The organism is Mucilaginibacter sp. P4_C11 (assembly GCF_056402115.1).
The window spans coordinates 115343-173013 of record NZ_JBFUIA010000012.1; the positions used below are offsets into that span (position 1 = coordinate 115343).

Genomic DNA, 57671 nt, shown 5'->3' on the forward strand with positions numbered 1-57671 from the left:
GAACCGGTTAAAAAACCCTCCCATACCGGCGTTAAGGCAAACTGGGTGCGCAGAAAAGGCAGCGCGCCCGAAATCACCGCAAAATCGAACCCGAACAGGTACCCGCCCAGGGCCGAAATAAAGGAAATACCAATAATATAACTACTGTTGAAGTTTTTTGAACTACTCATTTTTTAGGTTGGATATGGTTAACTGGTGGTGGCATAATATTACAGTTTATTTTTATCATTAATTTACCGCTACTATTTTTACCAGCAGGGCATCGCCTGTGTTGGCAGCCATGCTAAATGTTTGGGCGTCAGCTTTAAGTTCACCAATTGCCATATCGGTCATAAAATCGCGGAACTCGTATTTTTTATGCGTATCAAGGCCCAAGGCCTGCCTGGTAAACGATTGTTTAAAATCATTTTTAAGGTCGAAATTGAATAGGGCCAGCATGGTGGTATCGCCCGGCAGGTAAAACGACAGTTGCTGATCAAAGCTTTCGCCATCGGCTGTTTTAAGAGGGATAAATGCTTTAGGATCGCTAAAAAATTTGGCTATGTTTTTATTATTCAAAAATTCCTGTGCCCGGTAAGCGGCTATCGGGTTCCTGAAATCAGATCCATCGCCCAAAATACTGCCCATCACCATCATGGCATACAGTCGTACTTTTATTTCCTGCTCGTTCAGATCCGGGTTTTTCTGGAAGTTTTTCATGATGCTTACATCCAGGTTGGTATAAGGGAACAAAGTACCCTGCACCCAGCCCATATGTGATCCTGTGGCTAACGACGACTCCGTACTACCCCAGTTAGGAAAACCTTTCTGATCATCGCGCAGGTGCGAGTATACATCGGTAGATACAAACCGCGTATGGGTATATTGGTGCGGAAACAACGGCGAGATGGCCTGGGTGATAAAAACATCCTTACCCATAATTGAATCAACCAGGTGCCGCAACGTTTTCATCCCATAATTGTAAGCCTGTATCCCGGTACGGATCTTTGGATCGTAACGTTTGGTGCTCTCCAAAGCACCGGCCGTTAAAAAGTCTATCTTGATAAATTTGGCGTTGATGGCTTTTGCCTTTCTCAGCTGCGATATGATAGCAAGCCTGACTGCCGGATGGGTAGGATCCATGGCATAAGCGCCCCAATCGCCATCTTTGTACATGATGGCCTTACCGTTTTTATCCTGCAACAGCACATCCTCAAACATTACGTTGGTACCCGGCAGCTTGCGCCCTTTGGTATCATTCTTCCAGCTCCACATGGCAAAAGGCGTAAAATAAAACCCCATCTGCTGGCCATTTTTCGCGCCATACTCCCCTATTGATTTTAAAACGTCTGTTGAATAGATGCCCTGGTCGTACGAGTCGATACTCAAAACAGGTTTGGAGTAAGCGCCAAAGTTGGGCATAGAGTGGATAAAATCCGAGATCTGGTTTACAGCAGGCGGCATCATTACCTTTTCGTAACCCAGCACACCTTCTACCCCAAAACTGTTCCAGTAAACGGGGGCCGGTCCCTCCCAGGTTTGCTTGCCATTGATGATGGAATTTACCCGCCCATAATCCTTAAAAGCCTCGTGCAAATCATCCGATCCGCAGATATAAACAGTGGCCGAGCTTACGGTTTGGCCAAGCATGGTTCCATGATCGGCATGGTCATGCGTACCATCCAGGCCGCCATAACCCGATTTAAGGGACGGATTATCGGCCGTAGCCACACCGCCAAAAACATTTAATGAGTCTACATAACCCAATTGGGTTCCGGTTTGATAGGATAAACCTGTTTTCCAGAAATCATGACTTACGCTACCTATTACCAGGCCCGAATTTTTAAGCTGATCATACACCGCTAAAAACTCGTAGCTGATGCCTTTGCTTTTGGGCTCGTCGCCTTTCGGCCAGCTCCGCTCTAAAGTTGGGGTCCAATCGTCGTTATCAAAAGGTACATCCAAAATGCGCGGCTCGGTACCGGGAATAAACAACTTGCCTTTATTGGCCGGTAGGATAGCTATCGGGCTGATATCCCGGGTTTCGATAGGTTTACCCGTGGATGTAGCACTTACATTAACAAGCGCATATTGCCTGCCCTGGTAAAGGGTGAAGGACTGTGTGATGCTGATGTTGTGCTTTGCATCACCGTGCTTAACAACAAGGCTTAGGCCTTCGCCTATGTTATCGTTAACCTGCCGCGTTGTGCAGGCATGGTTAGCAAGATCAGTAGTTGATAAATATCCCGAAGTTAAATCGCGCACGTAAGCTACCGTGTTATCCATGTGCATACCATTGGCAAACACATAGTTAATTGCACCGGTAGTTTTATCAACCGTAATTTTTACCTGCGGGCTGCTAATAGCGGTATTATCTGCACTTTGTTGGAGTTCCTGTGCGCTCAACACAGTCACGGATAAAATCAAAAAAGCTATCAGGCCGGAAGTTTTGATGAAGCTGATTTTATAATTACCTGTTGTTTTTTTTAAGTGCTGCATTTAATGTTGTTATAGTTTTTGTTATCGCGATAACCTTGTTAAATCTTTTGAATCGTGTTTGCCGGTACATCTATTCCTGTTATTATCAGGAATAAACACTGAACGCTTAACACACTAATATTGCCGGCTTATCTCTTTTATAGAAACAATTAAAAGGCATTTGCTATTGTTGGTATCGCTAATTGGTTACAATGTAAATGTCATGGATTGAGCGGAATAAAAAAATAGTCAATGTTACGGAAATGATGGACTTTATTACGCCACCTCAATTTCAATTATTTCTATTTTTTAACCAATGTTTTGATATTTTTTGTGAATGTTTGTAAACGAAGATCAACCAGTTAATACGGAGCACTGATTATCACGGTATCCATTCAAAAAAATGACTAAAAGTACAGCTATCAGGCGGCGGGACGGTTTTGAAGGGCAAAAGCTTATTGTGCTGCCCAAAAAGATCATTACCAACTTTTTAAGTAAGGATTTAGTTACCAAACAAATTTACATTACCGATATTGGCTATTACCCCAAGGCCCGGCACCATTACGCCGAGCGTCCCAACGGCATTAACCAGCATATAATAATTTATTGTACCGAAGGCTATGGCTGGCTGGAGATCAACAAGAAAAAGGTGGAGGTTTCGCCATCGCAATTTATTGCTATACCAGCCAACACCCCGCATAAGTACGCCGCCAACATGGATAAACCATGGACGATATACTGGATTCACTTCAAAGGCGAGATAGCATCTTTTATAGTAGAACTGATCCTGAAAAACTCAGAGAATTACAAGCCATACCTGTCTTTTAATGAAGATAGGATAAAGCTGTTTGAAGATATTTGCTTTAACCTGGAGAAAGGCTACAGCAGCGATGCGCTGCGCTATGTAAACATGATATTCTCGCATTTCCTATCCTCGCTTATTTACGAGGATAAGTTTAACCATGTTGATGACAAGCCTGCCGATAACGATATTGTCGAAAAAACCATCCAATACATGCAAGATCATGTTAATACCATGATAAGGCTTGATGACCTGAGCAGCTTTGCCAAGTTATCCACCTCGCACTATTCGGCTATTTTCCGGGCAAAAACGGGCTACTCTCCTATTGAGTATTTTAACCAGCTAAAAGTTCAAAAAGCCTGTCAGTATATCTCATTTACTGCCATGTCTATCAAAAACATTGCCCTGACTTTGGGTATTGAAGATCAGTATTATTTCTCAAGGATGTTTACTAAACTGATGGGTACTTCGCCCAACGAGTATAGAAAAAAAGTAAAAGCGAGTAGCTGAAGGGAAAAACTCTAAACTCTAAACTCCAAATCCTAAACTAAACTAAACTAAACTCTAAGGGAAAAATTCTAAATCGTAAATTCTAAATCTAAAAGGAAAGGCTTACCTGTAGATGTTAAGTTGCGACGGGATTAGAATTTAGAGTTTTTTTATTTAGAATTTTTTCCTTCCCCCAATAGGGGTGTTTTGCTTTTGAGTTGTATCAGGTGTATAAAAACAAAATACACCGCCCATGATTATCACTTTAATTATCTGGTTGTTTAAAAAATATGCCATACCGGCCATGGTTAGTTATAAGGGCAGGGCGGCTTTAAAATTTGGCAAGTTGCTAAAAGTACCGGTGGCCGTAGTTTTACTGTCGATAACCTGTACGCGGTTATACGCTACTGAAACAATAACCAAATACAATGTTTTGCACAGCGGTAAAGTGGTTGGGCATCTTAACTTTTACCAAAAAAACACAGGCGATGAGCTTTACCTCAAAATGGTGTCAGAAGTTAAGATGAGGTTCATATTCAGTATTAACGTTAATTGCGACGAGGAATCGACCTTTAAGAATGGCAAGCTCATCAGCTCCCATGTTTTGCGGCATGTTAATGGTAAAGAGAAGGCTAACCGGGAAACAAAGGCAGCAGGGAACGCCTACCTTACCCTGGCCGAAGGTAAAAGCGGCCGGGTTGAGCAAGCCGGTATAAGCAATAACTTGATGCTGCTGTATTGCCATGAGCCGGCAGATGGCAACCTTGTTTACTCCGATAACTTTCAGCAATTTTTAACTGTAAAAAAGGCGGCGGCACATGTTTACCGGATTGACCTGCCCGATGGCAATTACAACTATTATACTTACGCCAATGGTATTTGCAGTAAGGTAGATATCCACCATTCCTTATACACCATCCAGGTACAGCTGGCCTAAGCCATAGTAAACAACATGAGGTATATGACCGGGAAAGCCCCTATATTTAACGCATATTTTCACCCTTTATCAGTGGAATACAGCGATAGCACGGTCATTTCCTTATTAAAGCAGGGCAACCAAAAGGTATTTGAGATGGTGTTTAAAAGCCACTTTAAAAACCTGCATGCCTATGCCTATACTTTTTTAAAGGATGACGGGCAAGCCGAAGAAGTAGTGCAAAATGTATTTTGCCGGATTTGGGAAAAGCGCGACTTGTTAAAAACCGATGGATCGATAAAATCATACCTATACAGGGCCGTTCATAACGAAAGCCTTAACTACCTGAAACATCAAAAAGTAAAAGCATCTTTCCAGGTTTATTATGCCGGTGAAATGGACCAGGTGCAAGATCATTCGTCGAAAGCAATGCTGGCCGATGAACTGGAAAAGCACATTAGCCAGGCCATGAGCGAGTTGCCGCAGCAATGCCGCACCATTTTTCAGCTCAGCCGCTTTGAGCAACTGAAATACCAGCAAATTGCCGACCAGATGGGGCTTTCTATAAAAACCATAGAAAACCAGATGGGCAAAGCATTAAAACTGATGCGAACCAAACTGGCCGAATTTTTAATGATCATTTTGTATTTAATTATCAGCCGTTAGCACATGAGCAACAGTACCCCATATATGACCGATGATTTGCTGGTAAAACACCTGCTTGGCGAAGCCACCATTGAAGAGCAGGAACAAGTGCAGGCATGGTGTAATGCCGCGGAGGAAAACCGCCGGTATTATGACCAGTTTAAAAAACTGTGGGACCAAAGCTTAAAGATTGCCGGCACCCGCCTTGTTGACGAGGACGCCGCGTTTATACGCCTGCAAAACCGGATAAATAATAACCAGGCCACATCCAAAACTCAAACACGCCATTTAAATCGGGCAAACTGGCTGGCTATAGCAGCATCCGTGGTATTGGTTTGCATGCTCAGCTATTTCGGGCTAAATTATTTTAGCAGGGTTACTACCATTAACCTGCAAAGCAATAATAAGGTACTGGTAGATACGCTTTCCGACGGTTCTGTAGTTACCATGAACGCGTTATCGCAATTATCCTATCCAAACAGGTTTAACGGCGATATCCGTGCGGTTGAGCTCTCGGGCGAGGCTTTTTTCAAAATCACTCCTGATAAAACAAAACCTTTTATTATTAATGTAAATGGTGTAACGGTTAGGGTGGTTGGCACGTCATTTAATGTAAAAAGCAGGAATGGAAAAACCGAAGTGATTGTTGAAACCGGAATTGTGAATGTAAGCAGCGATAAAAACAGCATCAGCCTAAAGCCCGGCGAAAAGACTGTGGTATTAAAAACCGGTAACAGCCTTACCAAACAAAGCACGCGGGGTAAATTGTACAGCTACTATATCAACAAAGAGTTGGTATGCGACAGTACCCCTTTAAGCGAACTGGTAGCCGCCCTGAATGAGATTTACAGCGCACATATTGTAATAGCAAAACCATCATTAAATAAACTGCCCATTACAACCGTGTTTAAAGATCAATCGCTTGAGCAAATTTTATTGGTAGTCACAGGCACATTCCCCATTACAGCGGTACACAAAGGCAACCAAATCATCCTGAAATAATTGAATATTTCTACCTCGTGCTATGTATTATTTAAACCGGATGCTTTTAGTCTTTTTTGCGGTCGCGTTTTTCGCCAGCCTGCATAACCATGCAGCGGCGCAGGTTAATCTAGCCCGTAATATCACCATTCACGTAAAAAAACAGCGCCTGGGCATGGTTTTCAAAACCATGGAGGACAAGGGCAGCTTTTACTTTTCATATAACAGCAACCTGATAAAAGCCGATAGCCTGGTAAGCCTTGATGCCGATAACTGGACCGTTAAAGAGGTGCTTGACCAGATGTTGATGAAGCGTTTTGAATACAAGGATGCCAAAGGCTTTATCATCCTGCGTTACGCCCCCCTGCAACTTGGCTTAACTACCGAAAAATCAAATACCGAAAACAGGGAATACATTATAACCGGTTTTGTTGCCGACGAGCAAACCGGAAAAAAACTACCTAACGCAAGTGTATACGAAAAAAGCCTGCTGCAATCGGCCATGACCGACCAAAACGGTTACTTTGAGTTGCACCTGAAAAATGAAGGCCGGCCGGTTCGGTTAACCATCAGTAAAGAACTTTATAAAGATACAACCATCACATTTTTAAACGATGTACAAATTACAAGTCGGCCGGATAGTGGCCTGTTTAGCTATATAGCAAATGATAGCAACGATGATATAACCAAAACCGGGCTGGGCCGTTTGCTGCTGTCAACAAAACAACAAATACAGGCGGCCAATTTGCGCGGCCTGGTGGCTAATGCACCGTTCCAGGCGTCGGCTATACCCAATGTAAGCACACATGGCGCCTTAAACGGCCAAATTATCAATATTGTATCTATAAACGCTATAGGCGGCTACAGCGCCGGGGTACGCGGCGCTGAAATGGGCATAATATTTAACCTTGATAAAGGCGATGTACAAAGCGTACAGGTGGCAGGCGCTTTTAATGTGGTTGGCGGTAACGTTAGCGGCGTGCAGTTAAGCGGCTTGTACAACAATGTTTTGGGCAGTGTAGAAGGCTTTCAGTTTACATTTTTACACAACAGCATTAAGCGCGACCTATCAGGCGTACAATTAAGCACTTACAACCATGTGCGTGGTAAGGTTTCTGGTTTACAGGTAGCGCTGTTGGGCAATATCGCCGGCAAAAATGTAAGCGGCCTGCAGATAGGCGCGGGCAATATAGCACAGCAAAAATTTGAGGGGGTGCAATTTGGCTTTTTCAATTTTGCCAAAAAACTAAGGGGTGTTCAGTTAGGGTTGATTAATGTAGCCGATACCTCATCGGGTTTCAGTTTTGGGCTTATCAACTATATCCGCAATGGGTATAACAAATTAACTTTGTCATCCAACGAAACGTTAAATGCCAACATAGTCATAAAAACCGGCAGCAATAATTTTTATACGGTTTACACCGGAGGCATAAGGATTAACCAAAACAGTAAGATATACGGCATGGGAATGGGACTGGGTACGGTACTTGACATGGGCAAACACCTTACTTTTAACCCCGAAATTAGCAGTCGTTACCTGTATGAAGGAAACTGGCGCTATACCAACCTGCTGCAACGGCTTGATGCTAACCTGAACCTTAAACTGGGCAAAAAAGCATCATTATTTGGTGGCCCCTCCCTGAATTTTTACTACTCGGACCAGGAAAATGCGGTTAAAGACTACGGCTTGGCGCAAAACCTGCAGCACAATTTCAGCGCAAACCAGCATCATTCCTGGTGGCTGGGCTGGAATGCCGGGTTTAATTTCTTTTAAGCCATATACGCCTGGTTATCCAGCTCGCCTGCCCTGAGTACATTATGTTTTGTCAAAAAACCAATCAAAACATCTGTCGAAAAATCTCCGGCCAAATCTAAACTGGTATGCATATGCCCAATGTTTACGTCACAGTAATCGCTGTGAAACTCAAATGTGATACCGCGAAAAATACCGGAGATAAATGCCACTGTTTCTTCATCAAGCAACCTGAAGCCGCTACTGCTGATCCGGCAATAACGACAAAGTTGTTTAATAGGGCGATATGCGTGCAGGGCTATGATCATTGATTTTTAAGGATGACTTTTAAACGGCTTTGAATAATAGCTTGTTTTAAAAATCCAGGTAAAATACTATCTAAAATAAACATCATTTTATTAATTACGCCGGGGATAATCTCTTTTTTTCCTTTTAACAGGCCATCAATAGCAATACGCGCCACATCCTCGGCTTCCAGGATGGTGGCCCTTGATACACCTTTTAATTTATTATTAAGCACCAACAATTCTGGTTTGGTATTAATGCCACCGGGGCTAAGTAAGCTGATGCTTACATTTGAGCCGGATAACTCCAGCTGCAAACATTTTGTAAAATAACGGATAAATGATTTAGTGGCGCCATAAACCTGCTTTTTTGGTACTACAAACAAGCCGCCAAGGCTACCCACATTTAAAATGTAAGATGTTACTTTACCATCGGCCTGCTTTAAAAACAAACGGGTAAGCAATACCGGCGTTACTACATTAAGCTCTATCTGCATTTTATAAAAAGCTATCTCCTTCTCTTCAAACCACGACCAATTGCCCAGCCCCGCATTGTTGATGAGCAGGTTGGCGGTAATACCTCTTTCCTGCAGGTAGCTAAATATCTTGGGGTAATTTTCTACGTTGGTCAAATCCATTTCCAGGTGATGGGCATGCACATCAAAGTTTTTACGGATGTAGGCAGCCAAATTGCCAAGGCCCGAGCCGGGCAGCGCTACCAGCAATAAATTAATATTACGCCGGGCCAGCTCAATGGCAAATGATTTGCCCAGGCCTTCGCTGGCGCCGGTAATTATGGCGGTTAATTGCGTCATGGCTTAGTTTACCTTTAAATAGTTAACGGTGCGCTGCATCCCTTCATAAAAAGGGGTTATTTGATAACCCAGCTGATCAACAGCTTTTTGGCTACTATATTTTTGATCGAATTTTAACCGGTCGGCAAACTCGGGCAGAAACACCGGAGGTAAACCGGTAAGCCTGGTTTTCAGCCACTCAACCCTGCTATAAGCTTTAATAGCCCGCTGCGGAATATTGAGCATGCGCCGGTATTTGCCAGACACAGCCGTGAGCGTACTAAAAAATTGATTGAAGCTAATATCCTCGCCACCTAAAATATAACGGTTACCGGCAATACCGTTTTCCATCGCAGCCATGTGGCCAGCCACTACATCATCTAAAAAAGCATAATTAGCCACCAGCTGTCCATTGCCGGGGATAATGCGCCAATTACCTTTTAAATAGCCGGAAACCATTTTACCAACGGTATTGCTATCGGTTACCGGCCCTTCGCCAAACACGCGGGATGGGTTTACGGTAACCACATCCAAACCTTGCTTTACAAATTGCTGTACTTCCAGCTCGGCCAGGTATTTGGTACGCTCGTAGGCTATCGGAAAACCAACTATCCGGGGCTCGTTCTCGCTTAGCGGGTATTTTAGCGTTGGGCCCCATACACCGCAGGTTGAGGTATAAACTATTTTTTGAATGCCTGCGTTAGCGGCCGCTTCCAACACATTATGTGTGCCGGTAACATTGGTTACATGAAAATCATCGGGATTGCGGCTCCACATTTTGGCCAGGGCTGCAGTATGATAAACCTGGCTACAACCCTGCATGGCATTAAGCAAACCGGCAGCATCGAGTATATCCCCTTTAACGGGCTCAATGTTTTTATGTTTGAGCAGGAAGGGATGCGCCGTATTTCGGCATAAGGCTTTCACATCAAAACCTTTTTGGGCAAGCGCTAACGTAAGCTGGCGGCCAATAAAGCCGGTAGCGCCGGTAACTAATATTTTCATAACCGTTATACAACGGTATTAAGGTTTACCCCTATGTTGATTATGAAAAATTGGGTATGTTTCGAAAAACAAGCGGCATACAAACAGGAAAGCTCCTCTAATTGGGTTAACATAACTTAACACATTTCAGATAAAAAATTTATAAATACTTGACAATCAATATTTTATATTTAATCATGGTTAACACGAAACTGATCGCAAAATTTAGGTGTATCCTAATACTTGTGCCTGTTGTTGGCCAATAAAAGTCCCTTCGGTAACCGGATCATTTAACCAGGATCCACCAATAAAAACAAGGTGTCGTTTGATACTTATATCTTCCCGACGCCATAACCTCATTCCATTAACTATGTTGATGCGTTTGCCTTGCCTGGCTATTTTGTACTCAAGGTATTGAACTTGTAGGTTAACGTCAATAAAAAATAGCGCTTCAGCGTATTGTTCTGTACATCGTAAATGGTGTTATTACCGGTAAAGCGATATACGCTGGTGTTTTGGTTAAACAAATCATAACCGGTCACTTTTATCTCGCCCCTGTCTTTTTTCAGGAACTGAAGGGCTACCGAGCTACTTATCACGTTAACACTTTTTTGAAAGCCATTGCTCACCTGCGAGTTATAGTTAAATTCCTGTTTAGTTTCCCACACTATCTTTTTTGGCCAGCGCACCACCAGGTTGTTTTGCATGCTGTAGTTATCGGTAAACACTTTTTTATGGTCGCCATAATTATAGGAAGTATATACCGGGCGATAGCCGCCGCCAGCATTAAGCTCTATCTTATCGTTCCAGTTTATATTGAAATTTTGGTTAAAACCGAGCGAAAAATACTTTTGCCATCCATCTACCCCGTTAATAATGTTAATATTTCGCCGGTAAAATCCATAAACCGAGGTATTTGTGTTCAGCGTCCATTTACCCATCTTTTTAAACTGTTTGTACATCCCCATTGATCCATTTACGCTAAACTGCCCATCGCGATTTACAAAATTGGTGGCCTGCGCGCCATTGGCTACGCTTATTTGTGTTTGCACAATGGCATCCTGCTCTGTACTGAAACTGGCATAACTATAAATATTAACCTGCGATGCCTGGAAGTACTTATTAAAATTGATATTGACATTATCGTTAATAGTCGGCTTTAAATTGGGATTGCCTGTAAAGCTGTATAACGGGCTATAAACGATAGTTTGCGGTTGTAAGGCAGATAAATATGGCAAACTGGCCGAGCGGTTGTAACCAACAGAAAAAGACCCGAGCTCCATTCTTATAGTCGGCAGGAAAAAGAGGTAGTTGTGATAATTTGTCGCGACAGCAAATTTATTTTCGGCCTGCTGCCAGTTAAATGATAAGCCCGCGATAAGCGATATCTCCTTGGTAAACTGGTAGGTAATACCGGGCTTAACATCCTCGGTAAATAAATTACGTTTAAGGTTGGTACTTTGGCTAAGCAGGTAAATATCATAAACCTGGGTAGTTTTATTAAAATCAAAAACAGCATTCTCTTCGCGCGACCGGCTATAATTGCCCGATGTGGTAACATCAACAATCAATTTTTTGGTAAACGGGTACCTGATACTCCCATTTAAACCCGCCGAGAAATTGGAGTTTTTCCCGTTGCCCTGCCGGTTTAAGGTATCCGATTTAAGGCTTGATACAAATGAATTGAGGTTTGTTTTACTCAGGCTTTGCGATTGGCTGGGGCTGTACTGCAGGTTATGGCCTATATTTATAGATGCTCCCTTTTTTCCTTTCAGTCGCTTGTTATAATAAAAGTCCTGCTGAAAATCTGTGCCATGGCTTTTGTTGCTTGAACTGCCTCCATTGGTATTTAAATGACCTTCAAAATTGTTATAATTATCAGAAAAAGAACTATTTGACGAATTATCGCGTTTAAAAACAAGCTTAGGCGAATAGTGGATGGTATTAAGCGTATCCGGATTCCAATCAACCAGGCCGGTTATGGAATGCGAGTAATTGTTTGACCGGTTATCATTAGTTGATGTGGTATTAAGCGTAGTATCGCCCAGGAACTTCTGCACGTGCGCCTGGTTTTGTGACGTATTGTTTTTTTGGCTGTAAAAATATAGCAGGTTCAATTTTAGCTTTTTGCCATAGTCGGTATTGATATTGAATCCACCCGATGTTATTTTTTCGATACCTCCGCCCCAGTTTTGGCCACCGGTATTCACAGTGCCGTTATAAAGGTTATTGCCGCCGCTCCTATCAAACCCGCCCTGCGAATACAATTCATCATTTGAAAAAGCGGTACGGTTAAGGTTATTGCTTAAGCCGATGAGGCTTACCTGTAAGGTATCCCTGAACATGTTAAACAAGCCGCCGCTTTCATACCTGTCGCGCGTGCCTGCGCCGGCAAAACCTTTACCAAACGTACTGCGCTTTATGGCTTTTTTCAGTTTCAGGTTAATCACCTTTTGTACTTTGGTATCACTAATCAGGTGGTCGGGGTCGTTCTCCCTGTCATCATAAACCTGTATCGAACCTACTATGGCTGCATCCAGGTTTTTAGTGGCAATTTTAATATCACTGCCAAAAAACTGTTTGCCATCTATCAGTACTTTACTTACACTTTTGCCATTCACGGTTATGGTGCCGTCGCCGTTAACCTGCACGCCGGGTAGTTTCTTGAGTAACTCCTCTACCACTGCGTTGGGCCGGGTTTTAAAAGCCTCGGCACTAAACTCAATGGTGTCTTTTTTAATGGTGATGGGCAAACGCTCGGCCTTGATTACTACCTCATCCAACATTTTATTGCTCAGCGCAATTTCGCCAAGATCAACCACCTCGTTTTTTTGAAAAGTTAAAGCCTTGATAAAACTTTTGTGGCCTGTGTATGATATCACCAGTTTGATTTTTTTTCCCGACGGGAGGTTGCTTAGTTCAAACTCGCCGTTTTTTTTGCTTAGCGTATAAGCTATAAGCGATGTATCTTTTAAATCAACCGCGGCCACGGTACTTAATTCAAGGGATTTTCTGTTTAACGAATCGACAACGTGGCCCTTAATAGTTACATGTTTTTGGGCAAAAGAAATGGATATACCGGTAAAAAGGAATAATAGGATAAGAAGGTAGCGCATGGATGTGTAAGGTGTAATAAGGTAGATTGAAGGCTTGTGGCAGTTTTTTTTATAACGGGCAGGAGTTTACTTCATAAAAGCAGGCGATGTATTGATAAAAGGATATTTGCTATCCTGATGGATATATAAAAAAATGAGGTCAGTTAACAGCTCATCCAAAAATATGAGCGATAATGCATCCTAAAAATGGACTATCTGCATATTATAATGGATAATACTGCTAATAAATAAGCGGTGCTGGATTTTGCGATTCATAATAAAGATGCTTAGGTAATATTTTATATTTTACAAAACAGGTAAACGGATATACTTTAAAAGTATTATCCATCAAATGTTAAGTTTTATCCATTTTAATTGAATACATGCTTTGATAGCTTTACCATTTGCCAATTACCAACCAATAATCCTGCATAAATCCAGGCCTTATTGCTTTCAAATACATGAAACTATATACCTTGCTGGTTTTTGTTTTTCTGTTTGCATTTATTACGCTAAGTGCGTATGCCCAGGTAGGCGATCCTATTTTTACTATTGATTTTGGATCGGGCAACAGTACAATTGGCCCTAAAATCAACAACAGCGATTATACTACCACCTATAGTTATTTTGCAGGCACCCCGGCCGACGGTACTTATACGATAGCAAACTCGACCCAGGGTATGTACACCGGCGCCTGGCTGGTAACCGGCGACCATACCGGTAATCCCGGAGGTTACATGATGGTAGCCGGTGCCAACGAGTTTCCCGGCGATTTCTTTAACCAACGGATCAGGGATCTTTGCCCCAACACTACATATCGCTTTAGCGCTTATTTATTAAACCTAATGCAATTTGATGGTATTAAACCCGACATTACCTTTTCGGTGGCCACCAATGATGGCGTTAAAACTTATAATACCGGCCCCATACCGAACGGACTGGGCTGGCAACAATACAGTATTACGTTTACAACACCTGCCACAGGCGGCGATATTATCCTGAAAATGACCAACAATGCCGGTGGCGGCTATGGCAATGATATCGCGCTGGATGATATCACCTTTAGCCCCTATGGCCCTACACTAACTCCGGCGTTTGATGCCCAAAACATCATGCTTACAGCTTGCGAAGGCGGCAATAAAACTTTTAGCTTAAATGCCACGCTCTCAAGCGGTTTCAATTACACCAACCCTGCCTACCAATGGCAAATTAATAACGGCAGCAGTTGGGAAGCCGTACCTGGGGCCAGCACCTTATCATACCAGGCTACCCAACCTGTAGCAGCCGGCACTTACCAGTACAGGCTTACCAGCGCCGAAGCTATCAACATCAATTCCAGCCAGTGCCGGGTAGTATCGCAGCCAATTACGCTTACAGTTAAACAGCCGCCACGGGCTATAGCCACCGCTTCGACACCCGTTTGCTACAACGATAACCTGATGCTTTTTGCCTCCGAAGGCAGTAGTTACAGTTGGACAGGGCCCGGCGGCTTTACATCCGGCCAGCAAAACCCGGTTGTAATGGCGGCAGACGTAAAGGCGGGTTATTATAAGGTTACTGTTACCACCGGCGATTGTTCATCAACTGATAGTGTTAATGTTGTACCAAACCCTAAAATAAACGCGTATGCAGGTGCCGGGGTAGCTGTTTGCCAGGGCAACGGTATTGCTTTGCAGGCAACGGGCGGCACAAAATACCAATGGACGCCGGCAACCGGACTATCTGACGCCACTATAGCCAATCCGTTTGCGCACCCGGATACGACCACCAAATACACCGTAACGGTAACCAGCAACGGCTGCACAGCAACTGATAGCGTTATTGTTACAGTGATAAAAGACCCGGTGGCCGATGCCGGCCCTGATAAACACATTACCCTGGGGCAAACAACACAACTAAATGGCAAAGCAACCGGCGATAATGTAACGTATTACTGGACGCCTGCCGATTACCTGGACAACCCCTATTTACTTAGCCCCATAGCATCCCCCATCGGCGATATCACGTATACATTGCATGTAACATCCGGTGCGCCCTGTGGTGTTGAGAAAACCGACCAGGTTTTTATAAGCGTTTACAAAAAGGTAATTATACCAAACTGTTTTAGCCCCAATAACGACGGCAATAATGATACCTGGAAAATTGAAGCGCTGGATACTTACCCGGCATCGACAACACAGGTTTTTGGGCGTTACGGCAACCTGGTTTTTGAGTGCAAAGGCTATTCAAAAGCCTGGGATGGCAGCAGCAAAGGCAACAAACTACCCACCGGTACTTACTATTACCGCATCGATTTAAAAAACGGGACGGTATTATCGGGTTGGTTGCTTATTGTATTGTAACCCAATACCTAAGCTTCTGTAAATGCCCCAAACAGATACCGTTAATCATGTTTTCAGCAAAGTTTTTTGGGTAAACCAATTTTTTTGAGCGATAATTGTATTACCATCATCCGATTGTGTATAGTATTAAAAATATTTCAGGCAAAATGCCAATATCGTAGTCGGTTTGTTGATTATAGAGCTGATGAAAAAGTAACAAGTGGTAATTGCACCTTGTTTTTTACTTTTTATAACTTATCCGTGCCAATATTTTTTTAAACTGCAAATGGGTATTGTCTTCGGCCGGCTCATCATCAGTATCCCACCAATCAAAAAGCAATTTCAACGAATTATGGGCAATCGGATTTTGTTTAAGCAAGCTGTCTAATTCATCTAACTCCTCCCCGGTAGCCTCATTTGCCATTTTTTTGGTAACAAGCATCCAAATATGATCTTCCATATAATTCGGGGCTATTGGTTATTTTTCGGTGCGGATAGCATGTTTTGTATAAATACCTATATAAACGTTGTATTATATATTAAATTATTTAATAATACATAAGCGTTATGTTATGTGACGCATGCTTTTGGCAAAAGGTTGCACCATAACCTGTAATTGCCAAAAAAATATTTGCGTACGGGCGTTCGGTTTTTTGTGGGGCGTTCGGGTGTTCGGGTGTTCGGGGGAATAATACAAATAACTGATTATAAGATATTTAAGTGCTATAATGTTTTTTTTTAATTTCACAAACAATTGGCAATCAAATCCTTATATATTAACCAGGTATCCATCATACACCCGGAGACACCTTGTTTTTCAATCCGCCCGCCTGTAACAAAACCTGCCATTTTTCTATCTTAGTAAAAACATACCACTATGATCATCGTAAAAACCGACTCTTTTAGCACCCCAGACCGGCTGGCGCGTTTCATTAACGAAAACGATATCAAACGCGAGGACATCCTTACCATCACCGATGGCCCACGCGGCTTAACCATATTTTTCTACGGCGATTCGGAAGTTGAAGAGATTACGCATGGCTTATTCTCATAGTTGCAATTTTTGTGCAGGTAAATTCAGTTTTTGAATAATTATGGCTTAATTTTCGTTAACTTTTTACACAAATATTCAATTTTTAACTACATGAAAATTGCCACCTATAATGTTAATGGCGTAAACGGTCGCCTGCCGGTGCTGCTGCGCTGGCTTGCCGAAACCGCGCCCGATGTAGTTTGCCTGCAGGAGTTAAAAGCTCCGCAGGATAAATTCCCGCTGGAGGCCATTACCAACGCTGGCTACAACGCCATATGGCATGGGCAAAAAAGCTGGAACGGCGTAGCCATCCTGGCCCGTAATAACTACGAGATTAAAGAACTGCGCAAAGGCCTGCCCGGCGACCCCGACGACGAGCATAGCCGCTACATTGAAGCGTTTATAAATGGCATAGTCATCGGCTGCCTGTACCTGCCTAACGGCAACCCAGCTCCGGGCCCCAAACTGGATTATAAGCTGCGCTGGTTTGAACGCCTTACCAGCCACGCCTCGGGCCTGCTGGCGCATGGAATACCTACTATAATTACCGGCGACTATAACGTGATGCCCACCGAACTGGACGTTTACAAACCCGAACGCTGGTTGGACGATGCCCTCTTTCGCCCTGAAGTGCGCCTGGCCTTCAAAAACCTTGTGGACCAGGGCTGGACAGACGCCATCCGCAAACTATACCCAACCGAGGTGATCTATACCTTTTTTGATTATTTTCGCAACGCCTATGGCCGCAACGCCGGCCTACGGATTGACCATTTCCTGCTAAGCCCCCACGTAGCCGACCGCCTGCAGGCAGCCGGTGTTGACCGCAACGTGCGCGGCTGGGAAAAAACCAGCGACCATTGCCCGGTATGGATAGAAATTGAAGATAGTACCAAGTAGTGAGTATCAGGTAGCAAGAGAGCTGCGGGAGGGGCGCAGGGTTTAAACGGGTAAGTAGCTCGCTTTTTTTGCAAGGCTAATCTTCATCAACTATGTAATCAACAAAAGTGTCATTACTATTTTTTCCGGCAACACGCGTAGTTACCCGTAATGACGCCTGGGGTACTGCATATCTATCATTTCCCCGTCATAACAATTTTAGTATTGTAATTAAACCAAAAAGGTGATTAAATTTGTTTAATTAATCTAAATAGAATTTTCGATGAATATCAACGTATATACCGAATCAACGCCAAACCCGGCAACAATGAAGTTCATTGTGAACAAGTTGCTGATTAATGGCAGTGCCGATTTCGCTACTAAAGAAAGCGCCGATAAATCACCCTTCGCTAAGGAATTATATAAATTTTCGTTTGTAAATGGTGTTTTCTTCGCCAGCAACTTCGTTACCATCACCAAAACGGATGAAAGCGACTGGGCCGACGTTGAACCTATTATGAAAGAGTTTGTAAAGGGCGCGGTTGAATCGGAGTTGAAGATCCAATTAGAAGAGCAGTCTGAGGAAACAAACTTTGAAGGATCTGAAACAGAGGTTAAAATTCAGCAGATATTGCATGATTATGTTCGCCCGGCTGTTGAGCAGGATGGCGGCGCTATTTCCTACCGTTCATTTAATGAAGGTGTGGTAACTGTCGAGCTTCGCGGTTCATGCAGCGGTTGCCCGTCGTCGACTATAACGCTTAAAGCCGGCATCGAAAACCTGCTTAAACGCATGGTTCCCGAAGTTACTGAAGTGGTATCTGAAGCACTATAATTGGGGGGATTTCACCGATTTTCAAGGTAATTTCGCCGATATAACAAAGCTTCACTGATTAAATTGATTCTCAATTAAAATCAGTGAAGCTTCTTGTTTAAAGCGGTAATGATGCCAAAAAATCAAACCAGCATGATCACCTAAATAATCGGTGCAATCGCTTAATAATCGGTGCAATCCAAATTAAAAATATTTTTGGATCGCAGTCAGCATCTCCCCTGTTATTTTACCATTGCTTGCTAATAATTCCCTTGTTTCCAGCACTTCGCTGCCACCTTTAAAGTTTACTATATCGCCACCTGCCTGTTTTACAATTACAATTCCGGCGGCTACATCCCAGGCGTTCAGGTTGTATTCGTAAAAGGCATCAAAGCGGCCGCAGGCGGTGTAAACCAGGTCGACAGCTGCCGAACCAATGCGGCGCAGGCCGTGGCTGCTTCTCATCAGTTCGGTAAATAGTTCGATATATTGGGCCTGCTTGCTAAAATCATAATAAGGGAAACCTGTAGCAATAAGACTTGTACTTACCGTAGTGTTTTTGCTTACATGGATTTCTCGGCCATTCAGATAAGCAGGAGCATCTTTCCATGCGTAAAAACATTCGTCCTGGTTTATCTCGTACACAACTCCGGCCACCAGTTCATCATATTCCTTTAGTGCTATACTTACCGAATAAGCAGGCACGCCATGAATAAAATTGGTGGTGCCATCCAACGGGTCGATAATCCAGTTATATCGGTCGCCCACTATTGTAGTAGTTTTTTCTTCGGTGATGAAACCAGATTCGGGCAGTACTTTTTTTAAGCCTTCAACAATGATCCGTTCGGCAGTTTGGTCAACGTATGACACCATATCATTAAGGCCTTTGTATTCAATTTTATCGGGGTCGAACGCTTTGCGTTCCTGCCTGATAAATTCGCCTGCCTGTTTGGCTATTTCAATTACTTGTTGCGTTATGTTTTGCAGTTGCATGTTTACGTAATGATAAGCTGAATGAAAAAACCTTGTGAATAAAAAAGCTTGCAAAAAACAAGCTCAAAGCTGCACCTATACGCGCTACGGGAGCGTAGATACCAAAAACCTGGATCAATATTTTTATTAGCCCAAGGTTGGCGAAAAAACCAACACAGGCAACAGCTATAAAACGAAAAAACTGTTTATAAGCAGATGATTTTGACTCGGTAAAAACAAGCGCGCGGGTAATGGCAAAATTGACAATTACCCCAAGCAAAAACGAGATGGCTAACGATAAAGTAGAATTACGAAAAGTGTATGAACCGATAAGGTAAGTATGCCTGGCTAACAGGTTATGATAAAAAAGATAAAAAGCAGAGATATCGACAACAAAACCGGCACCAGCCGAAAGCACAAACCTGAATACCTGGTTATTTAACAGCTTATGAGCCTGTTTTTTATTAGCCATGCTGTGCTGTAGCTGTTTTTTTATTTTTTAAACCATTTGCAATTAACACAGCACCACCAATAACCATAATCAACGAGATCATTTCGGCTTGGGTAAAGCGAATACCAGCCACCTGATATTTTGTATTTACACGGATCAGTTCGATAAAAAACCGTTCAACACCGGCTAATATCATATAAATACCAAACAGAACGCCTGAATTTTTGATCTGTTTGCGGATACTCCACAGGAACGCAAACAGTAACAGGCAAATGATGCATTCATATAACGATGTTGGGTATACAGGGTATTGCAGTTCGTGACAAAATTTACCTATGCAATTTGCCAGGGGAACACCCTCGTCATTAACATTGTGCGGGAATTTAAAAGACCATACCCAATCAGGCGCCCAGCTCAGCCAGCCCGGTTTCGGCGCAAGGTTTACCACCCCCCAATCGCCATCGCCCGACATTTGGCAGCCAACACGGCCTAATGCATAAGCCAGCATCATACCTGGGCCACCAATATCCAGCATATCTAAAGGCTTAACGCCATTTTTATTGGCAATATATAACACGGCCGCGCCACCGCAAATAAGGCCACCATAAAAAGTAAGGCCGCTAAAACCTATTAGCATGCCAACCGGGTCTTTCATAAAATCGCCCCAGTTTTCAAGGGCATTAAATAACTTGGCGCCTGCAAAGCCAAATATGGCAGCCCACAACAAAATGCTGCCCATCATTTCGTACGGGTGTACGGTTACTTCCCTGTTTTCGGGTTTGGCTAATTTTTGCTTTTCGCTTTCATAATACGCCCAGTAAGCAAAAGCTGCGGCACCTATAATACCACCTATCCAATTGCCTCTTAATGACAGCAGGAAACCCTGTGTATCATCTAAAAGTGCATGGTAATTTAATGCCGAGTCGATTAATTTATACCCTAAAATAAAACCAAATACAGCATTACCGGCCAATTCGGCTGCCGAAGCAGGTTGCCCAACCAGTACCGTTCTTTTTGATGAATGAAGAATCCCCAGCTTCTCTTTCCGTTTAAATTCCTGAACAAAGGCCCAGTATGCTGCCATAAAAGCTATAGCTACAAAAAAACCAAATGTTTGTATAGGCAACGGGAAATTAAAACCGAAAAGATATTGCAGAAGCGATGTTATGGTTGGAAACATAGGTTGTAATTTGAAGCGAAGATAGCGTTTTAATGAACTAATATTTCTTCACCTTCTGTTATTTCGACATCACCATCCGGTGAAATATTTGTTAAGCAAACCTTTTTCAATTCGTTTACCAATATAGGATCGTATTTGGCTTTTACCTTTACATAGTTGCGGGTAAAGCCATGCATAAAACCGTCTTTAATATCACCCTCAAATAAAACCTCATCGGTTTTGCCTAACTGGGTTTCGTAAAAAGCCCGGCGTTTTTTTTCAGACAATATATGCAGCATTTTACTTCTATCCGCCCGGGCTGAACCAGGTACTACGCCTTTCATTTCGGCGGCCAGGGTATTTTCCCTTTCGGAGTAAGTAAATACGTGCAGGTATGAAACGTTCAGATCGTTTAAAAAATTATAGGTATCAATAAAATCCTCACGTGTTTCGCCGGGGAAACCTACAATAACATCAACCCCAATACAGCAATCGGGCATCAGTTCTTTTATTTTGGCTACGCGGTTTACATACAAATCGCGTTTATAGCGACGGCGCATCAGGCCGAGTATCTTGTCGGAACCAGACTGAAGCGGGATGTGAAAATGGGGAACAAACCGTCTTGAAGTAGCCACAAAAGCGATGATCTCGTCGGTAAGCAGGTTTGGTTCGATAGAGGAAATGCGGATCCTGTCTATCCCTTCTACCTCGTCGAGGGCTTTAACCAGGTCAAAAAACTTATCCTCCCGTTGCCCGTTGCGGATCCCGAAATCGCCCAGGTTAACACCTGTAAGTACTATTTCTTTTACGCCCGAAGCACTTATCTGTTTAGCCTGTTCAATTACGTTGGCAATGGTGTCGCTCCTGCTGGCACCGCGGGCCAGGGGAATGGTGCAAAAGGTACAGGAATAGTCGCAGCCATCCTGAACTTTCAGGAACGTACGGGTACGGTCGCCAAATGAATATGCAGGTACAAACTGGTTGGCCTGGCTCACAGGTTGGTTGTAAACAACTGCTTTGGGCTTTTTGGTAAGGTCGGTAATATGATCAATGATCTGGAATTTTTCGGCAGCGCCAAGTACCATGTCAACGCCGGGAATATCGGCAATTTCCTGTGGCTTTAACTGGGCATAGCAACCTACAATGGTTACGTAAGCATTCGGGGAAATCTTGAGCGCTTCTTTAACTATCTTTTTACACTTCTTGTCGGCGTTTTCGGTTACCGAGCAAGTATTGATCACAAAAACGTCGGGCGTGTTTGAAAACTCAACCGTATCGTAACCGGCCTGGGTAAACATCCGGCCTATTGACGAGGTTTCCGAGTAATTAAGCTTACAGCCAAGAGTGTAAAAAGCGACTTTCTTATTCATTGCAAGGGCGCAAAGATAAGCAATTAGTGAATTACTGAGTTATTGAATTAGTGATTTTACTTTGGGGTTAATTATTTATAGCTAACTCTCCCGATAGTAAGCACAATTAAAAGCAGCTTACGCCAATACTTTGCTCTTTTGCCTGGTGTATTCTTCTTCGCTTATTATACCTTTTTCTTTAAGCATATGAAGTTCGTGTAATTGTTCGGATAAACTCCGTTGCGTTGCAGCACTACTATAATCGGGGGTATTTAGAACATGCTTTGCACCGCGGCTACGTTTAACCAATGCGTTACAGGCATCAACCTGGCTGCCCAGGGTAAACAAATCTATAATCCAGCCGATGCCAGCCAGGCCAAGTGTGAAAAAATAAAGTATACCAACGCCTGTTTTATTGAGATAAAACTTGTGCGCGCCCAGTACACCTAAAAAAAAACATAAAATGTATGCAGTCGACTTAGATTTCATTATTCGGGCGAACCGGAGTTTACTTTTGGCATAACTAAGGTAAACATTTTCCTAATGTGTACAAAACATCCAACATAATTCAGGTCAGACACGCACCCGCTATGGGTATCGACATCAATATTAAATTATTAATATCATTAAACAACAACCGATAAACCTTAAGCAATAATTATATCCCTTTCCACTCATAACTTTCATTCTCCAATCCCATCAGGTCAATAACCCGGTTAACTACCGTCATCGCCAGTTCTTCAATAGTTTGCGGTTTGCTGTAGTATGATGGTATCGCGGGGCAAATAATCCCTCCGGCCTCGGTAACGGTGGCCATATTACGGATGTGGATAAGGCTTAACGGCGTATCGCGGGCAACAAGGATGAGTTTGCGGCGCTCTTTCAAAACCACATCGGCGGCGCGGCTTATCAAATCGTCTGATATCCCGCCAGCTATCCGGCCGAGCGTACCCATAGAACATGGCACAATTACCATGGTATCAAACTTTGCCGACCCGGAGGCAAATGGCGCCATGAAATCGTTTTTGGCGTAAAATTTAAAGTCTTGCTTGCTGTAATCATCGTTTCCCAACTCAAAACGCCATACGTCTTTGGCGTTATCCGACATCACAACAGCAACTTCGGCAATTTGATCTTTCAGCTGGTTTAACTTTTTTAACAACAGGTGGGCATAAATAGCGCCGCTGGCGCCTGTGATGGCAACTACTATCTTCTTCTTCATTACTTCTCTCCAACAATCCAAAAAAACGGGCACAAAAAAGGGTCGAATACAAGTACCCGACCCTACATCTACCTATGAAAAACATGCCCTTGAGAGGGCACTACAAATGTACTAACTGTTTTTATATTATAAAGCAAATTTGTAAAAATATTTTTACGTTATTTTTTTGTTAAGTTTTTTTGTTAAGACAAATTCAGATCTATCAGCGTTTGGATAATACCATCAACCATACCCACACGGGGCACATATATTTGTTTTATCCCCGCATTTTTCATAACTGTCAAATAAATCTCGCAGGCCGGGATTATAACATCTGCCCTATCCTGGTTTAAGCCAAGCACATTAATACGATCTTTAAGCGAAAAAGAATTAAGGTAAGTATACAACGATTTTAGCTTGGTAAAAGCCATAGGTACCTCATCGCCTTCTTCGGCCAAACGGTGCAACTTGTTGATATTGCCACCCGTACCTATACCTAACAGCTGCTTATAGCCCCGCGTATGTTCGCGGATAAACTCCTTCATTTCATCCCAGGTTTCTTCGGTATCCTGGTTATCCAGAATGCGGATAGTGCCTATATTGAACGATTTGGAGGCCATTAACTCTCCTGCCGAAAACAACGAAAGTTCGGTACTGCCGCCGCCAACATCAATGTATAAATAACTTTTGCTTTTATCAATGGTTTGCTCGGCATGGCTGGCGTAAATCACCTTTGCTTCTTTGGAGCCATGGATAATCTCAAGGTCGATATTGGCTTGTTCCTTAATCAGTTTAACAACATCCTCGCCGTTGGTAGCTTCGCGCATGGCCGATGTGGCATAGGCCAGGTAATGGGTTACCTTATAAACATCCATCAGGTTGCGGAAAGCGCTCATTGATTTTACCAGGTCGGCAGCTTTTTTATCAGAAATGTTATGTTGAATAAAAGCATCGTCGCCCAGGCGCAGCGGCACCCGGATCAATGTATTTTTTTTGAATGAAAAGGAACCATGATTTTCAATAATATCGGCAATCAGCAGTCTTACTGCATTTGAACCAATATCTATAGCTGCGTATCTCAACTTTGTTTGTTTTTAGTTTTCAGGTAATTGTATATTTCTATTTGCGCCCTGTGCGATTCGGCCGCGTTGGTTTTGTGGTATTTATTACTATTTGCACTGTTTATTTCGCGTGCCTTTGTATTATCCTGCAGTTGTATATTAATCATGTCCTTAACTTCTTTCTTTAAACGCTCGTCTAAAATCGGGAAGCCAACCTCAACCCGGGTATCAATATTACGGCTCATAAAATCGGCCGAAGTAAGATAGATCAGCTCGTCCCCTCCATTACAGTAAATGTGCACGCGTGCATGCTCCAGGTACTTATCCACGATACTTATTACCTCAATATTTTCGCTAAAACCTTTCACTCCCGGCACAAGGCAACACATACCCCTGATGATCATTTTTATTTTAACACCCGCGTTACTTGCCTGGTAAAGTTTACTGATAAGCCCTTCATCGGCAAGGCTGTTCATCTTCAGGATCATGTAGGCCTTTTTACCTGCCTTAGCGTTTTTTATCTCGTTATCTATCAGTTTATAAATAGCCGGCCTGGAATCAATTGGCGATACAATCAATGCTTTTAGTCCCTTGGGTAAGGTATTCCTTTTGAGCGCTTTAAACACTATATCCAAATCGTCGGTTATTTTTTTGTTTGCGGTAAACAAAGTATGATCGGCATATATCCTGGCGGTTTTTTCGTTAAAGTTGCCGGTTGATAAACAGGCATAGTGCACAATCTTTTGTTTTTCCAGGCGGCTAACCAGGCATATCTTCGAGTGTACTTTGTAGCCTGCTATACCATACAAAACGTTCACGCCTTCTTCTTCCAGCCTGTTGCTCCAAAATATATTATTCTGTTCATCAAACCTTGCCCGCAATTCAACCAAACAGTTCACCTTTTTACCATTTTTGGCCGCATTTACCAACGCGTGTACAATTCTTGAATTTTCGGCAAGGCGGTAAACCGCTATGCTGATCTCTTTAACTTTTGGATCGATAGCAGCTTCGCGCAAAAAGTGGATGATGTAATCATATGATTGATATGGCGTACTTACCATATAATCTTTTTTTGCGATAAGGCCCAGCAAGCTTTTACCAAACGACAAATCTTCTACCGGTAAAGCCGCGTATTTAACAAACTCCAGATCGGGGCTGCCCACGTTGGGAAACGAAATAAAATTCTTGAAGTTATGATACCTGTTACCGGGGATAAGGCTTTCGCCATGCAGCCCCATTTTGGTTACCAGGTATTTTAACATATCCATAGGCATCTCGGTATCATAAAGTAAGCGCATTGGGGTACCTTTTTTGCGCTTTTGAAGGCTTTTTGATAATGCATCTATAAACTTGCCGCTCACTTCTTTATCCAGGTCAAGTTCGGCGTCGCGGGTGAGCTGCAGGGAATATGCTTCGATGCTGTCGTGCTCAAAAATGAAAAATATATCTTCCAGGCTGTACCTGATAATATCATCCAGCAGGATAATAAACTTCAGGTTGTTGGTTTCGGGCAGTACAACAAATCTTGATAGCGTATCCGGGAACTCAATAAGCGCGTAACGTGTTTTTTTATTTTTAGTAAGCTTTACAAAAAAGTAAATCGCCCGATCTCTTAATTCTGGCAGCGGCAGGCTATCATCAAGCATGATAGGCACCAAAGTGGCCAGCAGTTTTTCCCTGAAATAATTTTTAACGAAGGCACCCCGGCTTACGTTAAGCTGCTTGTCATTCAGGATAAATATCTTTTCTTCGGCAAGCTGTTTAACAATGATATTTTCATACAGGTTATTAAACTTACGCTCCTGCTTTACAACAAGGTTCTTGATTTGATTAAGGAGCTTTTTAGGGTTATAGCCTAATATTTCTTTCGATTTTTCGTTTAAAGCGGCAAGCCGTGTCATGGTAGCCACCCGCACCCTGTAAAACTCATCAAGGTTTGATGAAAATATAGCCAAAAAGCGTACGCGCTCAATTAAAGGCACAGTTGGATCGGCAGCTTCCTGCAAAACCCTGTCGTTAAAATATAACCAGCTTATTTCCCTGTTAATTAATGGTGGTTGTTTATCCATAAAATTTGTGCCCCTTAGGCCACGTGTACAAAACTGCTTATTTATTTGTTAATTTAATATTAACTCATCTACATAAAACCTGTTTTTAATGATTATTATTTAGTGTCCCATGTAAACAAATTGATAATGGCGCTGTGTAAATGTTTACAATACATTAGTTTTGTAAACATTATAAACTCTTTTACTTATGCCAACATTTGATATAGTAAGCAAAATAGATGGGCAAACGCTTGATAACGCCATCAATACAGCTAAAAAAGAAATACTTAACCGTTACGATTTTAACGATTCAAAAAGCACTATCGACCTGGATAAAAAAACCAATGAAATAACCATCGTAACCGAAAACGAGATGCGCCTTAAAGCCATCCAGGATTCCATCATCGGCCGCATGGTGAAACAACACCTGGATTCGAGCGCGCTTGATTTTGGTAAAGAGCAATACGCATCGGGCAACATGATCCGCAAAGAGATAAAGGTTAAAGAAGGTATCGACAAAGAAACATCCAAAAAGCTGGTTAAAAAGATAAAAGACAGCGGCCTTAAGGTGCAAGCCTCTATTATGGACGACCAGGTACGTGTACAAGGCAAAAAAATTGACGACCTGCAAGCGGTGATCAGCCTATGCCGTACCGAAAACTTTGGCCAGCCGCTGCAGTTTATTAATATGAGGGATTAAGGTGGAAAATCCACAGCTGTAGATTAGAAATCAGTCGTTCGGAAGCCGAATTGATGTCATTGAGTATCCTTCAGGTAAACCCTGAAAAAAAATTGATATGACGTACTATTGATATAGTTAAACGAATGCTATAAACTACCGTCATTGCGAGGCACGAAGCAATCCCGAACTATGTGGGACTTAGCATGTAGGGGATTGCTTCGTGCAATGACGGTTATTGAATATTGGGAATCAAACACTTGCGAACACGTCCTTATAAGGAGGAACAACGTAACAATCGCGACCGTTGCAGGCCAGAATTACACAGTTCGCGATTGCTTCGTACCTCGCAATGACATGGCTTTAAAGCGCAAATAATGCGCCTTTCTTGTTTAAAACAGCCGGGCAACTACCCTGCTGCTTCCATTTCTTTAACCTCATTTGGGCGACCGTTTTTGAAGGCTTTGCGTGGTGTAAGGCCAAGCAGTTCAAACATAGCCATATCGGTATCAAATGACGGGTTTGGTGTTGTCAAAAGCTTTTCGCCTGCAAAAATAGAGCTGGCACCTGCCATAAAACAAAAGGCTTGCTCAACAGTACTCATTTCGGTACGACCGGCAGATAAGCGCACTACCGAACGCGGCATAATAATACGGGCGGTAGCAATCATCCTTACCATATCCCAGATAGGTACGCGGGGCTGATCGGCCAGTGGTGTACCAGCGATGGGCACCAAAGCATTGATAGGTACCGATTCGGGATGTTTGGGTAGGTTTGACAATGTTTTCAGCATCGAGATCCTGTCGTCAACAGTTTCGCCCAAACCAACTATGCCACCGCTACAAACTGTAATTTTTGCTTTACGTACGTTTTTAATGGTATTTAACCTGTCGTCATAAGTGCGCGTGGTGATAATGCGCTTATAATCCTCTTCAGATGTATCCAGATTATGGTTATAAGCATACAGGCCTGCATCTGCCAATCGTTGCGCCTGGCTCTCGGTAAGCATGCCCAGTGTGCAACATACCTCCATATCAAGGCTATTAACAGCCTTTACCATATCAATCACTTTATCAAAATCGCGGTTATCGCGCACTTCGCGCCAGGCCGCACCCATGCATAAACGCGATGCGCCACCCGCTTTTGCTTTTTCGGCAGCAGCAATAACTTCATCTTTGGGCATCATGGCATGTACATCTACACCGGTATTGTACCGGGCAGCCTGCGGGCAGTAAGCGCAATCTTCAGAACAGCCGCCGGTTTTGATAGAAATCAGCGAACTGATCTGTACTTCGGCGTAATCCTTATTTTCGCGGTGTACAGTTGCCGCGCGGTAAACCAGGTCGAGTAATGGGGTATGGTATATTTCAGCTATTTCTTCTTTTGTCCAGTCGTATCTTACTTCAGTCATATCTCAAATTTTGATGGTTCAAATTTATAATAATATCGCATAAAACGCCAGTTACGCTTAATGCTTCAACAAAAGCTTGGTAGCCAGGTATAAGGGCAATAAAAATCCGGCGCAATCGGTAAAGGTGGTAATAATGATAGACGATGCCACCGCCGGATCAATCCCTACCCTTTTTAATACCAGTGGTATAGATGCACCGGTAATACCCGCGATGATGAGGTTACCTGTCATGGCTAAAAACAAAACCAGGCCAAGCATAGGGTTGGCATCATAAAACAGGGCGATGCAAAAAACAACCAGTCCGTTGGCGGCCCCGTTAAGCATACCAACTAAAAATTCTTTTAAAACTGTATTATATGCCTGGCTATCGGTAAGGTTACTTAACGATATACGCCTGACGGTTACCGCAAGCGCCTGTGTGGCTGCATTACCGCCCATACCGGCTATTATAGTCATGTAAGCGGCTATGCCTTTCACCTGGGAAACGGTATCGTCAAAATGCCTGATCACCGATGCGGCCAGGTAAGCAGTGGCCAGGTTAATAACCAGCCAGGGCAAACGACTTTTTACGGCATCTTTCCAGTTACCGCTCAATTCTTCGTCTTCAGATACACCCGAAATCTTTAATATATCTTCGGTATTTTCCTGCTCCATTACGTCAATGATATCATCAACGGTAACCCGGCCAAGCAATTTCATATGGTCATCCACCACCGGGATGGTTGTTAAATTGTATTGAGATATCAGGCGGGCAACCTCTTCCTGGTCAAGCTCGGCCCTTACATATACGGGGTCGCGTTTTACCAGGTCGCTCACTTTGGCATCCGCATGGGCTTTTATAACATCTTTTATAGATAGGATACCCTGCAAGGTATCGGCATCGTCAACCACGTAAATGGTGTAAAACTCCTCCATCTCTTCCGATTGGCGAATGATCTCGTCCAGTGCCTCTTTTTTATCCAGCCGGATATTTACTTTGATGAGTTCGGAGTTCATCAAACCGCCGGCTGTATCTTCGGCATAGTTCAAAAGCGCGCGGATGCTGCTGGCATCATCGGCATCAATATCTTCTAATATCTCCTGCTGCTCATCTTCATCAAGCTGGGATATAATGTCGGTTGCATCGTCATAATCCAGTTCTTCAACTATCTCGCTTCTTTTTTCAGGATGGAGGTTCAGGAGCAGCTCACCGGGGCTGTGCTCCTCATCCATTTCGGATAAAACTTCGGATGCAACGTCAGTGGGCAGGATATTGATGATTCTTTCCTTATCCTCCTGCTCAAGCTGTTCAAACAATAAAGCAATCTCAGAGGCGTGATATTCCTTCAGAACTTTCTCTAATTCAGCATCATCGGCATCAAGTGCCGTTTTAATGCGGAGGAGATCGGTTTTATCTAAGTCAAAAGATTGCATATGCGACGAAAATAAGCATTTACGCCGCAATTACTACATTAAAATGAGGTTAAATAGGGATTAAGCCTCACCAGCAGCTTGACCGCCCGTTGATAACCAAATAGCCTCAGGAATCACCGTATTTAACCTCGATTACAAACTATAATCATACTTCGCCTTTAACCCGGTTACGTTTCCTAATTTACCCAGAACCTGCTCCACCTGCATTTTGCGGATAGACAGCTGCATGCTACAATCGTTATCAAACTGCTGTTCAAGCACCGGCAGATTTTCGTCTTTAATAATCCGCATCACGTCATTCATCTGCAGGTAATCAAACTTAATGGTGTAAATATCGTTCACCGTTTTTTGGATGATGACGGCCAGCTTCAGGGCTTCTTCTGTAGCTACCTTGTAGGCGTTAATTAACCCTGGTACCCCAAGCAGCGTGCCACCAAAATAGCGCACCACAACCACCAGGATATTGGTAACATCTTTTGACAGCAGGATATTTAGTATTGGCCGGCCGGCGGTGCCCGATGGTTCTCCGTCGTCGTTCACCCGGTAAACAGATCTATCAGTACCCAGGCGCATGGCCCAGCAATGGTGATTGGCTTTAGGGTGTTCGGCTTTTAATTTGGCTACGATAACTTTAATATCATTATCGGAGCTGATAGGATAAGCAAACCCCAGGAACTTGCTGCCCCTGTCACGGAATATACTTTCCGTTGGGTTTTCGATGGTTTGATAGGTATCGTCAAAAAGCATTTGTTTGGAACTAAAAGCTGAAGGCTTAAAGCAGAAAGCGTTAAAAAGCCATTCATGGGTACAATATTAAATTACAAGTGCAGGAAGCCTAATGTTTGCGGAAAATAAATAACAACAATTGCCAGCACGGCAACCAACAGCCCTATTTTGTTGAGGGTGCTTAATTTCTCCTTAAATATAATCATCCCGATGAGTGCGCCTACGACAATAACGCCGATATTCATTGACGAAAATACCGATGAGGGATTGCTTGCCAGGGCTTTGTGCGCCTTCAGATAAAAAAGGATATTACCAAAATTAAACAAACCCAATACCCAACCAATGAGGATATGCGGCCAGGAGAAACGCATTTTTTTTGTGACTACCTGGTAAATAAGCCCGATAAACGAAAGCGCAACCGCCAGTATAAAAATGATAAAAATGGCCGTTGTAAAAGGCACATTATTAACCTTGGTAATTTGCTTTAACAATACATCGATAACGCCAAAGCCCAGGAAAACGATAAGCAGGTAAACCCATGAACCTTTTTCTGCTTCTTTACTGCTACTAACCCTCCCTGTTGATTTTTGCCATGGGATTGAACATAAAATAGCTATAAATGCCAGTATGATACCAATTGTTTTGACCGGGGTTGATGCCTCGCCAAAAAGCAAAAATGCAGCTATAATCGGGATAAACAGGGATAAACGTTGTGCTACATCTGTACGTACGATACCGGCCTTACGCACCGAGGTTGCCATAATGATAAACAAGGCCGGGAATAAAACCCCGAGCGCGATATAGTTATAAACGGGCGACTGGCTTAAGTTGGCAAGCGACGGCCTGTAAAAAAACCAGGTAAGCAGGATAGCCATCGAATAATTCCAGGTGACAGCCTGGTAAACATCAATATGGTATCGCCTGGCCAGCTTGAGCATAACCGACACAATAACACTACAACAGATACTTAAAAAAACAAATAGCATAATTGGTGGTGCGTAGTAGAGCCAAGAATCCAGAGTCAAGAATTAAGACTTTTTTGCTTCAGGCGAAAGCATCAGCTGCAAATTACAAGCTTATTTTTTCGCTGTCCCATATTTCTCCTATCTTGATTCTTGACTCTTAATTCTTGATTCTATTTTTAATTCTTATTGGTTGTATAACGTTTGCAAACGGTCGTCTTCAATAAATGATTCGGCGGCAAGTATACCTGTTATTTGTGGTGATTTTATCCCTTTTGATAAAACAGTTTTGCCGGTAAAAATGCGGGCCTCATCCCAAAGGCCGGCATCAATAAACACTTGCAGGGTATGTGCCCCCCCTTCGATGATCACCGATTGAATGTCCTGCAAATATAATTGGTACAAAATGTATTGTGGCACATAGCGGTCAAAATCCTCCAATGCAATATACTTATTTTTTCCGTCGGCGTTAAATTCTATTTCATTAAAAACCAGTGTCTCAACAGATTGATCAAATACGTTGGCCTCTTTATTAAGTTCCAGCCTCCTGTCTATCACCACCCGTTTTGGCGATCTTCCCTCCCAATGCCGTACGTTCAATTGCGGGTTATCAATGGCAACGGTATTTTTCCCTACCAAAATGGCATCTTCCTCGCTGCGCCATTTATGTACCAACTTGCGTGATTGGGTGCCCGTTATCCAAAGCTGGCTACCATCAGCAGGCGCAAAAAAATCATCGTTGGTTTGCGCCCATTTTAATATAATGTATGGCCGGTGCTTTTGTACTTTGGTAAAAAACCTGCGGTTAAGCCACTGGCATTCCTTTTCCAGCACACCTGTTATTACCTCAATACCGGCAGCTTTAAGTTTTTCAATTCCTTTACCGTCAACCTGGGCAAAAGGGTCGCGGGTGCCAACAACTACCAGGGGAATTCGATGTTCAATAATCAAATCGGCACAAGGCGGTGTTTTACCATAATGCGCGCAAGGCTCCAATGAAACGTATATGGTTGATTGCTTTAACAGTTCAGCGGCGTTATCAAATTTGGCCGTTACCTGCACAATTGCATTTACTTCGGCATGGGCCTGGCCGTATTTCTGGTGATAACCCTCGCCTATTATTTTGCCTTCATGAACAACTACCGCGCCTACCATCGGGTTCGGGCTAACGTACCCGGCGCCAAGCTGAGCAAGTTCAAGGCAGCGCTGCATAAAAATTTCATGTTGAACCATGCTGCAAAAGTAGCTTTTATGTTACTTTGTTGCATGATTACCATAAAGGATGTTTTTGAAGATTACAAACAGCTGAACAAAGTATATGACGCTAATGAGGTAGAATCGCTTACTTTATTAACCATCAGCCAGGTAACTAACTTGTCAAAAGCATCTATTAAAGCATTTCCGGAACGGGAGCTAAACGACGAACAAGCCCAAAAACTAAAGAGCATTGCTAGCGAACTGATAACCGGCAAGCCTATTCAATACATTTTAGGTGTTACCGAGTTTTATGGGCTACCGTTTAAAGTAAATCCCAATGTGCTTATCCCCCGCCCCGAGACAGAAGAACTGGTAGAATGGGTTTTATCGGTTGCGGGTTACGGGTTACGAGTTGCGGGCGCTAGGTTGCAAGTTAGCAGTGGGCAGTTTGCAGGGAGTATATTGGATATTGGTACGGGGAGCGGGTGTATCGCCATCAGCCTGAAAAAGAATTTACCACTGGCCCAGGTTTCGGCAATTGATATATCCGAAGGTGCGTTGCACACCGCAAAAGAAAATGCTGACTTAAATGATGTTCATGTGCAATTTATCCAGGCCGATATTTTAGATGCAGCAACCACTCGCTACTCACCACTCACTACTCACCGCTCAACACCACTCACCACTTACCAAATCATCGTCAGTAACCCGCCCTATGTAACGCTGGACGACAAAAGACAAATGCACACCAACGTAACCGATTTTGAGCCGCATACCGCATTGTTTGTTCCCGAGGATGATCCGCTGTTGTTTTACAGGGCTATTGCCGATTTTGCTTCGGGTAATTTAACGCCGGGCGGCTATTTATTTTTTGAGATTAATGAGAGTTTGGGCAACGAAACTGTTGAATTATTACGCGACAAACATTTTACCGATATTGAGTTGCGACAAGACATGAGCGGCCGCGACAGGATGATTGGTTGCAGATGGAATGTTACTTATCCTTAACTACCATGCCCTGGTAGTTGTAGTAATTAAAATAAAAGAACAGGTAGGCCACACCCACGTTAAGCGGTATCAATATCCAAAGCAGGTGAAACATAATTACCCAAAACAACACTATAAATAAGGCCAGTATCCATTGAATATATTTATCCATATTTAAGCCAAACCAGTAAAGCAGGCAATGAAAAAGCATGGCAATACTTAACCCTGCCAGTAATAACTCCACAGCCATTAAAGGGCTAAACCTCCTAAACAACCAAACACTTTCGGGTACCAGCATAAAAAAATAAACACCTGCAAAATTCAGGAACAGCCTGAACCTGCTGTAGGGCAGGTTGCGCGAAAAGCTTAAGCGGGTTTCTTCAAACCTGCGAGCCTCAAATATCAAAACCACATGCGCTGTTATAACGGCCAGGATGGCTATACCAGCCACGCGTAAATCATTCTTCACATCGGCAAATAAATAAAAAACACCTGTTATAATTAACCACGACAATGCTTTGGTAACAAAGTACTGCACTTTAAGCTTATCAAAAACATGATAGATGTACATGCTAAAGTATGGCTTGCGCCATTTGCTGCTTAGCTTTAACAGAAATGATTGGCTGCTGCCGTCAACCAGCCGGTTTAATATCCGTGTATATATCAGCGTGCTACACCAAACTATGGCCGCTAAAAACAAACCCATCACCGCAGGCAGCAGATAATAATGATGTACTACACCTACGCAAACAGCCATTACAGCGTAAATAATAACCGGGCTTAAAATGATTGCTTGTGTGCAGCCCCAGCTTTTTAATTGATGGTTGCGGCTTAGCGCGTTGCTGCTGTAAAACAAAAACTGTTTTTCGGGTGCAAGTAATTGTATAGAAACATAGTGCCAGCTTTTAAAAACGTATAATAACCAGCCGCCAATAACCACCAGGAGCATAACAGGGCTGCTGCACATGGCTAACATTAAAGATTCATGATAGCTGATGAGCATATTGCCGGGCACACAGCCAACCAATATAAAAAATGCAAAAAACAATATAGGCGCGTGCACCTGGTAAAAACCAAAAGCAAATACTTTTACCAATACATTGGTTAACGGCTGCTTCATTACGCTATGAACTTTAAGGTTTGCGCTTCAACCAGCAACTCGCCAGCTTTGGGCAGTTCATCTAGCTCAAGCGTTTGGTGCGATGAAAGCAGGAAGCTGGTACCTTGCTGAAGATGCCGTTCGGCAATCCAGCTGTTTAAAATTTTTAATGATGCAGTATCAATGGTGATAAGCGGCTCATCTAACAGGATCAGTTTAGGATTGCCCAGAAACGCCAACACCAGCGACAATTTTTTGAGCATCCCGCTGGAGTAAGTTCCTACGGGCTGGCCAACGTAGCCTTGCATCTGCATGGTATCTATATAATGTTGCTCCTGCCCTACCGGCGCATCCTTGGCCTGCGCAAAAAGGGCAATCATCTCCTTACCGGTCAAAAACTCGGGGAAAACAGGTTCAGCTTCTGCAAAGTTTACCAGTTTTCGGTAACCCACAGGTTGTTTTTTTATGCTGATAGTATTATCCAACAAAATATCACCATCAAAAGATAAAATACCGGCAATGGATTTTAGCAGCGTACTTTTACCCGATCCGTTAACTCCTTTTATCCAGTAAACTCCCGGGTTTATGGAAAGTTCGTCTATTTTAAGGGCGGGGAAACCACCGTAGAGTTTTTTAAATTTTATGAATTGCAGCATTGTTGGTTGGATGGTAAAAAAGGCGCCATTGTTACACCGTGAATAAAAAACATGTTACACAAAAAAGACGCATGTGATGCGTCTCTACGGAAAAAATCGGAACATAAACATCCGGATTGCGAAATCTATATCGCTCCTTCTATCAATGTACCGTAAAATTCGCCCAAATCCATCCCTGCGGCCCTTACCTGTTGCGGGATAAGGCTGGCTGCAGACTGGCCTGGCGTGGTATTTATTTCGATAAAATAAAAGTCGTTAGTTCCATCCAGCAAAATAAAATCGACCCTTACCATGCCTTTGCAATTAAGGCGGATATACACTTCGGTTACAATATCGGCTATCAGTTCAACCTGCGCGGCCGGCAAATCGGCGGGTGTTACCTCTTTGGTTACGCCCGATGTGTATTTGGCTTCGTAATCAAAAAAGTCTTTGGTGGTCAATATCTCTGTTGCGGGCAGCACGGTAATTTTACCATTCAACCGGGCTATGCCTATGCTAAACTCCCGGCCTTTAATAAATTCCTCTACCAATATCTGCTCATCTTCGTGGAAAGCCTTTTTTAAAGCATCGGGCAAGCCGGCAACATTATAAACCTTGCTCATGCCTACGCTGCTGCCACCGTTATTGGGTTTTATGAACAACGGAAATTTAAGCGTGGCAGCTATAATAGCAACATCGTGCATATCCTTTTCAAACAGGCGCAGGGAATGCGCGGTATGCAGGCCATGTATCCCATTCACTATGGTTTTAGTGTAAGCCTTGTTCATAGTAATAGCCGATGTAGTGGCATCACAGGTGTTATAGGGTATGCCCAGCATATCCAGGTAACCTTGTATTTTGCCGTCTTCGCCGGGAGTACCGTGTATTGTAATAAAAGCAAAATCGAATTTGATTTTTTTGCCGTCCAGGGTAATGCTGAAATCGTTTTTATCAACATCAACCACACCGTGGCCGGCCTCATGAATCCACCTGTCGCGGTTTACATAAATGGTATAAACTTTATATTTTGAGGCATCAAGGCTGGCGGCAATATTTTTGGCGCTGTTTACAGATACTTCATACTCACCGGTAAAGCCACCGGCCAAAAGGGCTATGTTCTTCATTTGATTTCGGATGTCGGATTTTCGATTTCGGATTTAATTTTTATTTTTAATTTACCTTTTAAGGTGCGTTTGTTTTCGATTTCGAAATTAGGATAATAGTATTGAATATACTAAAGCGGAAAAGACAAATATGAAATCAAACAATCATAATTCCGAAATCGAAAATCCGAAATCCGAAATAATTGCTATGTTTGATACTTATTTGACTGTAATTATCCCTACGCATACCAATGAGCAAATTTGGTCTTTATTTAAAAACAAAATCATTCCGTTATAACCTTTTAGGTGCAATTGTTACAGTAGTTGTAGTTGTTTTAATTGCCTTTTACAGCCTGGGATATTACACCAACCATGGCTCCGGGATACCTGTACCAAAGCTGAAAGGCGAGAAAATTGATCGCGCTATGTCATTATTAAAAGAGCAGGGTTTTGGCTATAAAATAGATTCGGTTTATGTTGAGGATGTTGAGCCGGGAACCATTGTAGAGCAGGACCCCGATGCCGGAACCAACGTAAAAGAAGGCCGTGTGATTTATTTAACCATGGTTACATTGCAGGCCCCGCCCGTAGCCCTGCCCGACCTGGAACAGGCCAGTTACCGCGAAGCAACGGCTACCCTATCCAATTATGGTTTAAAAATTGGCGATACCACATACCGCTCGGATATTGCCCGCGACCGTATACTGGAAGTACGCTTTGGTGGCGTAGTAATTAAAACAGGCTACAAACTACCTAAAGGATCAAAAGTAGACCTGGTTTTGGGCGATGGCGCAGGAGCAAGCGAGGTAGCCATTCCCGAACTGATTAACCTTGATTTGGATGCGGCACGCTTTGCTATTAAAGGCGCAGGATTAACAATGGGCACAATAACTTACCAGGGTTCTATAACCGACTCGACCAATGTGGTTGTAACTGCGCAATACCCCATGAGAACCGACTCGTTGAGTAAAACCAGCATTGGTACACGCATGAACATTACTGTGTCACAAGGTGCAAAAACAAATGCAGCCCCAGCAAATTAATGCAGCCGAATTACTTGCCCGGATAAACCAGGGCGAGCAGCTCCATTTGATAGATGTACGCGAGCCTATTGAATATCTCACCTATAACATCGGTGGGGTTAATATTCCGCTGGGCGCTCTTGCGGGCAAGCTAAATAACCTGGGTTACAACAAAACCGATGAATTAATCGTTATCTGCAAGGTTGGCTTACGCAGCGAAACCGCTCAAACACTATTACTGCAAAACGGTTTTCACAACGTTAAAAACTTAACAGGCGGATTGATTGCCATTCAAAAAATCAGACACTAATTGGAACTAATTAAAGCGAATTGCACGAATTGAATTAATGGAAAAAATACAGATCTAACGGGTTATAATCTGCCTCATAAAAATCAAATAAATTATCACCTTTATTTTCTAATTCATTTAACTTAGACAACATTAGTGAAATTAGTGTGATAAAAACTAAATAATTACCATTTACAGCTAATTTATCATGACTGAGAAAAAGTCAAAATCAGGATCATTAAAAAAATTTATTATCGCATTTGTAATTGTGATCATTATCATACTGGCAGGCGTTGGTGTAAACTATTACTATAAATATTTTGGCCCCAATGTAACTGCGAAACAGGAGTATTTATACATACATACCGGCGCAACCTATGCCGACGTAATTAAAACCGTACAGAATGAAGGCATGGTTAAAGATACCGTTACCTTTAACTGGGCGGCTGTTAACATGAACTACACACACCGGGTTAAACCGGGCCGGTATCACCTGCACGAAGGCATGAGTAACCGTAAGCTCATTAATATGCTGGCCTCTGGTACCCAGGAGCCTGTACAACTGGAGTTTCATGGTTTACGGCAGAAGGAGCAATTTGCCGGTTTTGTATCCAAGAAAATCGAGCCCGATTCGGCAGCAATCATCAACTTGCTGGATTCATCGGCATATGTGGCCAAGTATGGTTTTACTACCGATAACGTGTATACCATGTTTATGCCAAACTCCTACCAAATGTACTGGAACACATCGCCCGATAAATTCTTTAAAAAGATGTATGCCAACTACGAAAAATTCTGGACACCGGAGCGTAAGCAGAAGGCCACTGCCCTTAACCTGTCGCAACAGGAAGTATCTGTGCTAGCATCAATAGTTGATGCCGAAGCATTGCATGACGATGAAATGCCGGCCATTGCAGGTTTATACCTTAACCGCCTTAAAAAAGGCATGAAACTGGAAGCAGACCCTACCGTAATTTTTGCTTTAAATGATTTTACCATCAAGCGGGTATTAAACAGGTACCTGTCATACAATTCGCCTTATAACACTTACCTGCATACGGGTTTGCCCCCCGGCCCTATCATGATGCCATCGGTAAATGCAGTAAACGCCGTGCTTGATCATCAAAACAACGATTATATATACATGTGCGCCAAAGCCGATTTTTCGGGCTATCATGCCTTTGCAAACAACGTTGCCGACCATTTAGTAAATGCCCATGCTTTTCAGAAAGCGCTTAACGAACGCAACATTAAAAGGTAATGTTTGAGCATACCACCAAAATACGGGTGCGGTACGGCGAAACCGACCAAATGGGCTACATGTACTACGGCAACTATGCCGAATTTTATGAAGTTGGCCGTGTAGAAATGCTACGCAGCCTTGGCTTAACTTATAGCGGCATGGAGCAGTCGGGAATTATGATGCCTGTGCTGGAGCTTAAATGCAAGTACCTGAAGCCGGCTTTGTATGATGAGGAAATAAGCGTAAAAGTGATTATGGATAAAATGCCCGGCATCCGTATCCATTTCCAGTACGAACTAAGCAATGAAAAAGGCGAACTGATCAATACCGGCGAAACGTTACTGGTTTTCATCAATATGAAAACAAATCGCCCCTGCCTGCCACCGCAGGATTTTATAGATAAATTATTGCCTTTTTTTGAGTAAATTTGGTTAGATGAGATGGCTTCACCACTTTTTGCTGCGCTTTAGTTTTTATCAGTACATTATAGAGTGGACAAAGTATATCATTCTGCCGGGTTTTCGCCCGCTGCCACTATATACGGTTATTGACTTTTTTATCAAAGAGATAACCAAAACGTCGTTAACAAACCGCGCCTATGCACTGGCTTATAGTTTTATGCTGGCCGTATTTCCTGCAACAATTTTTTTGTTTACACTAATCCCCTATATCCCCATAAAACACTTCCAGGGTACGCTATTAACCATTTTGGCATCAGTGATGCCTACAAACGCTTATTTAGCCTTCAGGGAGACGCTTATAGACATTATCAAGAATCAAAACGGCAAGTTGCTTTCGTTCGGTTTTTTATCAACCATGTATTTTGCCACCAACGGTGTAATCAACCTGATGAAGGCCTTCAACAAATCATCGTTAATTATCGACAGGCGAACCTGGCTCAAACGGCGGCTGGTTGCTACCGGCATCACCATAGCCATTAGCATGGCACTTTTTATTTCGATAGCCATTATGATTGCCGGCCAGGCGGTTATTCACTGGATTCAGCTGCATGTCAATAAAGAAAGCCATTTTTGGATCTATCCTATCATGCTGTTCCGGTGGATCATGATCATCATCATTATTTTTGTAAGCATAGCCTGGTTGTACCGCTATGGTCCCGCCCACAAAAAGCGCTGGAATTTTATAACACCAGGCTCGGTACTGGCTACTGCGCTGGCTGTGCTTACCTCTCTTGGATTTTCCTATTACATCAACAATTTTTCATCGTACAACAAGGTTTACGGATCAATCGGGACGCTGATTGTGGTGATGCTTTGGATGTATATAAACTCGCTTATTTTACTCATCGGGTTTGAATTAAACGCGTCGGTTGAGCTTTCAAAACGCAGTTTAAGGGTGGTAAAACCTCGTTTTAACAGCTTCAGGCAGAAAAAAGCCGAGCATTTTAAAAATTAATCAACTGACTATCAAAAACTTAATGCGATATGTTAAGAAATTGAAAAAAAATCATTTCGATACTTGTCAATCCGCTCCGGATTTGTACTTTTGTCCCCGGAGAGCTGGCAGAGTGGTCGATTGCGGCAGTCTTGAAAACTGTTGAACTGTTAAAGGTTCCTGGGGTTCGAATCCCTAGCTCTCCGCTGAATAAAAGCAGTCCCGCCCAAGCGGGATTTTTGCTTTTATAACCCCGGAGAGGTGTCAGAGTGATCGAATGTGCCTGATTCGAAATCAGGTGTACTGTTACAGGTACCGGGGGTTTGAATCCCTCCCTCTCCGCAAAACAAATCCATCAAAAAGCCTGTAAATATTAGCTTTGCGGGCTTTTTTGTTTCCACGAAGGTTAACCCTATTCAGGATGGTTAAAGTTTTTCACTCAAAGTTCCTGAATTTACTAACAGTTTTTGGCGGTTATAAGTACAATACCCCCACCTTACCCAAGCTTTTTCCGCAACCATTTCCTAACCGGCTCATCATACCATTTTAATGCGGCATAGGCCAAAACTATTACACCTGTTAAAATAAGCAGTGCATAAGGCCAGGCCTGTACAATTGTAACGCCTTTATAATTACTGATCCAGGCTACGTAAAAATAGACAAGCGGATAATGCACCATGTAAAGCGGATAGGATATATCACCTAAGAATTTGCATATTTTGTTCTCGGTTTTAGTTTGTATCACGCCGCTGGCGCCAAGGTATACGATAAGCGGAAAAACAATGATAATACAAACAGATTCATATATCCCGTTCATCCAAAGATGGCCGGCGCCGCCAATGCGTGGCATATAAAGTACAATAGCCACTAAAAGGCTGCACCATAAAAAGGCATTTTTAATTTGAGCTGGTTTCACTACCCGTGAAAGTAACAGCCCGGCAAAGAAAGGATACATGGTACGGGTAAGCCCAATGCGTACCTGTTGCACATTCAGTGTCCAGCCACCACTCACGTCGCCGTTTGTGATTGCCAGGTGTGCGAGTAAGATAGCAGCGATGACTACTAAGATACCTAATGCCGTTTTGGAAAATTTCCTGATCCAGATAGCATAAAGAATATTGGCAATGTATTCAAAGAACAACGACCATCCCACGCTATTCAAGGGGTGCATCTCTTCCCAGCCACGTATATCAAGCGATAACGGTACAGGCAGGATAGTATAACCGATGAGCATCACCAGCAACATTTTCCAGGCAGGAATGGTGTGAATAAGCGGCCATAGCGTAGAATCGGTAAAATAGAACCCAATGGCGCCGAGAGTCATCCCCAAAACCACCATTGGTTGAAGGCGTTCGATACGCCGTTTGAAAAAACTGCCGATCGTCATTTTATTCCATCTGTCGTCATAAGCGTAGCCAATTACAAAGCCCGACAATAAAAAGAAAAAATCTACAGCCAGATAACCGTGATTGACAATAATATCTAAATGACCGGTAGCTAATGGCTCTGTAAGGTGAAAGGTTACAACGATAATAGCTGCAACACCGCGAAGGCCATCTAATATGGGGTAGTGTGGCTTGGTGGCCAGTTCATTATTATTCATTGCAAACAGGATAAACAGATTTATAACTTATAACCAGCGTAAATTATAAAAAAGAATGCATTGGTGCGCCAATGTTTCAGCCTAAGCAATCACCGGCAACATCAAGACTCGCGCCACATCAAGAGGCTTCATCCCAGGGTCACTGTAGTTAATAAGTTTTTTATATATTTTACAATTAAAGTAATAACTTCATAATCAATTTACTGGCAACTAAACCATGTTTCTTTACCTAACTTAAACATGTGTAAACCTTTACTTATGTTGGGCATAGCCTCTATCTTTTTCGCTCAGGTGGAAAAGGTGATAGCGTATGGCCAAATGCTTCATAGCGGCCAACACAATATTGCCCAAACTTTTTTTACTAAACATAATTATATCCAGACAAATGGTGCTACTTCAGGTAGTTATGGTAGAAGCAATGCTGTTTTATCATCTTTTTTTACTGATATCAGTGCTAATAACACTTTCGCCAATATTGTTAAAAATGTAACCGCAAAATATGCTAACAAGGTAAAAACGGCGTTTGCCGGGCCCGATATTATTACCAGCCCCGCAAGTGGTATCATTTCAGCCTGCGTTGGCTCACCGTCTGCAAGTACCCAACAGTTTACTGTTTCGGGGAGCAATTTATTTGGCAATATTAGGGTTGTGGCACCAGCCGGCTTTGAGGTTTCACTTAACACTGCCAGCGGGTTTGCCAATTTGGTGACCATAGTACCAACAGGCGGTTTGGTTAACAGTAAGATAATATATGTGCGGACCGTTGCCGGCGGTGCTGCTACTAATCTATCCGGCTTTGTAACAGTAATTGCAACAGGAGCTGCAACAACAAAAGTAGCCGTAGAAGGTACGATTTATGCACTGCCGACTGTCGACCATATATCAGACCTGATTTTCGCCAACGGCGACCTTACTACGCCCATAAATTTTACAGGCACCGGCAACACCTTTTATTGGACAAATGATCGGCCTGGAATCGGCTTGTCGGCGAGTGGTGGCGATAACATAGCCCCTTTTGCTATCGTAAATACAGGATCGAGTCCTGTTGTTGCGCACTTAAGCGTTACTTCTCAGACGGCCAATGTTGCCTATATACCAAATTATGGTTCAAACACTGTTTTGGCGGTTAACACCATTACCAACAAAATTATTGACACGATACCCGTAGGYGCCGATCCTGGCTTTGTTGCCATAAGTCCAGATGGAAAGAAAGCATACATTGCAAACATTTCGGGTATAAGCCTTTCTATTATCAACACGCAAACGAACCAGGTAAAGGATATATCGATTTTTGACAATCCTACAGGGGTACTATTCAGCAACGATGGCACCAGGGCGTATGTTACCGGCGCAAGCGGTTCGTGTACAGTGATAGACGTGGCAAATGACGCCGTACTAACAGCCCTTACATTCCCCTCGGGCGGTGCCGGGCTGGCTTTAAGCAACGATGGAAAATGGATTTACGTTGCTACCTTTGCCACCGGCGATGTAAGGGTTTATGATACAGATAATAACGCCGAAATTATTAACATTCCGGTTTCGGGAGCGCGTTATGCTGCAACAAGTTTGGATGGCGGGAAGATATATGTAACCGGAAGCAACTCCAATAACGTTTACATAATAGATGCTGCAACAAATACCCTCTCGGCAACAATCAGCTTAACTACTGATGCAGAAGGTATTGTTGTAAGCCCGGACGGCAGCCGTATCTACGTTACCAATCAATCTGCCGGAACCGTTACGGTGATTGACGCCACCAACAACTCGGTTATGACCGCATTACCAGTCGGCAAATCACCCGCGGGGATTTCTATTACTCCGGATGGAAAATATGTATATGTGGTTAATGTTGATTCCGGCACGCTGTCAATTATCAGAACTTCAGATTACACGGTAACGGCTAATATACCCTGTGGCACATCGCCTCATGCAATAGGCAATTTTATAACGCCCGGCATAAATACCTGCGTCAGTAATCCAACTGATTTTAAGATTACGGTTAATCCCTCGCCTACCGCCATTACACCAGGCCCTGTTGGTGGCCTTATTACAACATGTATAGGCGCCCCGTCAACCAGCACCCAGCAATTCACCGTATCCGGCAATAATTTATCCGGCAATATCTCGGCTACATCGCCGGCGGGCCTGGAGATATCATTCAACGAAACCAGCGGCTTTGCCGACGTATTGAGCATTATACCAACCGGCGGAGCGGTGACTAATAAAGTTGTTTATGTTCGCGCTAAAGCGTTGGGCTCGCCAGCTAACATCTCGGGTTATGTGGTATTAAGCACAGCAGGGGCGGCAAGCAAAAACGTTGCGGTAAGTGGTGTAATTAATGCCCTGCCCACCACCAATGCTACCGGTAACCCGGTGTACAACAATGGCGATGTAACTGCTGCAATCACCATTAACGGCACAGGTAACACCTACACCTGGGCAAACGATACTCCTTCTATCGGTCTTGGGGCAAGCGGTGCTGGCGACATACCATCATTCACGGCTGTAAATACAGGCGTTGCGCCTGTAAAAGCTACTATCACCGTTACACCTTCGTCGGCAGGATATCTATACCTTACCAGTAAAAACAGTGTTATAATGGTGAATGCCGATAGTAATAAGCAAACAGGAACTGTAAACACAAGCGGGCAACCCACGGGGATAGCCGTCAGCCCGGACGGGACTGTCGTGGCTGTTACGGATTTCACCTTAAACACGGTTAAATTCATAAGTACTATTACCCATAGGGTAGTATCAACTGTTAATAATATCCCGTCGCCTATAGGAATATGTTTTTCTCCAGACGGTAAAAAGGTTTATACCGCTAATGAAAACGCTTTTAATGTTTCAATTATCGATGTAGCTACAGGCACAGCTGAGCCACCTGTTCATGTAGGGGTTTACCCTTACGGCATTGCCGCAAGCCCTGACGGATCGACTGTTTATGTTGGCTGCATAGGAGAAAATGCTATAATTGCCATTGACACTAAGACACATCAAACAACGCCCATTAAGGTAAAGTTTGGCCCAACAGGCATTGCCGTAAGCCCGGATAATAGCCGCGTATACGCCACCAGCGCACAATATAACGGCTTGCTTAAGGTAGTAAACACAGTATCAAAGTCTGTTATAGCCAACATTCCTATTGGCGATGTGTCTACCGGTATTTGTGTTAGCCCGGATGGTAAACGGGTATATGTTGCCAATACCCGGAGCAACAATGTAATGGTAATAGACGCTGAAGCCAACAAAGTAATCACTACCATACCCACAGGAAATCATCCGTTTGGTGTATCCATAACGCCCGATGGAAAATATGTATATGTGGCTAACGAAGACTCGAACAACGTAGACGTTATCAGCACAGCCGATAATTCGATACGTAATATCATTAGCGTAAATGGGCAACTCAGTACATGTTTAGGGAATTTTTTTGCTCCCGGTACCGGATGTACGGGCACCCCAACCAGGTTTACCATAACAGTAAACGGATCGGCGGCTATCACGGCCGGCGCTGCAACAGGTAACATATCAGCCTGTATCGCCTCGCCGTCAACAAACACACAACAGTTTACTGTTTCTGGCAGTAACCTATCAGGCGATATTACAGTTAAAGCACCCGCCAAATTTGAAGTATCGCTAAACCAAACCAGTGGGTTTGCAAATTCGGTAATCATTGTACAAACCAGCGGCACGGTAACTAATAAGGTGGTTTATGTTCGTGCAGCGGCATCAAGCCTGCCGGGTAATATTTCGGACAACGTGATACTCTCCTCTGCCGGATTGCCCGATAAGCAGGTTGCCGTAAATGGGGTAATTCAAGCCTTGCCAATCGTCAATCAAATAACTGACCAAAGTTTTAACAATGGCGAGACAACCAATGCCATTAGTTTTACCGGAACAGCTACAGCCTACACATGGACTAATGATAGCCCCTCAATTGGTTTGCCGGCCAACGGCAGCGGCGACATCCCGGCGTTTACGGCTATCAATAATGGCCAAACCGTACTTACTGCCGTCATAACAGTTATACCATCTGATGCTTCATGCAGTGGCAATTCTATCACCTTCAAAATCAACATCAATCCACCCACTCCTTCTTTAACCGTTAGCCCGGTAATCGGTAATATAACTGCGTGCCAGGGATCGCCGTCTGGCAGCCCCGATATTCAGCAATTTTCTGTCGCTGGCAATGACCTTAAAGGCAATGTTCAGGTAACGGCGCCTGCCAAATTCGAGGTGTCAGTTAGCCCAAACAGCGGCTTTTCAAATTCCATAGTCATCGCTCAAACGAATGGCACGATTACAGATAAGGTGATTTATGTTCGTGCGGCGGCATCAAGCCTGGCGGGCAATATTTCTGATAACGTGATACTCTCTTCTACAGGATTGCAGGATAAGCAAGTTGCCGTAAACGGGGTAATCCACGCCTTGCCAATTGCAAATCAAATAAGTGATCAAAGTTTTAACAATGGTGAGACCACCAATACCATTAGTTTTACCGGAACAGCTACCACCTACACATGGACTAACGATAGCCCCTCAATTGGTCTGGTGGCTACAGGCAGCGGGGACATCCCAGCGTTTACGGCCATCAATAACGGCCAAACCGTACTTACTGCCGTCATAACAGTTACACCATCGGATGCTTCATGCAGTGGCAATTCTTTCACTTTCAAAATTAACATCAACCCTCCCATTCCATCGTTGACAATTAGCCCATTAACCGGTAATATAACCGCATGCCTGGGATCGCCGTCTGCCAGTCCTGATATTGAGCAGTTCACCGTTGCAGGTACATACTTGTCCGGCGACGTTCAGCTAACAGCGCCTGCAGATTTCGAGATATCGGTTAATCCAAATGTGGGGTATGCCAATACACTAACGCTTGTGCAAACCGCCGGCAAAGTTAGCAGTACCGTTATTTATGTCCGTTCCTCGACTGTAGCATCTGCCGGTAATATTTCAGGGCATGTTACCATATCCTCTGTGGGCGCATCCAGTCAAACTGCTAACGTAACCGGTACAGTCAGCGCACTACCAGTGGTCGACCAGATATTACCGCTAAGCTTTGACAACGGGACAACTACAACGGCCATAAACTTCAGAGGTACTGCTACAACTTATACATGGACAAATGACAATCCAGGCATAGGTTTGCAGGCCGGCGGCATTGGTAATATACCTACCTTTACGGCTGTCAATAACTTAACAACAGCAATTACCGCCACCGTAACAGTGACTCCATCAAACGGACCATGTACAGGTACCCCTGTTATTTTCAAAATTACTGTAAACCCTACGCCGGCACCGGTTATTACATATGCAAGTAACTTATTGCCGCTTAGCACCATGTACGGCAGGGCATCCGCTTCAGGCACTTTCGATGTATCAGGAGATAACCTTGTATCGGCCATAACTATCACCCCGCCTGCAGGTTTTGAAGTGAGCACCGATGGTACCAATTTTAAAAACACAGCCACCATAGGCGACCCCGGTACGCTTAACACAACAACTGTTTACATCAGGCTTGCAAAAACCGCCATTGTTGGCAATTATACCGGCAATATCGTACTAACGTCCAATGGATTGACAAACAACCTGGCCATGCCAAACAGCACCGTTTTACCAGCTTCAATGACCGTTACTGCCGATAACAAAACGCGCCCATTCCAATCAAAAAACCCTCCTCTTACAATTACTTACAGCGGTTTTGTAAATGACGAAAATGAGTCGGATCTTATAAAAAAACCAGAGGTACAAACAATCGCTACATTTGCGTCGGCTGTTGGGGAATATGACATTTCCTTTACAGGCGAGGCAGAATCCCTTAACTATAGTTTCACTTATGTTCCTGGAGTACTTACCATAACATCAACAGCAGTTGTTGTTGTTAACACCTTCACACCTAACGGCGACGGAACAAACGATACATGGGCAATAAAACACATTGAATCCTATCCAAATTGTATTGTCAATGTATTCAACCGCCTGGGTGCCAAGATATTTTCGTCTGTTGGTTATGGCGAACAGTGGGACGGCAAGTCCCGCGGAGGTCCTGTTCCCGTGGGCACCTACTATTATACCATCAATCTTAACGACGGATCGCCGGTTAAGGCGGGATGGGTAGCGATAATAAGGTAAACGCGTTCTTGATATCAGCGTACGAAGAGAACTTCAAAAGCGGGCTTTTACTATCCACTCCGCCATTATACCGATAATCCCATCATTTGTACCGGCCTTCTGACAAACACCTACAAGCAATGATATTACTTAAGTAAACTATTGAAAATCTGCTTAAAAACTACGGCTTCTTGAGGGCAAACCATTTCAAAACGGACTTGGTGTATCCTTTATCTTCTATTTTCGGAATTTATTTAACCCCAACTTGTTTCAAAATGCTGCCCGTGAACGTACGGGTATCGGGCCCGGAATAATTATTTAATAATTATTTCAGGTTAAACATCAATATTCGTTCGTTATATTTAAAATATCGTTTACTTTAGTCCAATTAAATGTTAAACTGTTAGCAATAGAATCTTTTTTTAATAGATAATGAAATATTAAATCAAAAAAAATGTTATAATGCTAATTGAAGTATTTTCCGATCCGTCGAAAAAAAATAATAATTTATAAATATTATGCCGCCTACTACCTACACCTTATCATTAAAAAAAACACTATTAATAATTTCCCTATCCTGCATTACTGCACTGCGAAGTTACTCGCAAACCGTTTCAGTTGGTACTTATACTGAGGATGTTGCACGCAGGCAGCAAATTTTGGGCAAGAGCGACAATCCATTTTCTTTCACTATTCGCCCTGTAAACAGTCATTGGAGCAGCGATGGGTCAGACTCCGTAGTGCAGAAACTGACAGGAAGCACCCAATATGCAAAATTCAATTTCATGGGTATTCCATCAGGAATACAGGCGCTGCCTTTTAATTGGCTCAATGAATATAACCTTAAAAGGCCATATGGATATAACAATGGCTCGTTATATCCCAACGCCGGTTATCAAAGTATGCTCAGCGGAGGTTTTTTACTTAAGGCCGGCATCCTTAATATACAGGTTAAACCAGAATTAGTGTACGCCCAAAACAAAAGGTTTGACACTTTTGCGGATGTACAGGCTGCCAATAATTTGCCCGCGCTTATGGGTGCTTATTTTGGCACAATAAACGGTATTGATGCTCCTGAAAGATTTGGAAATAAATCTATAAAACATTTGTACCCGGGGCAATCTAAAGTAACGCTAAATTATAAAGGCGTTGAAGCAGGCGCATCAACAGAAAATTTATGGTGGGGCCCTGGTATAAAAAACTCTATCATGATGAGTAACTCGGCACCGGGCTTTTTGCACTGGACATTTAATTCGGCAAAACCCCTCAAAACAATTTTAGGTTCCTTTGAATGGCAATTGATAGGTGGAAACTTAAAACAATCGGGCATTACGCCTGATGACGTAAGTAAGTTAATTTATGGCAGCAACCTTTATAGTCCAAAACCCAAAGTTACCAGGTACGTGTCTGCCTATATCATTAACTGGCAACCTAAATGGTTAAAGGGGCTGTATTTAGGAGTAAGCAGTTATACTTATATGGATAAGGATTCTATGTATAATAAAAAAAGCATAGGTCGAAAACTATTTCCGGTAATTACAGGCTCGTCCCTGGCAGCAAATGATGTTAATAACGCTACAAAAGGAGATGGACAAGATTTTGCGTATGCGTTTAACATCAGGCAACTTTTACCACTGTACCAGGCCGAGATTTATTTTGAATGGGCACGAAATGACAGATCGGCCAATGCCAATGATTTTATTCAGGACCCGGGGCATTCATCGGCCTATACACTGGGGGGCAGAAAACTATTTGAGTTAGGAAATGAGTCTTATTTACAATTGAAAACCGAAATAACTTCACTTCAAAGGTCACCAAGCTTTTTGGTAAGAGACGAACCTACATGGTACGAGCATCTTCTAAGCCCCAGAGACGGATATACAAACAACGGACGTTATATTGGCGCCGGCATTGGGCCTGCGGGAAATAGTTTTGTACTGGATATTAGCTATTTAAAAAAAATGAATTCTTATGGGGTTACGCTCGAAAGGCAATTACATAATGATGATTTATATTACAACGCGTTTGCCGGCACCGGTATTTATAACTTGCATTGGGTAGATCTTTCAAGCACCTTTTACAGCAATGTTAAATTAAAACGATACCTGTTCTCGGCTGAAATCTCGCCGGTTTACTCCTTGAATTACGAATATAAAAATGGCGACAGCTTCAATTTACATGCAAGACTTAATGTTACTTACTACTTCAACTGATTGATATAGTTGTTGTTATTTGTCGTTTTTTGAGACAGAATTAACTTTTAACTAAAAAAAGCATCATCGTTCTTAATAATCTCAATTTAGTTTACTTTTGCAAAATAATATCACCTATTCCAATATTATATTAATTGCCTTTAATGGTTACTTATGAATAAATTTCGCTTTCGTCTGTTTTTAATTTGTTTCACCATTTTTTGTTGTTCAGCTAAATTTGTTTCTGCTCAAACTAATCTGCAAAACATATCATCAATAAACGTTGATGATGTTTCAGATCAGCAGTTAACCCAGGTGCTGCAACAAGCCCAAAATGCCGGGTTAAGCGATGCTGATTTGATACAGCAGGCACAAAACAGAGGTATGTCGGCCGGCCAGGCACAAAAATTACAGTTGAGGATAAAAAATATCCGCAGTAAATCAAGTGCATCACAAGCAGGTGCTACGGATAGCATCACTGCACAGGAAGGGCGGCAACTTAACTACCAACCCGATAGCGTTGATACATCATCAATACACAGGGACATATTTGAAAGTCTTAAACCGAAGATTTTTGGGGCAGATATTTTTAAAAACAAAAACAATTCATTTGAGCCCAACCTCAAGCTGGCTACCCCGGTAAATTACATTGTTGGCCCTAATGATCAGCTTAACATAAATGTTTACGGCAGCTCATTAGTAAACTGGAAACTGGAAGTATCTGCTGAAGGCAATATCAATATACCCGGTGTAGGTGTTTTAAATGTTGGCGGCAAAACTATTGAGCAAGCAACCTTAGCAATAAAAAGCCGGCTTGCAGCAAATAATTACGCTATTGGCCGCGGCACAAGCGTTCAGGTTACCCTGGGAAACATCAGGAGCATAAAGGTAATAATTATTGGGCAGGTGGTTAAGCCGGGCACTTATACGTTGTCATCGCTCGCAACGGTTTTCAACGCGCTTTACATGGCTGGCGGCCCAACTGACAATGGTACTTTACGGCAAATTGAAATAATAAGAAACAACCGCATCATAAGGCATCTTGATGTTTATGATTTCCTGGTGAAAGGAGATCAAAAAAACAACATCGCGCTGCAGGATCAGGATATTGTGCGTGTGCCAACGTATAGAACGAGAGTTGAACTGACCGGGCAGGTAAAAATTCCGGCATTGTTTGAGGTTTTGCCGGGCGAAAATCTTGATGACATTATAAACTATGCCGGCGGCTTTACCGACAGCGCTTATACCGCACGCATAAAGGTTTCGCAGATAAGTGACCAGCAGCGAAAAATAACGGATGTTATAGAGGCCGATTATAAAAACTATATACCGCTACGAGGCGACAAATACACTATTGAATCGGTTATCAACCGGTTTCAAAACAGGGTTGTTATTAACGGGGCGGTTTTTAAACCTGGCGAATACGAGTTGCAAAACGGGTTAACTTTATATCAGTTAATTGAGAAAGCAGCGGGATTAAAAGAAGATGCATTTACAGACAGGGGTACAATTACACGCCTAAAGCCCGACAACAGTACCGAAATGATAGGTTTTAGTGTAAAAGATGTGATTAATAAAACAGTTAATATTCCGTTACAGCGTGAAGACATTATTAACATATCATCAATTTTTGATTTGCGTGATAAATATGTAGTTACTATTAATGGCAGCGTACGGAAGCCGGGAAAGTTTGCCTTCTCTGAAAACATGAAAGTAGAGGACCTTATTTTAAAAGCGGGCGGCTTTGCAGAGGGCGCCAGTACCAGGCGAATTGAAGTGGCCAGGAGGATATCTGATGCCGATCCATCATCTAAAAGCAGCGCTGTAGCCCAGGTTTTTAGCGTTAATATTGATGGCCCGCTAAAGCCCAATGATGCCAATTTTGTTTTAACACCCTTTGATATTGTATCTATATATAGTTTGCCTGGTTACGAAAAACAAAAAACAGTTAAAATTGAGGGTGAGGTATTATATCCGGGATCATACACCATAAAAAGTAAAAACGAAAAAGTATCTGACCTGATTGCACGGGCTGGAGGACTAACTGCATCGGCAGATGTTGAAGGTGGCTCGTTAAAAAGGGAGAATATCGCCATTTTGGGTATTGATAAAAACAAAGCAGATACTGCAGCCCTAACACTGGAAAGGGCAGCAATGGCAAACAGGCTTAAAAGAACTTATAAGGATTCGACAACCAATGCCGATACGCAGCAACGCAATAACTACGTAGGGATTGATCTTGGCGACATTTTAAAAACGCCAGGCTCGAAAGGTGATTTATTGCTGGAAGATGGCGACATTTTACGGGTGCCTAAACAGCAGCAAATAGTGCGTGTTAATGGCCAGGTTCTTTATCCAAGTGCGGTAGTTTACGATAGTTCAAAATCGTTTAATGACTTTGTATCTAACGCCGGAGGCTACGGCCCGGAGGCGCTACGAAGAGGCGCTTACATTGTATACCCTAACGGAACCGTAAAGGGTACCAGAAAGTTTTTGTTTTTTAATAATCACCCATCTGTTAAACCAGGGAGCGAAATTTATGTGCCTAAGAAAGCTGAAAGCAAAAACAATACAGGCCAGTTAATTTTAGGTTATACTACAGGTTTAGCTTCATTAGGCGCAATTATTTTGGGTATATTAAGTTTAAATAAATAACCGTTAATAATTTATAAAAAAGCACTCAGCAGGGTAATTATTGAATACCTGGGATAATGCGTTTTTGTTTTATATATCAAAGCTTGCTCACTAAGTTAAAGTATTTTTAAGCTACAATGGATCAAACACCACAATCTTCTGAAATTTCATTAAAGGAAATTGCAAGCAAAATCAGAATGTGTTTAATATATATCAGGCTTAAGTGGCTGCCTATCCTGGTACTGGGGATAATTGGTGGCGCTTTAGGATTAACGTACTCTATAATTAAAAAGCCTACATATACAGCAGTTTGCACGTTTGTATTGGAGGAGAGCGGAAAATCCGGGTTGGGCCAATACGCCGGTTTGGCATCGCTCGCGGGTATTGATTTGGGCGGCGGCGGTGGTGGCGGCATGTTTCAAGCCGATAATATCATAGAATTATACAAATCGCGGTTAATGCTTGAAAAAACTTTATTAAGTCAGGTTACCTTAGATGGGAAAAATCAGTTGTTGATTGATCGCTATATTGAGTTTAATAAGTTGAGGAAGATATGGAAAGAAAAAGACCATATTGACAATATTTCGTTTACCGGAAACCCGGACAACTTTACCAGAACTCAGGACAGCATAATTTCAAGTATGGTTGAGTCTTTTAACAAGAACCTTTTAACGGTAAATAAACTTGATAAAAAGTTGAGTATCATAGCTGTTCAGGTGGTGAGCAATGATGAGCTTTTTGCAAAAAACTTCAACTTAAAACTTGTAGAAACTGTAAATAATTTTTATGCCTTAACCAAGACCAAAAAAAGCAATCAAAATGTAATTGTGCTGCAAAGGCAGGCCGATAGTGTAAAAATGATTTTAAATAGTTCGTTAAGTGGAGTAGCATCGGCAATTGATGCAAACCCTAACGCAAATCCTCAATTATTGACGCTCAAAGTACCATCGCAAAAAAAGCAGGTAGATGTTCAGGCTAATACTGCCATATACGCCGAAATGGTTAAAAACCTAGAGCTATCCAAAATTTCATTAAGGCAGGATATGCCGTTGATCCAAATTATTGATAAACCTGTATTGCCCCTGTTAAAAAGCAAACTTAGTAAGCTTAAGGGAATTATAGTTGGAGGATTGTTGGGCGTTTTTTTTTGCATAGCCGCTGTTTTAGTCAAAAAACTATACACAACTTTGATAGGGTAAGTTTCTGCTGTTGAATATCGTATACCGCCATTTAAACCTACGTAGTTAATGTAAATTATAAGTGTTTAAACTTATTGAAATAATACCAATAAAATTACCGGGCAATGTTTTAGTATGCAAGCTTTAACCAAGGTTACCGTTAAATGCAATAAAACAATTGATGAATAATGTTATACCTACTGTATATATGAAGGTACCTGTTAGCAAACCAGGTTGATGGATAAAATAAATTGCAAAATGAACCAAAGAAATGACTTAAATGATATTGAAGTGGCGATCCCAACTTATAAAAGGGATTTTTACCTTGATAAATTGTTGTCGACAATTCCATCTCATATTAAGATATCGGTGAGCGATAATGGGGCCAACGTAAGTTCAGATTTAAAATCTAAATTTTTAAACGCAACATTTATTTCGCACTCAAGCGTGATAGACATTTTTGAAAACTGGAATAGTGCGGCAAAAAATGCAACATCAAAATGGTTGATAATTCCGTCAGATGATGATTTGTTTAATGCCGATGCATTTGAAATAATTGAGCGCTACACCTTAAAATATCCGGATGCTGACGTCATTATATTTGGGCACAACGTGATAGATGAGCATGATGTCATCAAACCAGGGTGGCAATTTCCAAAAGAACAGGTTTTTAACCAACCCTTAGGTTATGATGTATTTAAATACGGGGTGGATGCCCGGCTACCTGCTATTGTTTTCAAGCAAAAAAAGATGAGCGAATTACAATTTTTTGACACCGAATATAAATTAACGGCCGGCGATAGTGACTTGATCCAAAGAGTTTTATTAACAGGAAAAGCTGTTTTTGTTCCGGAAATTATTGGGTCGTACCGTATTTGGGGCGGTAATTTAACGAGCCAAAAGATTGCTACCCGGCAATGGCTCACTGAAATTGATTACTGGCAAACCAAAATCAAGAAAATTGCCAAAACCCAATATAATCACGTTGTTGCTCAGCCAAACTTTGATATGATTGCCGATGAGGTATATGCACAAAACCTTTTAAGTGGTATCTTAAACGTTAAGTCGAAATCAGGTTTTTTACCAGCCTTTTCATATTTAAAAAGTGTTAGATTTCCCTGGAAAGCAAGGGCGGTTACACAATTACGAATTATTAAAGCGTTAATAAATTGAAATTTAACCAAAACGTAATCAAATCCATATTTGGTTCAACCATATTTAAATTATCTTCTGCTGCAATTTCTTTTATTACAGTTCCCTTATTATTAAAAACATTAGGAACAAATAACTATGCTGTTTGGGTAACACTAACTGCATTATTATCATGGCTCAACCTTTTTGATTTCGGATCGGGCTATAGTTTAAAAAATAAGGTTACCGAATCGCGTGCAAGTAACGAAAAAGAAAATATCGACGTATTGATTGCCGGTACATTGCAATTTTATATGATAATGACCCTTCTTATAACACTTGTTTTTGTGTGCGCTACATTTTTTGTAGGTGTATTTAAAACGCACCTGTTTTTAGCTTACCTTATTTATCTTCCCATCATACTTTCTTTTCCTTTTACATTAGGTCATTTTATAATTCAAGGCGTAAAGAAGTTTAATTTATTTAATTTAATATTATTTACGCAAAATTTTGTTTGGTTACTTGTACTGCTTTTGTACAAGTACAAGTTTTGGGAAGTTAATATATATAAGCTTGCTATATTTTACAGCGGCCTTTACGTGGTGGCAAATTTCACCATCATGTTTTACGCACTTAAAAATGTTCACTTTAATTGGAAGCAAATATTTAACTACAAAAATTTCTTATCGTCAAAAGCTTCATTGGTGGTGGGTACCAGATTTTTTTTGCTGCAAATTTCATCACTATTTCTTTACTCAATTGGCAATATATTAACCTATAGCAATTTGTCGCTTAAAAACGTAGCACAATATGACACGGTTAACAAGTTTTTTTTGTTGGGAATGACAATCTTTAATGTAGTGATTTCTGTTTACTGGACAGAAGTATCACATGCCAAAGCCTTAGGTGATAAAGCGAAATTAAAAAAAATATACAATCAGCTTTTGTTATGTGCATTGATTTTCAGTATGGGAAGTTGTTGTGCGATATTTTTAATTCCAACTTTGGTAAGCTTGTGGACAAATAATGTTATTCAAATTGCTAATGTTAAAGATGTGTTTCCATTTGCATTTTTATTTATTGTGCAGGTTTTTTCGTATTGCGGTGCGGTTTTTTTAAATGCTTTTGAAAAACTTAAAGGTCAAATAATATTAGCGGTTATCGCTTCTGCTCTGATGATTCCTTTATGCAAACTCTTGTTCAGTTTATCAATAGGTATAGGATCTGTTCCGCTGGCATCGGCATTGCTTACTATTCCGGCACTTATATTTGTTAACTATGAATCAAAAAAGTGTATTAACGAGATTTAATGTATGGTGGGATTTATAATCAGGAAGATAAAAAGTCTGTTTTTTTTAGGACGACTAAAAAAAGCACAAGTTTATTTAGTGGCAGGTAATTCTCATTTCTTTGAAAACTTTAGGTTAACTATAGGTAAACCAATTGAAAATAAAATTTATCTGAAAGTAGGTAATGATTCAATTTTAGATTGCAACGTTACATTTGAATCAGAAACAGGTGAAGTTAGCGTTGGCGACAGATGCTTTATTGGCGCAAGTAATATTATCTGCAAATCAAAGATCGAGTTTGGCGATAATGTGTTTGTAGCCTGGGGATCATATTTTTATGATCACGATTCCCATTCAATTGATTACCGCGAACGTGAAAATGATATAACGATGCAGTTGCAGGATTACAGGGCCGGCCGTAATTTTATCGAAAATAAGAATTGGGCTGTTGTTAATACCGTACCCATAAAAATTTGTTCAAACGCCTGGATAGGTATGAATTGCACAATTTTAAAAGGTGTTACCATTGGTGTAGGCGCTATTGTGGGTGCCGGAAGTGTAGTTACAAAGGATGTAGCCGACTGGACAATTGTTGGCGGAAACCCAGCTAAAATTATTAAAGAAATTCCACCAGAATTACGAAAAGTTTAAAAATGAAAAAAGTTCTGATAACCGGTGCGTATGGTTTTTTAGGGAGATATACAGCAAAAGCATTTAAAGATGCAGACTACCACGTGAGTGGTATAGGACACGGCAAATGGCATAAATACGAATATAGCAAATGGGGTATTGATGATTGGTTTGAATCTACTATTACTTTTGAAGCATTGATGAATATCAACAAACGCTTTGATGTGATAGTACATTGCGGAGGT

Annotated in this window: 48 protein-coding genes and 2 tRNA genes (2 of these 50 running past the window's edge); 26 read left to right on the forward strand and 24 right to left on the reverse strand. The window is 42.3% G+C overall.

Features of this window, described 5'->3' with window-relative positions:
- Both AC1DU2_RS13065 and AC1DU2_RS13070 read right to left on the reverse strand, forming a co-directional pair.
- A protein-coding gene (locus AC1DU2_RS13065) for a sugar porter family MFS transporter (protein ID WP_477384852.1) crosses the window boundary here: on the reverse strand, window positions 1-170 show its 5' portion. Its footprint begins 1174 nt before the window's first position; the window shows 170 of its 1344 coding nt (coding positions 1-170); the start codon lies at window positions 168-170; its stop codon lies beyond the left edge, outside the window.
- Between the two features lie 58 nt (window positions 171-228).
- Window positions 229-2478 (reverse strand): hypothetical protein, encoded by a 2250-nt coding sequence (locus AC1DU2_RS13070; RefSeq protein WP_477384853.1) that lies wholly within the window; start codon window positions 2476-2478, stop codon window positions 229-231.
- 382 nt (window positions 2479-2860) lie between these two features.
- On the opposite strand from AC1DU2_RS13070, the gene AC1DU2_RS13075 reads away from it, so the two are divergent.
- From AC1DU2_RS13075 to AC1DU2_RS13095, 5 genes are all read left to right on the forward strand, one after another.
- Window positions 2861-3769, forward strand: a complete 909-nt coding sequence (locus AC1DU2_RS13075) for an AraC family transcriptional regulator (protein WP_477384854.1) — start codon at window positions 2861-2863, stop codon at window positions 3767-3769.
- Window positions 3770-4001: 232 nt separating this feature from the next.
- A complete protein-coding gene (locus tag AC1DU2_RS13080) occupies window positions 4002-4685 on the forward strand; it encodes a DUF6134 family protein (RefSeq protein WP_477384855.1) in 684 nt (227 codons plus the stop codon).
- Window positions 4686-4709: 24 nt separating this feature from the next.
- Window positions 4710-5330, forward strand: a complete 621-nt coding sequence (locus tag AC1DU2_RS13085; RefSeq protein WP_477384856.1) for an RNA polymerase sigma-70 factor — start codon at window positions 4710-4712, stop codon at window positions 5328-5330.
- Between the two features lie 3 nt (window positions 5331-5333).
- On the forward strand, window positions 5334-6311 hold the full coding sequence (locus tag AC1DU2_RS13090; RefSeq protein ID WP_477384857.1) for a FecR domain-containing protein: 978 nt from the start codon (window positions 5334-5336) through the stop codon (window positions 6309-6311).
- Window positions 6312-6351: 40 nt separating this feature from the next.
- Window positions 6352-8064 (forward strand): LA_2272 family surface repeat-containing protein, encoded by a 1713-nt coding sequence (locus AC1DU2_RS13095; RefSeq protein WP_477384858.1) that lies wholly within the window; start codon window positions 6352-6354, stop codon window positions 8062-8064.
- Here AC1DU2_RS13095 and AC1DU2_RS13100 read toward each other — a convergent pair.
- The 4 genes from AC1DU2_RS13100 to AC1DU2_RS13115 form a co-directional block, all read right to left on the reverse strand.
- On the reverse strand, window positions 8061-8351 hold the full coding sequence (locus AC1DU2_RS13100; protein ID WP_477384859.1) for a hypothetical protein: 291 nt from the start codon (window positions 8349-8351) through the stop codon (window positions 8061-8063). The genes AC1DU2_RS13095 and AC1DU2_RS13100 overlap by 4 nt on opposite strands.
- Entirely contained in the window at window positions 8348-9142 is a 795-nt protein-coding gene (locus tag AC1DU2_RS13105; RefSeq protein ID WP_477357889.1) for an SDR family NAD(P)-dependent oxidoreductase, read from the reverse strand. Before AC1DU2_RS13105 ends, AC1DU2_RS13100 begins: the two co-directional genes overlap by 4 nt.
- Window positions 9143-9145: 3 nt before the next feature.
- On the reverse strand, window positions 9146-10126 hold the full coding sequence (locus AC1DU2_RS13110; protein WP_477384860.1) for an NAD-dependent epimerase/dehydratase family protein: 981 nt from the start codon (window positions 10124-10126) through the stop codon (window positions 9146-9148).
- A gap of 374 nt (window positions 10127-10500) precedes the next feature.
- Entirely contained in the window at window positions 10501-13221 is a 2721-nt protein-coding gene (locus AC1DU2_RS13115; RefSeq protein WP_477357905.1) for an outer membrane beta-barrel protein, read from the reverse strand.
- 440 nt (window positions 13222-13661) lie between these two features.
- Here AC1DU2_RS13115 and AC1DU2_RS13120 point away from each other — a divergent pair, with 440 nt between their 5' ends.
- Window positions 13662-15542, forward strand: a complete 1881-nt coding sequence (locus AC1DU2_RS13120; RefSeq protein WP_477357907.1) for a gliding motility-associated C-terminal domain-containing protein — start codon at window positions 13662-13664, stop codon at window positions 15540-15542.
- 220 nt (window positions 15543-15762) lie between these two features.
- Here AC1DU2_RS13120 and AC1DU2_RS13125 read toward each other — a convergent pair whose 3' ends face one another.
- The gene (locus AC1DU2_RS13125) at window positions 15763-15981 is read right to left on the reverse strand and encodes a hypothetical protein (RefSeq protein WP_477357909.1); all 219 of its coding nucleotides are present in this window, start codon (window positions 15979-15981) and stop codon (window positions 15763-15765) included.
- 417 nt (window positions 15982-16398) lie between these two features.
- Between AC1DU2_RS13125 and AC1DU2_RS13130 the strand changes: the two genes are divergently transcribed.
- From AC1DU2_RS13130 to AC1DU2_RS13140, 3 genes are all read left to right on the forward strand, one after another.
- Window positions 16399-16575: a hypothetical protein gene (locus AC1DU2_RS13130; RefSeq protein WP_477357912.1), complete on the forward strand. Its 177-nt coding sequence runs from the start codon at window positions 16399-16401 to the stop codon at window positions 16573-16575.
- A 90-nt stretch (window positions 16576-16665) separates the two neighbouring features.
- On the forward strand, window positions 16666-17451 hold the full coding sequence (gene xth / locus AC1DU2_RS13135; protein WP_477357915.1) for an exodeoxyribonuclease III: 786 nt from the start codon (window positions 16666-16668) through the stop codon (window positions 17449-17451).
- A 262-nt stretch (window positions 17452-17713) separates the two neighbouring features.
- Window positions 17714-18265, forward strand: a complete 552-nt coding sequence (locus tag AC1DU2_RS13140) for a NifU family protein (RefSeq protein WP_147051710.1) — start codon at window positions 17714-17716, stop codon at window positions 18263-18265.
- Window positions 18266-18448: 183 nt separating this feature from the next.
- Here AC1DU2_RS13140 and AC1DU2_RS13145 read toward each other — a convergent pair whose 3' ends face one another.
- The 8 genes from AC1DU2_RS13145 to ppk1 all read right to left on the reverse strand — a co-directional run bounded on the left by AC1DU2_RS13145 (window position 18449) and on the right by ppk1 (window position 26506).
- A complete protein-coding gene (locus tag AC1DU2_RS13145; protein ID WP_477384861.1) occupies window positions 18449-19237 on the reverse strand; it encodes an inositol monophosphatase family protein in 789 nt (262 codons plus the stop codon).
- Window positions 19203-19688, reverse strand: a complete 486-nt coding sequence (locus AC1DU2_RS13150; protein ID WP_477384862.1) for a GtrA family protein — start codon at window positions 19686-19688, stop codon at window positions 19203-19205. Before AC1DU2_RS13150 ends, AC1DU2_RS13145 begins: the two co-directional genes overlap by 35 nt.
- The gene (locus AC1DU2_RS13155) at window positions 19681-20847 is read right to left on the reverse strand and encodes a prolipoprotein diacylglyceryl transferase (RefSeq protein WP_477384863.1); all 1167 of its coding nucleotides are present in this window, start codon (window positions 20845-20847) and stop codon (window positions 19681-19683) included. The genes AC1DU2_RS13150 and AC1DU2_RS13155 overlap by 8 nt, the downstream gene beginning before the upstream one ends.
- 29 nt (window positions 20848-20876) lie before the next feature.
- Complete coding sequence (gene mtaB / locus AC1DU2_RS13160) at window positions 20877-22196, reverse strand: tRNA (N(6)-L-threonylcarbamoyladenosine(37)-C(2))-methylthiotransferase MtaB (RefSeq protein WP_477384864.1); 1320 nt, start codon at window positions 22194-22196, stop codon at window positions 20877-20879.
- A 117-nt stretch (window positions 22197-22313) separates the two neighbouring features.
- On the reverse strand, window positions 22314-22664 hold the full coding sequence (locus tag AC1DU2_RS13165) for an NINE protein (protein ID WP_477384865.1): 351 nt from the start codon (window positions 22662-22664) through the stop codon (window positions 22314-22316).
- Between the two features lie 169 nt (window positions 22665-22833).
- The gene (locus AC1DU2_RS13170) at window positions 22834-23397 is read right to left on the reverse strand and encodes a UbiX family flavin prenyltransferase (RefSeq protein WP_477357933.1); all 564 of its coding nucleotides are present in this window, start codon (window positions 23395-23397) and stop codon (window positions 22834-22836) included.
- A gap of 182 nt (window positions 23398-23579) precedes the next feature.
- Window positions 23580-24458: a Ppx/GppA phosphatase family protein gene (locus AC1DU2_RS13175; protein WP_477357936.1), complete on the reverse strand. Its 879-nt coding sequence runs from the start codon at window positions 24456-24458 to the stop codon at window positions 23580-23582.
- Window positions 24455-26506: a polyphosphate kinase 1 gene (ppk1, locus tag AC1DU2_RS13180; RefSeq protein WP_477384866.1), complete on the reverse strand. Its 2052-nt coding sequence runs from the start codon at window positions 26504-26506 to the stop codon at window positions 24455-24457. Before ppk1 ends, AC1DU2_RS13175 begins: the two co-directional genes overlap by 4 nt.
- 187 nt (window positions 26507-26693) lie before the next feature.
- Here ppk1 and AC1DU2_RS13185 point away from each other — a divergent pair, with 187 nt between their 5' ends.
- A complete protein-coding gene (locus AC1DU2_RS13185; protein WP_439697824.1) occupies window positions 26694-27185 on the forward strand; it encodes a YajQ family cyclic di-GMP-binding protein in 492 nt (163 codons plus the stop codon).
- A 388-nt stretch (window positions 27186-27573) separates the two neighbouring features.
- Here AC1DU2_RS13185 and bioB read toward each other — a convergent pair whose 3' ends face one another.
- The 5 genes from bioB to ribD form a co-directional block, all read right to left on the reverse strand.
- Complete coding sequence (bioB, locus tag AC1DU2_RS13190; protein ID WP_477357942.1) at window positions 27574-28575, reverse strand: biotin synthase BioB; 1002 nt, start codon at window positions 28573-28575, stop codon at window positions 27574-27576.
- Window positions 28576-28632: 57 nt separating this feature from the next.
- Entirely contained in the window at window positions 28633-29988 is a 1356-nt protein-coding gene (gene mgtE, locus AC1DU2_RS13195; RefSeq protein ID WP_477357945.1) for a magnesium transporter, read from the reverse strand.
- 132 nt (window positions 29989-30120) lie between these two features.
- A complete protein-coding gene (locus AC1DU2_RS13200) occupies window positions 30121-30735 on the reverse strand; it encodes an IMPACT family protein (RefSeq protein WP_477384867.1) in 615 nt (204 codons plus the stop codon).
- Between the two features lie 71 nt (window positions 30736-30806).
- Window positions 30807-31700, reverse strand: a complete 894-nt coding sequence (locus tag AC1DU2_RS13205) for an EamA/RhaT family transporter (RefSeq protein WP_477384868.1) — start codon at window positions 31698-31700, stop codon at window positions 30807-30809.
- Window positions 31701-31862: 162 nt separating this feature from the next.
- On the reverse strand, window positions 31863-32909 hold the full coding sequence (gene ribD, locus AC1DU2_RS13210) for a bifunctional diaminohydroxyphosphoribosylaminopyrimidine deaminase/5-amino-6-(5-phosphoribosylamino)uracil reductase RibD (RefSeq protein ID WP_477384869.1): 1047 nt from the start codon (window positions 32907-32909) through the stop codon (window positions 31863-31865).
- Window positions 32910-32942: 33 nt separating this feature from the next.
- On the opposite strand from ribD, the gene prmC reads away from it, so the two are divergent.
- The gene (gene prmC / locus AC1DU2_RS13215) at window positions 32943-33881 is read left to right on the forward strand and encodes a peptide chain release factor N(5)-glutamine methyltransferase (protein ID WP_477384870.1); all 939 of its coding nucleotides are present in this window, start codon (window positions 32943-32945) and stop codon (window positions 33879-33881) included.
- Here prmC and AC1DU2_RS13220 read toward each other — a convergent pair.
- The 3 genes from AC1DU2_RS13220 to AC1DU2_RS13230 form a co-directional block, all read right to left on the reverse strand.
- A complete protein-coding gene (locus AC1DU2_RS13220; RefSeq protein WP_477384871.1) occupies window positions 33868-34980 on the reverse strand; it encodes a hypothetical protein in 1113 nt (370 codons plus the stop codon). The two genes, prmC and AC1DU2_RS13220, sit on opposite strands and share 14 nt — an antisense overlap.
- Entirely contained in the window at window positions 34980-35615 is a 636-nt protein-coding gene (locus AC1DU2_RS13225; protein WP_477384872.1) for an ABC transporter ATP-binding protein, read from the reverse strand. Before AC1DU2_RS13225 ends, AC1DU2_RS13220 begins: the two co-directional genes overlap by 1 nt.
- 125 nt (window positions 35616-35740) lie before the next feature.
- Window positions 35741-36718, reverse strand: coding sequence for a D-alanine--D-alanine ligase (locus tag AC1DU2_RS13230; protein ID WP_477384873.1), 978 nt, complete (start codon window positions 36716-36718; stop codon window positions 35741-35743).
- 230 nt (window positions 36719-36948) lie between these two features.
- Here AC1DU2_RS13230 and AC1DU2_RS13235 point away from each other — a divergent pair, with 230 nt between their 5' ends.
- The 7 genes from AC1DU2_RS13235 to AC1DU2_RS13265 all read left to right on the forward strand — a co-directional run bounded on the left by AC1DU2_RS13235 (window position 36949) and on the right by AC1DU2_RS13265 (window position 40988).
- Window positions 36949-37740 (forward strand): PASTA domain-containing protein, encoded by a 792-nt coding sequence (locus AC1DU2_RS13235; RefSeq protein WP_477384874.1) that lies wholly within the window; start codon window positions 36949-36951, stop codon window positions 37738-37740.
- A complete protein-coding gene (locus tag AC1DU2_RS13240; RefSeq protein ID WP_477384875.1) occupies window positions 37721-38029 on the forward strand; it encodes a rhodanese-like domain-containing protein in 309 nt (102 codons plus the stop codon). Before AC1DU2_RS13235 ends, AC1DU2_RS13240 begins: the two co-directional genes overlap by 20 nt.
- Before the next feature lie 187 nt (window positions 38030-38216).
- Window positions 38217-39269 (forward strand): endolytic transglycosylase MltG, encoded by a 1053-nt coding sequence (gene mltG / locus AC1DU2_RS13245; protein ID WP_477384876.1) that lies wholly within the window; start codon window positions 38217-38219, stop codon window positions 39267-39269.
- Window positions 39269-39676, forward strand: a complete 408-nt coding sequence (locus tag AC1DU2_RS13250) for an acyl-CoA thioesterase (protein ID WP_477384877.1) — start codon at window positions 39269-39271, stop codon at window positions 39674-39676. Before mltG ends, AC1DU2_RS13250 begins: the two co-directional genes overlap by 1 nt.
- A 10-nt stretch (window positions 39677-39686) precedes the next feature.
- Complete coding sequence (locus AC1DU2_RS13255) at window positions 39687-40667, forward strand: YihY/virulence factor BrkB family protein (protein WP_477384878.1); 981 nt, start codon at window positions 39687-39689, stop codon at window positions 40665-40667.
- Window positions 40668-40765: 98 nt separating this feature from the next.
- Window positions 40766-40852, forward strand: a tRNA-Ser gene (locus AC1DU2_RS13260).
- A 49-nt stretch (window positions 40853-40901) separates the two neighbouring features.
- Window positions 40902-40988, forward strand: a tRNA-Ser gene (locus AC1DU2_RS13265).
- A gap of 154 nt (window positions 40989-41142) precedes the next feature.
- Here the strand turns inward: AC1DU2_RS13265 and AC1DU2_RS13270 are convergent.
- Window positions 41143-42249 (reverse strand): acyltransferase family protein, encoded by a 1107-nt coding sequence (locus AC1DU2_RS13270; protein ID WP_477384879.1) that lies wholly within the window; start codon window positions 42247-42249, stop codon window positions 41143-41145.
- Between the two features lie 240 nt (window positions 42250-42489).
- Between AC1DU2_RS13270 and AC1DU2_RS13275 the strand changes: the two genes are divergently transcribed.
- The 8 genes from AC1DU2_RS13275 to AC1DU2_RS13310 all read left to right on the forward strand — a co-directional run.
- A complete protein-coding gene (locus AC1DU2_RS13275; RefSeq protein WP_477384880.1) occupies window positions 42490-48393 on the forward strand; it encodes a T9SS type B sorting domain-containing protein in 5904 nt (1967 codons plus the stop codon).
- A 497-nt stretch (window positions 48394-48890) separates the two neighbouring features.
- The gene (locus tag AC1DU2_RS13280; RefSeq protein WP_477384881.1) at window positions 48891-50585 is read left to right on the forward strand and encodes a capsule assembly Wzi family protein; all 1695 of its coding nucleotides are present in this window, start codon (window positions 48891-48893) and stop codon (window positions 50583-50585) included.
- Window positions 50586-50738: 153 nt separating this feature from the next.
- Window positions 50739-53219 (forward strand): SLBB domain-containing protein, encoded by a 2481-nt coding sequence (locus AC1DU2_RS13285; RefSeq protein WP_477384882.1) that lies wholly within the window; start codon window positions 50739-50741, stop codon window positions 53217-53219.
- 176 nt (window positions 53220-53395) lie between these two features.
- A complete protein-coding gene (locus AC1DU2_RS13290; protein ID WP_477384883.1) occupies window positions 53396-54397 on the forward strand; it encodes a GNVR domain-containing protein in 1002 nt (333 codons plus the stop codon).
- Between the two features lie 237 nt (window positions 54398-54634).
- Entirely contained in the window at window positions 54635-55549 is a 915-nt protein-coding gene (locus AC1DU2_RS13295; RefSeq protein ID WP_477384884.1) for a glycosyltransferase family protein, read from the forward strand.
- On the forward strand, window positions 55546-56817 hold the full coding sequence (locus AC1DU2_RS13300; protein WP_477384885.1) for a lipopolysaccharide biosynthesis protein: 1272 nt from the start codon (window positions 55546-55548) through the stop codon (window positions 56815-56817). The genes AC1DU2_RS13295 and AC1DU2_RS13300 overlap by 4 nt, the downstream gene beginning before the upstream one ends.
- Before the next feature lie 3 nt (window positions 56818-56820).
- On the forward strand, window positions 56821-57447 hold the full coding sequence (locus AC1DU2_RS13305) for an acyltransferase (RefSeq protein ID WP_477384886.1): 627 nt from the start codon (window positions 56821-56823) through the stop codon (window positions 57445-57447).
- Window positions 57448-57449: 2 nt separating this feature from the next.
- On the forward strand, window positions 57450-57671 hold the start of the coding sequence (locus tag AC1DU2_RS13310) for an NAD-dependent epimerase/dehydratase family protein (RefSeq protein ID WP_477384887.1). It continues 702 nt past the right edge of the window; the window shows 222 of its 924 coding nt (coding positions 1-222); the start codon lies at window positions 57450-57452; its stop codon lies off the right edge, out of view.

What these genes read in the sequence shown, in the direction of transcription:
- AC1DU2_RS13120 (WP_477357907.1), top strand. Translation starts at nt 13,662, where the DNA reads ATGAAACTATATACCTTGCTGGTTTTTGTTTTTCTGTTTGCATTTATT.
- AC1DU2_RS13125 (WP_477357909.1), bottom strand. Translation starts at nt 15,981, where the DNA reads ATGGAAGATCATATTTGGATGCTTGTTACCAAAAAAATGGCAAATGAG.
- AC1DU2_RS13185 (WP_439697824.1), top strand. Translation starts at nt 26,694, where the DNA reads ATGCCAACATTTGATATAGTAAGCAAAATAGATGGGCAAACGCTTGAT.
- AC1DU2_RS13235 (WP_477384874.1), top strand. Translation starts at nt 36,949, where the DNA reads ATGAGCAAATTTGGTCTTTATTTAAAAACAAAATCATTCCGTTATAAC.
- ppk1 (WP_477384866.1), bottom strand. Translation starts at nt 26,506, where the DNA reads ATGGATAAACAACCACCATTAATTAACAGGGAAATAAGCTGGTTATAT.
- AC1DU2_RS13080 (WP_477384855.1), top strand. Translation starts at nt 4,002, where the DNA reads ATGATTATCACTTTAATTATCTGGTTGTTTAAAAAATATGCCATACCG.
- AC1DU2_RS13145 (WP_477384861.1), bottom strand. Translation starts at nt 19,237, where the DNA reads ATGCAACTGCAAAACATAACGCAACAAGTAATTGAAATAGCCAAACAG.
- AC1DU2_RS13285 (WP_477384882.1), top strand. Translation starts at nt 50,739, where the DNA reads ATGAATAAATTTCGCTTTCGTCTGTTTTTAATTTGTTTCACCATTTTT.
- AC1DU2_RS13095 (WP_477384858.1), top strand. Translation starts at nt 6,352, where the DNA reads ATGCTTTTAGTCTTTTTTGCGGTCGCGTTTTTCGCCAGCCTGCATAAC.
- xth (WP_477357915.1), top strand. Translation starts at nt 16,666, where the DNA reads ATGAAAATTGCCACCTATAATGTTAATGGCGTAAACGGTCGCCTGCCG.
- AC1DU2_RS13270 (WP_477384879.1), bottom strand. Translation starts at nt 42,249, where the DNA reads ATGAATAATAATGAACTGGCCACCAAGCCACACTACCCCATATTAGAT.
- AC1DU2_RS13205 (WP_477384868.1), bottom strand. Translation starts at nt 31,700, where the DNA reads ATGCTATTTGTTTTTTTAAGTATCTGTTGTAGTGTTATTGTGTCGGTT.
- bioB (WP_477357942.1), bottom strand. Translation starts at nt 28,575, where the DNA reads ATGACTGAAGTAAGATACGACTGGACAAAAGAAGAAATAGCTGAAATA.
- AC1DU2_RS13105 (WP_477357889.1), bottom strand. Translation starts at nt 9,142, where the DNA reads ATGACGCAATTAACCGCCATAATTACCGGCGCCAGCGAAGGCCTGGGC.
- AC1DU2_RS13280 (WP_477384881.1), top strand. Translation starts at nt 48,891, where the DNA reads ATGCCGCCTACTACCTACACCTTATCATTAAAAAAAACACTATTAATA.
- AC1DU2_RS13305 (WP_477384886.1), top strand. Translation starts at nt 56,821, where the DNA reads ATGGTGGGATTTATAATCAGGAAGATAAAAAGTCTGTTTTTTTTAGGA.
- ribD (WP_477384869.1), bottom strand. Translation starts at nt 32,909, where the DNA reads ATGGTTCAACATGAAATTTTTATGCAGCGCTGCCTTGAACTTGCTCAG.
- AC1DU2_RS13085 (WP_477384856.1), top strand. Translation starts at nt 4,710, where the DNA reads ATGACCGGGAAAGCCCCTATATTTAACGCATATTTTCACCCTTTATCA.
- AC1DU2_RS13075 (WP_477384854.1), top strand. Translation starts at nt 2,861, where the DNA reads ATGACTAAAAGTACAGCTATCAGGCGGCGGGACGGTTTTGAAGGGCAA.
- AC1DU2_RS13090 (WP_477384857.1), top strand. Translation starts at nt 5,334, where the DNA reads ATGAGCAACAGTACCCCATATATGACCGATGATTTGCTGGTAAAACAC.
- prmC (WP_477384870.1), top strand. Translation starts at nt 32,943, where the DNA reads ATGATTACCATAAAGGATGTTTTTGAAGATTACAAACAGCTGAACAAA.
- mltG (WP_477384876.1), top strand. Translation starts at nt 38,217, where the DNA reads ATGACTGAGAAAAAGTCAAAATCAGGATCATTAAAAAAATTTATTATC.
- AC1DU2_RS13170 (WP_477357933.1), bottom strand. Translation starts at nt 23,397, where the DNA reads ATGAAGAAGAAGATAGTAGTTGCCATCACAGGCGCCAGCGGCGCTATT.
- AC1DU2_RS13165 (WP_477384865.1), bottom strand. Translation starts at nt 22,664, where the DNA reads ATGAAATCTAAGTCGACTGCATACATTTTATGTTTTTTTTTAGGTGTA.
- AC1DU2_RS13230 (WP_477384873.1), bottom strand. Translation starts at nt 36,718, where the DNA reads ATGAAGAACATAGCCCTTTTGGCCGGTGGCTTTACCGGTGAGTATGAA.
- AC1DU2_RS13155 (WP_477384863.1), bottom strand. Translation starts at nt 20,847, where the DNA reads ATGTTTCCAACCATAACATCGCTTCTGCAATATCTTTTCGGTTTTAAT.
- AC1DU2_RS13250 (WP_477384877.1), top strand. Translation starts at nt 39,269, where the DNA reads ATGTTTGAGCATACCACCAAAATACGGGTGCGGTACGGCGAAACCGAC.
- mgtE (WP_477357945.1), bottom strand. Translation starts at nt 29,988, where the DNA reads ATGCAATCTTTTGACTTAGATAAAACCGATCTCCTCCGCATTAAAACG.
- AC1DU2_RS13140 (WP_147051710.1), top strand. Translation starts at nt 17,714, where the DNA reads ATGAATATCAACGTATATACCGAATCAACGCCAAACCCGGCAACAATG.
- AC1DU2_RS13200 (WP_477384867.1), bottom strand. Translation starts at nt 30,735, where the DNA reads ATGCTTTTTGACGATACCTATCAAACCATCGAAAACCCAACGGAAAGT.
- AC1DU2_RS13295 (WP_477384884.1), top strand. Translation starts at nt 54,635, where the DNA reads ATGAACCAAAGAAATGACTTAAATGATATTGAAGTGGCGATCCCAACT.
- AC1DU2_RS13100 (WP_477384859.1), bottom strand. Translation starts at nt 8,351, where the DNA reads ATGATCATAGCCCTGCACGCATATCGCCCTATTAAACAACTTTGTCGT.
- AC1DU2_RS13255 (WP_477384878.1), top strand. Translation starts at nt 39,687, where the DNA reads ATGAGATGGCTTCACCACTTTTTGCTGCGCTTTAGTTTTTATCAGTAC.
- AC1DU2_RS13150 (WP_477384862.1), bottom strand. Translation starts at nt 19,688, where the DNA reads ATGGCTAATAAAAAACAGGCTCATAAGCTGTTAAATAACCAGGTATTC.
- AC1DU2_RS13290 (WP_477384883.1), top strand. Translation starts at nt 53,396, where the DNA reads ATGTGTTTAATATATATCAGGCTTAAGTGGCTGCCTATCCTGGTACTG.
- mtaB (WP_477384864.1), bottom strand. Translation starts at nt 22,196, where the DNA reads ATGAATAAGAAAGTCGCTTTTTACACTCTTGGCTGTAAGCTTAATTAC.
- AC1DU2_RS13220 (WP_477384871.1), bottom strand. Translation starts at nt 34,980, where the DNA reads ATGAAGCAGCCGTTAACCAATGTATTGGTAAAAGTATTTGCTTTTGGT.
- AC1DU2_RS13225 (WP_477384872.1), bottom strand. Translation starts at nt 35,615, where the DNA reads ATGCTGCAATTCATAAAATTTAAAAAACTCTACGGTGGTTTCCCCGCC.
- AC1DU2_RS13115 (WP_477357905.1), bottom strand. Translation starts at nt 13,221, where the DNA reads ATGCGCTACCTTCTTATCCTATTATTCCTTTTTACCGGTATATCCATT.
- AC1DU2_RS13240 (WP_477384875.1), top strand. Translation starts at nt 37,721, where the DNA reads ATGCAGCCCCAGCAAATTAATGCAGCCGAATTACTTGCCCGGATAAAC.
- AC1DU2_RS13130 (WP_477357912.1), top strand. Translation starts at nt 16,399, where the DNA reads ATGATCATCGTAAAAACCGACTCTTTTAGCACCCCAGACCGGCTGGCG.
- AC1DU2_RS13070 (WP_477384853.1), bottom strand. Translation starts at nt 2,478, where the DNA reads ATGCAGCACTTAAAAAAAACAACAGGTAATTATAAAATCAGCTTCATC.
- AC1DU2_RS13110 (WP_477384860.1), bottom strand. Translation starts at nt 10,126, where the DNA reads ATGAAAATATTAGTTACCGGCGCTACCGGCTTTATTGGCCGCCAGCTT.